General features: G+C 58.5%; 42 protein-coding genes and 3 pseudogenes (1 of these 45 cut by a window edge). 23 read left to right on the forward strand and 22 right to left on the reverse strand.

Going from position 1 to position 57,671, the window contains the following annotated elements; genetic code table 11:
• The 3 genes from ACSKB8_RS42100 to ACSKB8_RS42110 all read left to right on the forward strand — a co-directional run.
• Positions 1–584: the 3' portion of a hypothetical protein gene (locus tag ACSKB8_RS42100; protein WP_438111241.1), read on the forward strand. The gene continues 133 nt to the left of window position 1, outside the view; the window shows 584 of its 717 coding nt (coding positions 134–717); its start codon lies beyond the left edge, outside the window; its stop codon occupies positions 582–584.
• 439 nt (positions 585–1,023) lie between these two features.
• Positions 1,024–1,923: a glycosyltransferase family 2 protein gene (locus tag ACSKB8_RS42105; protein ID WP_438111782.1), complete on the forward strand. Its 900-nt coding sequence runs from the start codon at positions 1,024–1,026 to the stop codon at positions 1,921–1,923.
• Positions 1,924–2,012: 89 nt separating this feature from the next.
• The gene (locus tag ACSKB8_RS42110) at positions 2,013–3,314 is read left to right on the forward strand and encodes a hypothetical protein (RefSeq protein WP_438111243.1); all 1,302 of its coding nucleotides are present in this window, start codon (positions 2,013–2,015) and stop codon (positions 3,312–3,314) included.
• On the opposite strand, the gene ACSKB8_RS42115 is transcribed toward ACSKB8_RS42110, so the two are convergent.
• The 6 genes and pseudogenes from ACSKB8_RS42115 to ACSKB8_RS42140 all read right to left on the reverse strand — a co-directional run.
• Positions 3,291–4,745: a glycosyl hydrolase family 28-related protein gene (locus ACSKB8_RS42115; RefSeq protein WP_438111244.1), complete on the reverse strand. Its 1,455-nt coding sequence runs from the start codon at positions 4,743–4,745 to the stop codon at positions 3,291–3,293. The genes ACSKB8_RS42110 and ACSKB8_RS42115 overlap by 24 nt on opposite strands.
• A 51-nt stretch (positions 4,746–4,796) precedes the next feature.
• Positions 4,797–5,525 (reverse strand): hypothetical protein, encoded by a 729-nt coding sequence (locus tag ACSKB8_RS42120; protein ID WP_438111246.1) that lies wholly within the window; start codon positions 5,523–5,525, stop codon positions 4,797–4,799.
• Positions 5,526–5,538: 13 nt separating this feature from the next.
• Positions 5,539–6,990: an oligosaccharide flippase family protein gene (locus ACSKB8_RS42125; RefSeq protein WP_438111247.1), complete on the reverse strand. Its 1,452-nt coding sequence runs from the start codon at positions 6,988–6,990 to the stop codon at positions 5,539–5,541.
• A 7-nt stretch (positions 6,991–6,997) separates the two neighbouring features.
• Positions 6,998–8,077, reverse strand: coding sequence for a glycosyltransferase family 4 protein (locus tag ACSKB8_RS42130; protein ID WP_438111248.1), 1,080 nt, complete (start codon positions 8,075–8,077; stop codon positions 6,998–7,000).
• A gap of 25 nt (positions 8,078–8,102) precedes the next feature.
• Entirely contained in the window at positions 8,103–8,945 is an 843-nt protein-coding gene (locus ACSKB8_RS42135) for an exopolysaccharide biosynthesis polyprenyl glycosylphosphotransferase (protein WP_438111783.1), read from the reverse strand.
• Positions 8,946–9,093: 148 nt separating this feature from the next.
• A pseudogene (locus ACSKB8_RS42140) lies at positions 9,094–9,468 on the reverse strand (undecaprenyl-phosphate glucose phosphotransferase); the annotation flags it as partial.
• A 382-nt stretch (positions 9,469–9,850) separates the two neighbouring features.
• Here ACSKB8_RS42140 and ACSKB8_RS42145 point away from each other — a divergent pair.
• From ACSKB8_RS42145 to ACSKB8_RS42160, 4 genes are all read left to right on the forward strand, one after another.
• A complete protein-coding gene (locus ACSKB8_RS42145) occupies positions 9,851–10,855 on the forward strand; it encodes an ABC transporter substrate-binding protein (protein WP_438111784.1) in 1,005 nt (334 codons plus the stop codon).
• Positions 10,856–11,063: 208 nt separating this feature from the next.
• Positions 11,064–11,336, forward strand: a complete 273-nt coding sequence (locus ACSKB8_RS42150; protein ID WP_244551064.1) for a hypothetical protein — start codon at positions 11,064–11,066, stop codon at positions 11,334–11,336.
• A gap of 287 nt (positions 11,337–11,623) precedes the next feature.
• A complete protein-coding gene (locus ACSKB8_RS42155; protein ID WP_438111785.1) occupies positions 11,624–12,598 on the forward strand; it encodes a GDP-L-fucose synthase family protein in 975 nt (324 codons plus the stop codon).
• A 281-nt stretch (positions 12,599–12,879) separates the two neighbouring features.
• Positions 12,880–13,965, forward strand: a complete 1,086-nt coding sequence (locus tag ACSKB8_RS42160) for a WcaI family glycosyltransferase (RefSeq protein WP_438111250.1) — start codon at positions 12,880–12,882, stop codon at positions 13,963–13,965.
• A 126-nt stretch (positions 13,966–14,091) separates the two neighbouring features.
• Here ACSKB8_RS42160 and ACSKB8_RS42165 read toward each other — a convergent pair whose 3' ends face one another.
• Both ACSKB8_RS42165 and ACSKB8_RS42170 read right to left on the reverse strand, forming a co-directional pair.
• Positions 14,092–16,056, reverse strand: coding sequence for an acyltransferase family protein (locus ACSKB8_RS42165; protein WP_438111252.1), 1,965 nt, complete (start codon positions 16,054–16,056; stop codon positions 14,092–14,094).
• Positions 16,057–16,291: 235 nt separating this feature from the next.
• Positions 16,292–17,149 (reverse strand): FkbM family methyltransferase, encoded by an 858-nt coding sequence (locus tag ACSKB8_RS42170; protein ID WP_438111254.1) that lies wholly within the window; start codon positions 17,147–17,149, stop codon positions 16,292–16,294.
• 269 nt (positions 17,150–17,418) lie between these two features.
• Between ACSKB8_RS42170 and ACSKB8_RS42175 the strand changes: the two genes are divergently transcribed.
• Positions 17,419–18,177 (forward strand): class I SAM-dependent methyltransferase, encoded by a 759-nt coding sequence (locus ACSKB8_RS42175; RefSeq protein WP_438111256.1) that lies wholly within the window; start codon positions 17,419–17,421, stop codon positions 18,175–18,177.
• Positions 18,178–18,331: 154 nt separating this feature from the next.
• On the opposite strand, the gene gmd is transcribed toward ACSKB8_RS42175, so the two are convergent.
• Positions 18,332–19,423, reverse strand: coding sequence for a GDP-mannose 4,6-dehydratase (gene gmd / locus ACSKB8_RS42180; protein ID WP_128935743.1), 1,092 nt, complete (start codon positions 19,421–19,423; stop codon positions 18,332–18,334).
• 361 nt (positions 19,424–19,784) lie between these two features.
• Here gmd and ACSKB8_RS42185 point away from each other — a divergent pair, with 361 nt between their 5' ends.
• From ACSKB8_RS42185 to ACSKB8_RS42195, 3 genes are all read left to right on the forward strand, one after another.
• Positions 19,785–21,725 carry an adenylate/guanylate cyclase domain-containing protein gene (locus ACSKB8_RS42185; RefSeq protein ID WP_438111258.1) on the forward strand — a complete coding sequence of 647 codons (1,941 nt, stop codon included), beginning with the start codon at positions 19,785–19,787 and terminating at the stop codon, positions 21,723–21,725.
• A gap of 369 nt (positions 21,726–22,094) precedes the next feature.
• Positions 22,095–23,246 carry an SMP-30/gluconolactonase/LRE family protein gene (locus tag ACSKB8_RS42190; protein ID WP_438111260.1) on the forward strand — a complete coding sequence of 384 codons (1,152 nt, stop codon included), beginning with the start codon at positions 22,095–22,097 and terminating at the stop codon, positions 23,244–23,246.
• A gap of 184 nt (positions 23,247–23,430) precedes the next feature.
• Positions 23,431–24,066 carry a 3-keto-disaccharide hydrolase gene (locus ACSKB8_RS42195; protein WP_438111262.1) on the forward strand — a complete coding sequence of 212 codons (636 nt, stop codon included), beginning with the start codon at positions 23,431–23,433 and terminating at the stop codon, positions 24,064–24,066.
• Between the two features lie 216 nt (positions 24,067–24,282).
• Here the strand turns inward: ACSKB8_RS42195 and ACSKB8_RS42200 are convergent, their stop codons facing one another.
• Together ACSKB8_RS42200 and ACSKB8_RS42205 are read right to left on the reverse strand one after the other, a co-directional pair.
• A complete protein-coding gene (locus ACSKB8_RS42200) occupies positions 24,283–25,728 on the reverse strand; it encodes an IS1182 family transposase (RefSeq protein WP_438111264.1) in 1,446 nt (481 codons plus the stop codon).
• 175 nt (positions 25,729–25,903) lie between these two features.
• Positions 25,904–29,037 (reverse strand): annotated as a pseudogene (locus tag ACSKB8_RS42205) (GAF domain-containing protein).
• A 405-nt stretch (positions 29,038–29,442) separates the two neighbouring features.
• Between ACSKB8_RS42205 and ACSKB8_RS42210 the strand changes: the two are divergent.
• Positions 29,443–29,910, forward strand: coding sequence for a hypothetical protein (locus ACSKB8_RS42210; protein ID WP_438111266.1), 468 nt, complete (start codon positions 29,443–29,445; stop codon positions 29,908–29,910).
• A 464-nt stretch (positions 29,911–30,374) separates the two neighbouring features.
• Positions 30,375–30,635, forward strand: coding sequence for a DUF3551 domain-containing protein (locus tag ACSKB8_RS42215; RefSeq protein WP_438111786.1), 261 nt, complete (start codon positions 30,375–30,377; stop codon positions 30,633–30,635).
• A gap of 353 nt (positions 30,636–30,988) precedes the next feature.
• Here ACSKB8_RS42215 and ACSKB8_RS42220 read toward each other — a convergent pair whose 3' ends face one another.
• Positions 30,989–32,131 (reverse strand): MBL fold metallo-hydrolase, encoded by a 1,143-nt coding sequence (locus tag ACSKB8_RS42220; protein WP_438111268.1) that lies wholly within the window; start codon positions 32,129–32,131, stop codon positions 30,989–30,991.
• Positions 32,132–32,435: 304 nt separating this feature from the next.
• Positions 32,436–34,130: a tetratricopeptide repeat protein gene (locus ACSKB8_RS42225; RefSeq protein ID WP_438111270.1), complete on the reverse strand. Its 1,695-nt coding sequence runs from the start codon at positions 34,128–34,130 to the stop codon at positions 32,436–32,438.
• 269 nt (positions 34,131–34,399) lie between these two features.
• Here ACSKB8_RS42225 and ACSKB8_RS42230 point away from each other — a divergent pair, with 269 nt between their 5' ends.
• The 3 genes from ACSKB8_RS42230 to ACSKB8_RS42240 are packed head-to-tail and all read left to right on the forward strand — an operon-like array spanning position 34,400 to position 35,704.
• Positions 34,400–34,702 carry a hypothetical protein gene (locus ACSKB8_RS42230; RefSeq protein WP_438111271.1) on the forward strand — a complete coding sequence of 101 codons (303 nt, stop codon included), beginning with the start codon at positions 34,400–34,402 and terminating at the stop codon, positions 34,700–34,702.
• A gap of 26 nt (positions 34,703–34,728) precedes the next feature.
• Positions 34,729–35,394 (forward strand): serine hydrolase domain-containing protein, encoded by a 666-nt coding sequence (locus ACSKB8_RS42235; RefSeq protein WP_438111273.1) that lies wholly within the window; start codon positions 34,729–34,731, stop codon positions 35,392–35,394.
• Positions 35,381–35,704 (forward strand): hypothetical protein, encoded by a 324-nt coding sequence (locus ACSKB8_RS42240; protein ID WP_438111274.1) that lies wholly within the window; start codon positions 35,381–35,383, stop codon positions 35,702–35,704. Before ACSKB8_RS42235 ends, ACSKB8_RS42240 begins: the two co-directional genes overlap by 14 nt.
• Before the next feature lie 704 nt (positions 35,705–36,408).
• Here the strand turns inward: ACSKB8_RS42240 and ACSKB8_RS42245 are convergent.
• The 5 genes from ACSKB8_RS42245 to ACSKB8_RS42265 form a co-directional block, all read right to left on the reverse strand.
• Positions 36,409–37,014, reverse strand: coding sequence for a hypothetical protein (locus ACSKB8_RS42245; RefSeq protein WP_438111276.1), 606 nt, complete (start codon positions 37,012–37,014; stop codon positions 36,409–36,411).
• Between the two features lie 35 nt (positions 37,015–37,049).
• Positions 37,050–38,231, reverse strand: a complete 1,182-nt coding sequence (locus ACSKB8_RS42250; protein WP_438111278.1) for an ERF family protein — start codon at positions 38,229–38,231, stop codon at positions 37,050–37,052.
• On the reverse strand, positions 38,215–39,054 hold the full coding sequence (locus ACSKB8_RS42255) for a YqaJ viral recombinase family protein (protein WP_438111787.1): 840 nt from the start codon (positions 39,052–39,054) through the stop codon (positions 38,215–38,217). Before ACSKB8_RS42255 ends, ACSKB8_RS42250 begins: the two co-directional genes overlap by 17 nt.
• 835 nt (positions 39,055–39,889) lie before the next feature.
• Complete coding sequence (locus ACSKB8_RS42260; protein ID WP_438111280.1) at positions 39,890–40,111, reverse strand: hypothetical protein; 222 nt, start codon at positions 40,109–40,111, stop codon at positions 39,890–39,892.
• Positions 40,112–40,259: 148 nt separating this feature from the next.
• On the reverse strand, positions 40,260–40,505 hold the full coding sequence (locus ACSKB8_RS42265) for a helix-turn-helix domain-containing protein (protein WP_438111282.1): 246 nt from the start codon (positions 40,503–40,505) through the stop codon (positions 40,260–40,262).
• Positions 40,506–40,661: 156 nt separating this feature from the next.
• Here ACSKB8_RS42265 and ACSKB8_RS42270 point away from each other — a divergent pair, with 156 nt between their 5' ends.
• The 5 genes from ACSKB8_RS42270 to ACSKB8_RS42290 all read left to right on the forward strand — a co-directional run bounded on the left by ACSKB8_RS42270 (position 40,662) and on the right by ACSKB8_RS42290 (position 45,092).
• Positions 40,662–41,210 carry a hypothetical protein gene (locus tag ACSKB8_RS42270; RefSeq protein WP_438111284.1) on the forward strand — a complete coding sequence of 183 codons (549 nt, stop codon included), beginning with the start codon at positions 40,662–40,664 and terminating at the stop codon, positions 41,208–41,210.
• 535 nt (positions 41,211–41,745) lie between these two features.
• Positions 41,746–42,393, forward strand: coding sequence for a hypothetical protein (locus ACSKB8_RS42275; protein WP_438111285.1), 648 nt, complete (start codon positions 41,746–41,748; stop codon positions 42,391–42,393).
• Positions 42,394–42,401: 8 nt separating this feature from the next.
• A complete protein-coding gene (locus tag ACSKB8_RS42280) occupies positions 42,402–42,917 on the forward strand; it encodes a hypothetical protein (RefSeq protein WP_438111287.1) in 516 nt (171 codons plus the stop codon).
• 105 nt (positions 42,918–43,022) lie between these two features.
• Positions 43,023–44,333 carry a site-specific DNA-methyltransferase gene (locus ACSKB8_RS42285; protein ID WP_438111289.1) on the forward strand — a complete coding sequence of 437 codons (1,311 nt, stop codon included), beginning with the start codon at positions 43,023–43,025 and terminating at the stop codon, positions 44,331–44,333.
• Between the two features lie 339 nt (positions 44,334–44,672).
• Positions 44,673–45,092: a DUF5681 domain-containing protein gene (locus ACSKB8_RS42290; RefSeq protein ID WP_438111291.1), complete on the forward strand. Its 420-nt coding sequence runs from the start codon at positions 44,673–44,675 to the stop codon at positions 45,090–45,092.
• Between the two features lie 507 nt (positions 45,093–45,599).
• Here ACSKB8_RS42290 and ACSKB8_RS42295 read toward each other — a convergent pair.
• From ACSKB8_RS42295 to ACSKB8_RS42305, 3 genes and pseudogenes are all read right to left on the reverse strand, one after another.
• Complete coding sequence (locus ACSKB8_RS42295; RefSeq protein WP_438111293.1) at positions 45,600–47,045, reverse strand: M10 family metallopeptidase C-terminal domain-containing protein; 1,446 nt, start codon at positions 47,043–47,045, stop codon at positions 45,600–45,602.
• Entirely contained in the window at positions 47,042–54,658 is a 7,617-nt protein-coding gene (locus ACSKB8_RS42300; RefSeq protein WP_438111788.1) for an Ig-like domain-containing protein, read from the reverse strand. The genes ACSKB8_RS42295 and ACSKB8_RS42300 overlap by 4 nt, the downstream gene beginning before the upstream one ends.
• An 819-nt stretch (positions 54,659–55,477) precedes the next feature.
• Positions 55,478–55,843, reverse strand: a pseudogene (locus ACSKB8_RS42305) (FecR domain-containing protein); the annotation flags it as partial.
• On the opposite strand from ACSKB8_RS42305, the gene ACSKB8_RS42310 reads away from it, so the two are divergent.
• The gene (locus ACSKB8_RS42310) at positions 55,832–56,155 is read left to right on the forward strand and encodes a hypothetical protein (protein ID WP_438111295.1); all 324 of its coding nucleotides are present in this window, start codon (positions 55,832–55,834) and stop codon (positions 56,153–56,155) included. The pseudogene ACSKB8_RS42305 and the gene ACSKB8_RS42310 sit on opposite strands and share 12 nt — an antisense overlap.
• Before the next feature lie 673 nt (positions 56,156–56,828).
• Here ACSKB8_RS42310 and ACSKB8_RS42315 read toward each other — a convergent pair.
• Positions 56,829–57,062: a hypothetical protein gene (locus ACSKB8_RS42315; RefSeq protein ID WP_091894168.1), complete on the reverse strand. Its 234-nt coding sequence runs from the start codon at positions 57,060–57,062 to the stop codon at positions 56,829–56,831.
• Between the two features lie 131 nt (positions 57,063–57,193).
• On the opposite strand from ACSKB8_RS42315, the gene ACSKB8_RS42320 reads away from it, so the two are divergent.
• Positions 57,194–57,427, forward strand: a complete 234-nt coding sequence (locus ACSKB8_RS42320; RefSeq protein ID WP_438111297.1) for a hypothetical protein — start codon at positions 57,194–57,196, stop codon at positions 57,425–57,427.
• Positions 57,428–57,671 lie beyond the last annotated feature (244 nt).

Consider the following 57,671-nt stretch of genomic DNA (forward strand, 5'->3'; position numbering starts at 1 on the left):
ACGTACTCTTGCAGATGGAACGAGAGCCGCAGCGGCCAGTGGTGCAGTCCTCGTTTGTCCGAGCAAAAGCGCTCGTCGAACTTAGGGCCGCCGAGGAAGCGGTGGGGCGCAAATCTTCTGAGGAGGCAGACGCCGAGATAGCTGCCGCCGAGCAAACGGTGCACGCGTCGCTTGCGCTGAACCCCACGGATTCCTTTCTGTGGTTGATGCTCTACTCGGTACGAACGGCGCGCGAAGGTTTCGCTCCCGAGAACGTTCGCTATTTTGAGCAATCTTACAGTTCTGGACTGCACGAGGGATGGATCGTGCTTCGACGCAACCGGCTGGCGCTATCGGTTTTTCCAATGCTGACTACATCGATCCAAGCGCGTGTAGTTTCCGAATTTGCAGAGATGGTAGACTTAGGCTTTGTTGATGAAGCGGTAGTGAACCTTACCGACGTAGGTTGGCCGCATCGAGAGCGTTTGCTGGCTAGCTTAGAGCAAGTGGATATCGCGGCTCGCGAACTTCTGGCACGGCAGCTGTCACGCAATAGCGTTAAGGTCGTCGTACCTGGAATTGAAATGAAGGACAGACCTTGGTGAAGAAGCTTCTAGAGGCGGTAAATCGCCACATTAAGGTGGGGATAGCCACTTTTGCCTATTTGTCTGCAGGCCAAACCCTTGCCCAATCTCAAGCGGTTAGTGTGTCCCGATTAACGATGCAGGGTCCCGCTGAGCAATCTAGTTCGACTATTATTAGGGACGCGTTGAATTGCCCTTGCTTGGATGTAGAGGCTGCTGCGAGGGCGCATGTGACTAGCCCCGATGTGGTTGATCATGTCGTGAGCGTAAAGAACAATTGTTCTCGACTAATCAAGGTGAAAGTCTGTTACTTCAATTCACAAAACTGCAATTCGTTTGAGGTCGCAGGCTATAGGCGAGTCGACACTGTGCTTGGGACGATGACGGGCATAAAGGTCTTTAGATATACAATTTTCCAGCGCTAACCCATGAGACTTTATTCTTGAACCAACTCGAAACAATGGATCAGCAATCTCAATCTCCACGACATTCGAAGTCGGGATTGCTCGAAGGTAGTGTCACGGCTGTCATACCCACCTACAACTCGGAACGTACAATCGCGAGAGCCCTGCGGTCCGTATTTCAACAGAGCCACCGCGAACTGTCGAGAGTTGTTGTAGTGGATGACTGCTCGACGGACGGAACAGTCGACGTGCTTCAGGAGATAGCCGGCGAGTGTCCGAGACATCTGGAACTGAGGATAATTAGGAACGCTCAGAATTCGGGAGGAGGGTTTTGCCGGAATAGGGGTATCGATTCCTCGGAAACAGAGTTCGTAGCTTTGTTGGATGCCGACGACGAGTGGTTGCCGAACCATGTCTCAGCTTCGGTAGCTTGTCTTGTCGCCCGCGGGTTAGACTTCGTGTTTGGATCTCCGCAACAGTTCGCAAAAGGACCTCAGTACAGGTTTGCCTCATCACCCTTGGAGTTTATCTTTGTGCAAGGGGGGATGGCGCAAACGAGCAGCTTTGTATTTCGCAATCGGCCATTGCTCCGATTCGATGAGGCGCTGCTCAAGCATCAGGATTTCGATTTCATAATGAGTGCGTTCAGCAGTGGACTTGCAATCGACCAGCTTGGCGAATGCACAACTAAGTATCACGATTCCAGAGCAGTTCGTTCACGGGTCAGCAAGCAGCGACGGCCAAAGAGTTCGAGGCTCTTTCTTTTGAAATGGCGTAGACAAATGTCCGTTGATTCACGTCTGTGCTTCCTAATAAGGCACCATTTCTATAATAGAGACAGCATCAATTGGAGCATGGCAGCATGGGCCCTGGCTCGTGTTGCTCGATCAAAACTCGCGCCTTCGGTGAGGTTTCGGCTTTGTCGCAGCATTGTCAGGGCATTGGTTCTGCGGTGATGCTGCCTTAGGAAGGTTCGGTGCCTGATTGAGGCTGGGTCCTAGAGGTGGTGCAGGGATAGATCGTTAGAGGCAGAGCGGATCGATTGATGTTCACAGATTTTGCAGCGCTCTTGCTGGTTTCTCTTGTGCTCGCGGTATTCATAGTCTGTTGGGCAATATCGTGGGTGTCGCGGTCCCCGGCAACGAGGTACTGGCCACTGGACATTCATCTTCTGAACTCTTCGTTCTTCCTGCTCCTTGATTTTCAATTTTTGCTTGCATCGCAGTACGAGAGTTTTCGGATAGGCGAACAAACTTTGAACTGCAGCGATACGACCTTGCTAAGTTTCCAGTTCGCGAACGCAATCATATTTTGCGTCTATGCAGCCTTGTTGGAGACGTTAGTAACGCGGAAGAGTGCGACCAACAGTCGTCCCACAAGCCCTCACGGGCGCGTTGCGTCCGTTATATTGTTTCTTTTCATCGGCGGCGCGGTTTGTGGAATCTTGATGTGGAGCATTGTTGCGCTCGGAATCGGTGGCCTTCTCGAACTCGTTGGCGCTCGCCAGTATAGAAATGACTTTGTTTTTCTGATCTTGAATGCCTCTCCGTTCGTATTTGTGGCTTGCTTGTACGTGATCTTCTATTCAAGGTCTTTGGCCTTTAGCCTGATAGCAGTTTTCATTTCCGCGGGTGTCGCAATCCTCTCTGGAGGGCGCGGCAACATCGTTTCGGCTTTTCTCCTGTTGGTTTGCGCTTTTCTCGCTAATGGGCGTCCGCTCAATCCTTATCGGATGGCGGTGTTTGGCGTTCTACCCCTGATCCTGCTTCTCCAGGCATACACTACTTACATAAGATATGCGGGTTTTCAGAAGGTTGAGCGGGGGCAGGATATCTGGTTTGGAGAGGTGGTTGAGTCCGAAACGTTCGCGATTTGGAAGAGCGTATATGCGGTGTCAGAGATCGATTTTCGCCTTCCTTATCCGCTTTATAGTCTATCGGCGTCTCTTTTTTTTCCAGTGCCTAGGTCGATCGCTCCCTTCAAACCCGAGCCTCCGAGCACAGTTTTTACCAAAGTAATTAGCCCCGTTCGATTCGAGAATACTGGCTCTGAGATCACGCTCTCCGGAGTAGGTACGCTGATGGCGGAGCTAGGTTTTGCTGGTGCCATCTTGTTTGGAGCCGCTCTGGCGGCAGTTTCTGCCTTGCAGTATCGTCTGTCGATGAAGCACAATCGTCAAATACAAGCTTTTGTACTCTACTTTTTCGTGTTTTCCTTTTGGAGGTCCGATTTGTTTACGGCGTCCCGCGTGCTTTGGACTTTCCTTTTTGTCACCGGACTCTTTCTAGGCCTTCGATTGGCGTTATCTCTACTTGCGCCTCAATCATCTGAGCGTCTCGTTACGTAAGAAGCTCACCGACTCGTTATGTGAGCCGGAAAGATCGGTGTTGCGGGGTATCGAGCTGTCACTGACCACGCAATTTGCGGCACTTGGCAGGATCACAATCTTACTGCCTGTTAGCTTGCAGTCGCTGATGGTGTTACCAACGCCCCCAATCCGCGCGGCTGCGGCACTCGTGAGCCCTTCAATGCGGACTTTGTTGACCTTGTTCTTAGAAACCTCGCCTTGCTGCCTCGGTTCAAATGCGATTCCAACGGCTGCAGAGCTGCCTTGAAATGCCACATCGCTAACTCGATTGCGTAGAACCTTCGAGGCGCCGGTGTCGAAGGAGATAATGGCTCCTCGAGCTTGCTTACACAGGATCTTTCCTCCAGATAAAACGCAATCAGATGAAGGCCCAAATCTCACCACGGGTGCTGCTTTTGTAAACGCGTCCGCGTCAATGAAAAAATTGCGTACTTCACATCGTATGGCCGATTCTTGGATCGCAATAATTTGGTGGATCGGAGTTTCCGGGTCACCACTCATCGTGGCATGGAGCCCGTCGATGGTCACGTCCATTGAGTTGCATGCGAGTTCGATTGCGAGACGGTCAAACGTCAGGTGTATATTTGTCCAGTGACATTCCTGGAAGAGATTGCCATAGACACCGACTCGAGATCGAATCCAAAGGTTCGCGAACTTGCACCCCCTTGCAGCTGTATCACCGGTCCAGAATCCCTCGGATCGGATAGAGAGGTTCTGTAGACTGGAGTCGACGCACACAAAGCAGCTACTTGGGGGGCCGACACGGCGCCAGGGAACTTGCCCGTCTGCTGGCCCGACCACCAATGGTCCGGCGAACCTAATCGCACGATCGAGTCTAATTTCGTTGGGCCCAGATGCTATGACTCGACATATTGCCGTTAAGCTAGAAATCGAGACAATTGGTCGAGACCGGTCGAAATCCTGAGATCTAACGAATACTGTCTGCCCAGTATAATAGCGGCCAGTGGCATTGTTGACCGCTATAGTGCCATTCGATTGATCGGTAAGTTTTGCTTCATCGAACTCGATGGAATTCAGAAATTCCGGGTGGTAGTTGCCTGGCAGGATCACCGCCTGATCCATGAAGATCGTACTGTCTTTCCGGTCGTTATAGAGAAGGCTATTTGCTCCCTGGCCGATTACATTGACATTTGATCGCAGGAAAAGCGGTCGTGTGATTCTCCAGTACTTCCCTTGAGTGACGTCGCAGGCGGGTATTGAGACCACACCGCGGTTGACTGAAGCTTGGTCAATGGCTTTCTGAATGGCCTCGGTATCGTCGTGCCTTCCATCGCCCAGCGCGCCGAAACTCCTTATATCGAGCGGGCCTGCTTCAGTGGAAGAAGGCAGAAATGGTACGGCGCCCATAAAGCCAACGATTTGGCGCCGCGTGAATGCGAGCGATGACATCCAATATCCCTTTTGCGATGCAGGAATGATCTTGGAACACGGAAGAGAGCATCAATAAAAAGCCGCGGATATGAATTTTCCGGACGCAAAGAGTTGTTGCTGTTTTGCAGCTTTGATAATCCCCGTTCTATAATTCACGCCGAGGTTTTCCACCTTTTTTTCGATCGCGTCGCAGAGCGCGTTTTCTCCGGAACGTTCTGCGTCATCAATGACGATCAGGAAACCATCTTTGTTAAGGCGCGAGATGAGTTGTAGGGCGCCAAACCGAGAATGTTCATTCTGTCTTGTGCCGCCTGCAGGCCCATCGACGATGAGGAAGTCGATGGCGCTTGGGACCGTTGTTGCTGCGAAATCGTATCCAGAAAAATTGAACCCACCATATTGCTGCTCGGACAAGCGTAGTAGGCGAACCTCGTGCCTTACCTTAGACTGTAGGAGCTCGCGCCAGAGCGGATCGCTCTCGACAGTCAGAATATTTGCACTAGTCAAATTCGCCACGGCAATTTGATTCAGTAGCAAAGTCGACTGACCGCCCCCTAGTTCCACAATCTGTTGGAATGAGAAGTCCTTCAGGGCGCGGACCAAAACATAGAGCAAGCTGTAGTTCGCGGCAGCGCCGACTGCGTAGAAGTGGTTCGCGAGTCCGAGAGCCTGAACATCTCGGTCAAAGATTGCGTAATACACAGCCTCTTGTGCGGGCGCGACGCCCGTCCGCGCAGCAATCCTGCGGGTCGTGGTCGCCAAAAATGCTGCAACATTAGTGCCTGCGCCGATGTTCACGTGGTAATTCCTTTTATTGACGAGCCGCTATTGAGTAGATGAGACGCCTGGGCGTTGGAAGAAGTAGAACCAAGGAGGCCCACGTCACTGCAACGACACCTCCAAATGTGGCTACACGTAGCAGGCCGCTAGTCACCCCAATCTCGTGTAAAAGGAACATTGTCGCAAACGTCGCACATGCGGTGCAAGTCGCAACGGTCAATCCCGGAGCCGCGGCTCTTAGTTGATCTGCGACTGTGATCGGTCCTCGTCTGGCGGTGATCCAGATAATGATCGGCACGGCCGCAAATAACGTTCCAACGGAGAACCCGGCGGCGGCTTCTGTAGGCCCGTATAGGCTGCCAAGAATAGCGCCTCCGCCACGCAGGAGAAGATCGGCTACGCTCCAAGTCCGCAACTCTCCAACACGTCCTTGGCTTGTCATAAACTGCCCGAAGGGTGCAACAAATCCCAGCGCAAATAGCGCTGGGCAGAGCCAAAATAGTATTTGGCCCGCCTTTTCCCATGCAGGGCCAAGGAGCAGCACGACTAAGTCACTAGAGATAAGAGGAAGCGTTGAGCCAATTGTAAAGAAGATGAGGCCAGAGACTGCCAAGATGTTACCGTACTCCTTTTTCACCTCACTAGGCAGATGAGCAATCCGGCACAACAGCGGAAATTGAACCTGAAGATAAGGGCCCAAAAGAAAGGACGTAGGCAGGCCATATAGAGATTGCGCCCGGGAGAATAGCCCAGCAGCCGAGCTTCCGCTCCAAAGACCCACAAAGGCTGCCGCGATATTGTTTGACAAGAAATTCAAAGCCGAGAACGTAGCAACACTTGCCCCAAATCTCAGAAGGTCCAGATAGGGTTTCAATCGCACTCTATGGCTTGGAAGCCATCCTCCGAAAGCTAGATAGCCGGCGGCACAAACCGCTCCCTGAATTGCAGTGCCCAATACGAGCGAAAACGCATTGCTGAACAAGTAGGCTAGTATCACTGTGGCAATCCAACCGACGACGAGACCTCCAACTTCGGCCACGAAAATGGACCGGAAGTGCAACTCCCTTCTGAGTAGAGCGGCGTGTTGTGCGCTCACCCCCAGGAGAAAGAAACTGACGGTGGCGACCATAAGAACGGGACTTAACCGGGGCTGTCCATAAGCCGATGCGATCGGCTCTGCACACAGAAGAATTACCAAGACGAGCAGAACAGTTCCGATAAAATTGAACCAGAACAAAGCATCGCGCTGCTCAGTTTCAAGCTCCCTTAACTGCACGGCGGTTGAAGGTAGGCCGAAATCTCGAAAGACAGAGAACAGGGTCGAAAAAAAGAGTGCGATAGCTACGATGCCGAATTCGCCCGGCTCGATCAGCCGAGATACTATTGCGATTTGGCTAATGTTAAGGGCAAACGATATGATTCGTTGAGCGAATAGGAGGCCAGTGCCGGATCTCGCGCGATTCCTGTAAACTGAGCCTTCCATCGAATCTCTACTCTCTCCCTGCTGAGATTGCATTCCGAGCGCTGGCCCTCTCGCTGATGTGCCGCTTTGATGCTTGTCGAGCGATAGCACTGCGGTTTGCCAGGTCGCGCTTGAGTTCAAGAGCGTGCAGCCAAGCAACAGCTTTGGGTATGAAAGGCTCTTCCGGTGGGATCAACAAGCCATTCGTGCCTACTTGGGAACTGATACAGCCCCTATTGTAGGCCACTATCAGGTTGCCCGCCGCTAGAGCTTCGAAAATCACTGTAGGTTGAGCCTCGTTGGCGTAGATTGTCGGAAAGATAAACACGTCTACCGAGTCATAAAATCGGAGTTTTTCATCACCGTAGAGAGGACCGACATAGTTTAGTACCTCACCAAGCTCCTTCTGCGCAGTTTCGAGCGCGCACCTGTCGTCAGGGTCGGGCACCGGTCCGGCGAGTCTTCCATGGACTCTCATCCCTTGCTCGCGCGCCGAGCGCAACAGATCGAGGAACAAGTAAAGTCCCTTATCTCGGTTGAGATTGCTCAGTAATCCAATTCTGAGAGGTGAGCCAGGCGAAGGTGGGGTTTGGTTGGCCTGAGGCGCTACGAACGCAGCATTCGAAATTACGATTGATCGTCTCGGATTCCGATAGGTTTGACCGAAGCTCTTTCTCATGCGGTCGCAAAGGAAAATGTGAACGACTTTTCGTCCGCCCGCCCTTAGAGCTGCCTCCATCAGGGGGCGTCGCTCGTTAATGTATCCGAAATTGTGATGATGCAGGTACGTAGGATACCTGAACAGTCGTGCGAGGGCCAAAAGATAGATCGTGTAGACGAGGCCGAAATCGCTTTGACACGGCATATAGCAGACGCGATTTTGCCGCCATGCGTTGAGCACGAGATGCCCTGAGGCAAGCAGCACGGTGGCCGTTCTTGAAAAGTGGTAAGCAACGCCTCGCTTGGCTACCTTCGGCGAGATATTCAAGAGCTTGACATCGTGTTCCTCGCTCAGAAGCTTGACGTATTCCGACGTGATATACGCCAGTCCGTCCGTCGGCGGCGGAATTTGCCCGATCGCCACGATGAAACGTTGCTTGGTAGACATAATGTGGCGTTGATTAGGATGCGAGTTAGTAGGCTGAGCTGTGCAGCACGCCGAAGACCGTCCGCACGAGAATGGAAACGTCCAAGAACACGCTCCAATTATTGATGTACCACAGGTCATGCTCCACGCGCTTCTGCATCAGCTCGAGCGTGCGGGTTTCTCCGCGATAACCATTAACCTGGGCCCAGCCGGTGATGCCGGGCTTGACGTGGTGGCGGAAGGCGTAGTTGCCGATGATCTGCTCATATTCGGTGTTGTGGGCGGCCGCGTGCGGGCGGGGGCCGACCAGCGACATGTCGCCCTTGAGCACGTTGAGGAGCTGCGGCAGCTCGTCGATCGAGGTCTTGCGCAGCCATTTGCCGATTGGCGTGACGCGCGGGTCGTTCTTCTGCGCCTGCACGATCGTCGGGCCGTCCTCGAGCACGCGCATGGTGCGGAACTTGAAGATCCTGAACGCGCGCCCGCCAAAGCCGTGGCGGGTCTGGCGGAAGAACACCGGGCCCTTCGAGGTCAGCTTGATCACGATCGCGGTCACCAGCATCACCGGCGCGAACACCAATAGCGCAAGGCTCGCGCCGACGAGGTCCAGCGCGCGCTTGAGCGCGCGTTCGCGAAAAGAGAGCGGGGCGCGGCGCAGCTCGGCGGTGAAGGTGTTGCCGGTGCCTTCAAGCGGATAGCGCAGGAAGCGCGCCGTGTTGGCGTCCGGCACCAGATGCACCGGAACGGGGAGGATCTTCAGCACGTCCAGAATGCTGTCGATCGCATGCTGCCGGCTCCAGTTGATCAGCAGGAAGACGTGCTCGATCCGGTTCTCGCGCGCGTAACTGATCAGCTCCTCGAAGCGCGGCGCCAGCGAAGACAGCAGCAGCGGCGAATTCGAGTTCCTTTGGCCGAACCTCCATCACCCGCATCAGGCGGTAGCCGTGCTGGCCGAGGTCGTCGACCGCGTTGGACGAGGTGGCAAGGCCGAACTCGGCGATCATGATCGCGCGGCCGTTGGCGAAGGCGCCGGTGCGCAAGGCATGCGCGGTCCAGCGCGCCGCGGCCGTCTTCCAGGCGATGAGGACGGCGAGGCCGACCAGATAGAACGAGATCGTGGTGCCGCGGGAGAATTCGTCGCTGACCTTCATCGTGAAGGCGATCGCCAGCAGCGCGCCGAACAGAAAGGTCCACGTCGTCAGCGTCATCCGGAACGTGCGCGGCAGGTTCGTGATGTTCTTGAGGCGATAGCCCTGCTGCACGATGGTCAGAAGCACGAAATTGATGGCGACGAGCAGGCTCGCCGCCGCATAGACGTCGGCCTTGCCGAGCGTGCCGGCGGTCGCAACGTGATAACCGACCGCGCAGCCGATCCCGCTGACCACGATCAGCGCCGCATCGATCACGGCCATCGACCGTTCCACAACCACAGGGCGCAGCCAGCTCGGCGCAAAGCCAGTAGCTGTGGATGCAACTGGCTCGACCACGCCAATTTCCCCGCCGAATCAGCGACGGGCACCGGTCGCGTGGAAAGAAAAGTCATCCTGCCAAACCCATTGACGCAATATTCATTGCCCGAACGCGCCGTGCTATCGGTCAAAATCGCTGTTAAAACAAGGCGAAGGAAAAATTAACCTTACCCCAGAAGCTTGCATTGTAGCCCATCTCGCCTCGTGACTGATATGTTAAATTTCACAACCCGTTAGGAAGTTCTCGTTGCCTCGAACCCAGTCCCGGCGGCGACCTCGGCCGAGAGGGAAGCGCTACCTCGCCATTGGCCTTGCAGTCGTCGCGTTGGTAGGAATTGTACTCCTCGTTCTTCGTCCCGATAGGGCGCCCATACGAGCTCCGACAGCTTCCAGGGCCGCCGCAGTCAAGCTCCTCCTGGACGGGCCATATGGCGCGCGATTTGCCGGCGAACTCGCGGCATCCAGACAGGGATACTTCTCCTCCCGCATTGAGGTGTCGGCCCAGCCTGAAGACCCTGACTTCGTCCAAACCATTGCACGCCAACATGCCATCGGCGTGACGAGCGGCCAGAAGTTCCTGCTGGCGAGCTGGCGTGGCGTGCCCGTGACCGCCTTTGCTGCGAGCTTTCTCGATACTTCTGTCGCGATTTTCACGCTCGAAGCCTCGGGATTGCGGCGGCCGGCTGATCTGGTCGGAAAGCGGGTCGGATACCGCGGGGCGAGTGAGGGAGACGTCGTTTTCGATGCCATGATGGCGCAGCTCGGGCTTCCCCGAAGCCAGATCACCAAGGTCGCAGGCCGCGACAGCTTCGAGGCTCTGCGGGCCGGGGAGGTGGATGCGATCATCACCGCAATCGACGCGCGACCCGATCCCTCCAGTTCGGCTTTCGTGAAGCTGAATGTCATCAAGCCGCAAGACTACGGCATCCATGTCCCTGGCTTGGTCTACTTCGCGAGCAATGGTCTCGTCCATGAACAGCCATCCATGATTGCCGACATCCTTCAGGGCCTCATTCGAGGATGGCAATTTACCTACGCGGACTATGCACGGAGCGTGCCCGTTCTCGCCGGCGCCGGCTCGACCAGGCTAAGCCCTGAGCGGCTGAAATTCGAGCTGCAGCAGCAGCGGCCGTTGGTGCTGCCGACGGGCGGTCGTATTGGCGACTACGACGAAAGCCGCTGGCGGACGCTCCGGGATATTCTGATTTTCGCCAAGCTCGGCGAGGAAGACGTGCCGCTGGCTCAGACGGTCAACTACCAGTTCCTTCGGGATGTGTACCGCCGTTCACCCGACCTCGCAGCCCCGGGCGCCTGGAGCGAGGAGAAGTAGGACCAAGAAGCCACACCTGTGCGCCATATCGCCCCAAAAGGCCGTTGGCCGCCGTGGCATCGGTTGCTTTTCTACCGATGGCCTTGGTAAAGTTCGGTTCACTATTTGGGCTAGTCGCGGAGTGGTTTGCGACCTGTGAAGTCGGTTGGCGGGGGTCTGACGGGCGCGGGGCGGGGATCAAATCCGTAGGGGCGAGGAGCTTTTTGGGATGTTTAAGACGTTGATGCGAGCAGGTCTTTTGGCCGCGATTGTTTCCCTCGGCGCAGCGAGCGGAGCAAGCGCCGCGATGCAGATGCCCGCACCGGCAGCCCTGCTCACGGGCGAGAGCCAGGTGACGCCTGTTACGTTCTGGGCGCAGCCGTACCCATACCGCTATGTGCCGGTGCGCCGTTGCCCCTTGGTGCGGGTCGAGACGCCCTATGGCTGGTACATGGACCGCGTTTGCGCGCCTGTCGGTCCTGTCCTGCGTCGGGCATATTGAGCTTGGGCTGACGGAGCGGCGGCCGCCGTTTCTTGCAAAGATTTAAAGGCAGCCGCACAGCTCATGCGGCTGCCTTGCTCATTTTTGTTTCGCAGAGTGCTGCTCTTTTGTGCGCGCAGCGCAGGTTCACCATGAATATCTTTGCCGGGCCGGGATAGTCTTTCGCATGGTGAAGATTGTGTTACCAGATCGGCGGGGCTGCATCGGCAGCGTGATTGCTTAAGGCGGCGGTGGCTGGATCTCCTGGGAGTGGTGATCCGGCCAATCGGCCGCTGTTAGAGGATACGATGACAGGGGCTTCAACCTACGATCTCACGGGCAAACGTGTCTTTGTCGCGGGTCACCGCGGCATGGTCGGATCAGCTGTCGTCCGAAGGCTTGCATCAGAGAATTGCACCCTGCTGGTTGCCGACCGGCGTGAGCTGGACCTCACAAAGGAAGAGCCCACGTTGAAATGGCTGCAGGCCAATCGTCCCGACGTTGTGGTGCACGCCGCTGCAAAGGTCGGCGGTATCGCAGCCAACAACAGTTTCCCGGTCGACTTTCTCTGCGACAATCTTGCGGTGGAATTGAACGTCATCCGCGCAAGTCACACGGTTGGCGTGCAGCGCCTGTTGTTCCTCGGCTCATCCTGTATCTATCCCAAGCACGCCAAGCAGCCGATCGCCGAAAGCGAATTGCTGACGGGGCCGCTTGAGCCGACCAACGAGTGGTATGCGATCGCTAAGATTGCCGGCCTCAAGATGTGCCAGGCGTATCGTCGGCAATATGGCGATGATTTCATCTCGGTGATGCCGACCAATCTCTACGGCCGGGGCGACAATTATCATCCGGACCATAGTCACGTCCCTGCAGCGCTGATCCGGCGCTTCCACGAAGCCAAGATCGCCAATGCGCCAAGCGTCTCCGTATGGGGCACCGGCACGCCGCTCCGCGAGTTTCTCAACGTCGATGATTTCGCCGATGCCTGCGCTTTCCTTCTGAAGAATTATTCGAGCGACCTGCCGATAAACGTCGGTAGTGGTGATGAGTTATCGATCGCAGACTTCGCGGCGGCCGTAGCGGCAGTCGTGGGTTACGGAGGCAAGCTCGCGTTCGATATCTCCAAGCCTGACGGAACGCCACGCAAGTTGCTGGATAGCTCGAGAATTCGCGGGCTTGGTTGGCGACCAAACGTCGCTTTGCAGGCCGGTCTCGCGGCCGCATACGCAGATTTCTTGGAAGGCTACGGACGTCATCTGGAAGTCAGCGCAACGCGCTGAGTAGACTACTTGGACTACAACAAAGCTTTTTATTCTGAACTTTGACTTGGGCGGGGCTTTATGCGTGTTCTCTTGGTGGGCATCAACTATGCCCCAGATCTGATCGGCGTTGCGAAATACAACGCCGAGCTCTGCGAAAGTTTGGCAGCCGACGGTCATGAAGTTCGAGTCGTTACGGCGCCCCCTTATTATCCGGCCTGGAAGATCCCCCCGCATTCAAATCGTCGTACTTCAGACCGAGAGCTGTCGGCGGTGTTCGAGTAACACGTGCGCCGATTTATGTGCCCGCACATCCCTCGGGCGCCAAACGGCTGGTCCATCACGCTTCATTCGCGCTCACGAGCGCGGTGCCGGTCCTCTTCGAGGCGCTATCCTGGCGACCAGACGTTATGATCGCTGTCGCGCCATCGCTGATGTCGGCTGCCTTCGTCTCGTTCGTCGCTCGTCGCGTCGGTGCCAAATCATGGCTTCATGTGCAGGACTTCGAGGTCGACGCGGCATTCGATCTTGGTCTCCTGCGCAACCATTCACTGCGCAAGTGGATGTTGAGAATGGAAGCTGCAATCCTCAAATCCTTCGATCGCGTCTCAACTATTTCTGAGGCGATGCTGCTGCGGCTGGCAATCAAGGGGCTAGCGCCCAACAAAGCGCTTGAGGTCAGAAACTGGATTGATACCAGCGCGATCTGCCCCGGATCACGAATGACAAAATACCGCCGGCAGTTAAACATTGGCGAGGGCGATATTGTTGCGCTCTACTCTGGAACGATGTCGAACAAACAGGGGCTCGATCTCGTAATCGAGGCTGCGGTCAGCTTGGAGCAAAGCCATCCAAATGTTCACTTTATTCTTAGCGGCGAGGGGCCGCACAAAACGAGGCTCGAGCAGATGGGCGCCGGACATTCCAACGTCCATTTTTTCGGACTTCAGCCCAACGAGAGCTTCAACGAATTGATGGCGACGGCCGATTTTCATCTCATTCCGCAGAAGGCCGAGGCAGCCGATCTGGTGTTGCCCTCGAAACTTGGTGCGATCTTCGCGTCCGCGCGGCCGGTCATAGCGATGGCCGAAGAAGGTACGGGGCTGTCGTTGGAAGTGACCGGCGCCGGTCTCGTGATTCCGCCGGGAGATTTGTCAGCTCTGGAAGTTGCGATCTGCCAGCTCAGTGAGTTGCCCGCACTCCGCCGGCGTTACGGCGATGAAGGACGAAAGCGCGCCCTCGAGCGATGGGATCGGTGGACGATCGTTCGGCGGTGGGCGGAAGTCATGGCAGGCGAGTCCAACTCAACTGGGAAAGAGGAAAGCGGCTCGGCAGGCGCTAACGACAACGTTGCATTGCCGGTGGAGGATGCGGTTCGTGTGCCCTGAGGTGCCTAGCCTCAACCAGTTGCGCTGCGATAGGATTGTCGACCGAGACTAGCCGGAAATAAGCGCCGCGATGAGCGCTCATACCCGAGTCTCGCTCGCTGCGATGCTTGACCGACACGATCTTCCTCAGAGGGCGGCTATTAGTTCTGCGGCGAGACGATCCATAAGCACTAGTGTGAAATCAACCGTGAGATGGTTTGCGTCTCTATAGACAACGACGCCGTCGCGAATGGCTGGACATACCAAGCCTGTGCAAATCGACGATGTTAGGTCGATCATGCGCGCGTGGTTGATGGACGCGACGGCACGTTGCTCTGCTTCGAACACTTCGTTGCTTGTAGTGAGCGAAAGACTGCGACTGCAGGTGCTAAATGGTAAGCGCCGCCATTCCGCCCGAGCAAGACAATTGCCGACCGGGTGGTAAGGAGTGGGATTGTCGCGGATCACAATGAGCTTGGCGTTGACCGGTTCGAGTTCCTTGAGCGCTCCAAATAATCCACGCTCCCAGGTCTCAATGCTCACTGCGTGAGGTCCCAGATTGGTGAATGGTCCCTTGACGTTTCCGCTCGAAAACTGCGCCAACAGTATCGCGTCCGGGCTATCTTGAGTTTTTATCATCGCGATTGCCTGCTCGCGCCAGCTTGCGCACTGGGGCGAAAGACGACGAAGTCGTAAACTGTAGATTTCGGAAACGGGAATATCAGCGATAGGACAGGAGGCCCTAAGATAAGTGATAAGCCGCCATCCTTTCTGTTCGGCAATGGCTGTAAGCGCGGTTGTCCATTGATCGGCGTGAGAATCTCCCAACAGCACAATTGTCTTCGTATAGCTGGATGGGCCGAATACACAACGAATTGGCTTCGGTGTCGTGAACCCGGCTAAGCAACCGCTCTCACTCGCAAGTGAATACTTGGAGGTTGAGGCAACTATGGTCGCTTGCGCAGCATCCGTAACATAATGTGCAATCGTGAACGAAAGGACGCCAGCAGTTGTAGCGACTAGCGTAAGGGCACCGCCCATGGCAATTGATCGTACAGATCGTTGTGCCAGCCAGTAACTAGCTCTGATGGGGTATTCGAGCCAGGCGAGGCTGAGCGACGAGAGAACGATCGTCATGACAAAGAAAAGGCAATGGGCCAGTGCCGTGCTGCCAACAAGCACCGTACCAAGAACTGCAATCGGCCAATGCCACAGGTAAATGGCGTAGGACCGGGCACCGAAGAACTGAAACGGATACGTCCTGAGCAAAGCCGACGGTCCAGCAGGATTGTTCCCCGTGAGCAGCAGCAGTGCCGTAGCTGCCACTGGAACAACGGCAACGACTCCCGGGAACGCCATGAAGCCGTCGATAGCAAAGAATGACAGGATGAGAAGTGCGAATGACAACCATCCAACGATTGAACTCGAGCCATGCTGCTTTGCCCAGCGCTCGAAGGGTCTTGTTGCGATCAGAGCTCCTGCTCCAAACTCCCACGCCCGAGGGGGCGCGAGATAGAACGCCCAAGCTTGCTTGCCGTAGGTCAGGTAGATGCAGCCAGCGAACGATCCGAACACTACGATCAGCAAAGCTAGCAGGATGATCTTTTGGCTGAAACGACCGACAATGAGGAGAAACGCGGGCCAGACCAAGTAAAATTGTTCCTCGACTGAAAGTGACCACGTATGAAGGAAGGGATTGAGCGAACTTTCGGGGGCGAAATAGTTCATGGATTGGCGGAGGAGCCAAACATTGGCGGCATACAGCGCTGAAGCTGCGGCCGACTTGGCCATCTCCTTCTGTTCAAAGGGCGCCAGCACGAAGTATCCGATGATCAAGGTCGCTAGCGTGACCGCGAAGGCGGCAGGCAAGAGTCTCTTAGCCCTGCGACCATAGAAGCCAAGAAAATCGACTTTCCCGGTCGCGGCTATCTCCCGAAGCAAAAGTTGCGTGATCAGGAAGCCGGATATGACGAAGAACACGTCTACACCGACAAATCCGCCGGTTAAGCCCGGAACTCCGTAATGAAAGGCGACCACCGATAGAACTGCGATCGCCCTCAGCCCCTCGACATCAGCTCTGAAATGGGTCGCCGCTCGCGATACGGGCTGCATGTCTATTGCTGTGCACATTGCATCTAGAAACGCGCGAACAATCAGTACCACGCATTTCGTTCGGGGAGTTTGTCCGTTTTCGGCTGTTCGTGGGGCGGCGGCGAGGCAAGGGCTAGTGTCGGCGGATACGCGAAGGAGAAGTCGGGCCTGACCCGCCAAGCGCAGGGAAGTAATCTGCAGATAATATCCGCTCGGACCAAAGCCGGCAGGTTGGCGTCATTCGGTGACCTCAGCCTTAGACGCGTTCGAACAAGATGTCGAAATAGGCGCCACCAGATGCACGCTTCGCAAACCGGTCCTCGCGTCTCACCTGAAAGCCAAAAGCTTTCAGATACGAGCGAATTTGATCAACGGTCGCACAATTCCGGTATGACTCGAAGTCCGCCGCTTCGGCCTTGATGAATCTGAATTGCCGCAAGATTTCTTGCGCACCCCGCAGAACCAGCAACTCCGAGCCCTGGGTGTCCAACACAAGGGCATTGTATTGCCCGAGATCGACCTGCCACATTTCAAGAGCCGTTTTCAACGTCGAAGAACGAATCGTTATGTCGCGGACGAAGTGCACATCCGGCCAAATGTCCTTGTGGTCTTGCAAATCCAGAATGGACGATGACAGGCCATCATTGTTCGAGACATGGAAAGTATAGGGCTTGCCATCAGTATCGGCGATCAGCGCGTTGATTGCCCGCTGGTCAGGCAGCGAGCGGATGTTTTGTCGAAGCATTTCAAATTGCTCCGGGACAGGTTCTATCCACGCCACCTTCAGTTTGTGTCGGGCATAGAGGTCCCGTTCTTGGCCAGCATTTGCCCCGACATGAATCACGCCGGAACATAGTTCAAGATAGGAGTTGGGATCGCCGTAAAGGCGGCGGGAAATGTAGCGGCGCAATCGGCCGGCAAAGCGTAGCGGCGCTGTGAGCATAATGAGTTCGCCTGTGCTTGTCGCCTGAACAGCCCACCCGGCAATTTGACCTCCACATGAGGGGAGGTCAACCCGCTCTATGCTAAGCGCGCGCCAGTGTTCCGTTGGAAACAATGGCGGCAAAGCGGCGACGCATTCGACGAAGTACGCGATGTTGCCCAGGTGCTTCAAGGTCGGTGAAAGATCAATTGAAGAGGGAGAAAGGCCTTTTCCGAAAGCACCCGAACGTATTGCCGCGATAGAGCCCGCGTTATTGCAGCGCCCGAAGTTGAGAGTGCGATCCGCGAGCCGAGCTCGCGTATCACAAATGTGGCAGTGCGGAACTCGATCGCACAAGTCACATTATTTTCTGCAACTCAAATGAGTGACGGGCTTGACGTTATGCGCCGGCATGGCGCAGCCTTGATTGTCCGGCGGGTTGGGTGTCCGGAGGTGTCGATATGGAGAAGTCTGTCGCTGAGCATTACGGTGCGCAGTTCTTCAAGGAGCAGTCAGGCGGGTCGTTCGAATTTGCGTCGGTGATCGTCCCGCTGGTGCTTCGACTTTTCAAAGTCAATTCGGTCGTTGACGTCGGCTGCGGTGTCGGCGCTTGGCTGCACGAATTCGCTACGAACGGTGTGAGCGATTATCTCGGAATTGACGGCGACTATGTGCCTCGTGATCAGCTCAGAATTCCGTCGGAAAGGTTCAGATCCATGGACCTTCGATCCATCACCGATATCGGCCGCAAATTCGATTTGGCGTGTTCGTTAGAGGTGGCCGAGCATTTGCCCGAGAGTAGCGCGAATGAGTTCGTTTCCGCGCTCGTGGCCGCTGCACCAATCGTATTGTTCTCTGCCGCAGTCAAAGGGCAAGGCGGTAGAAACCACCTGAATGAGCAATGGCCATCCTACTGGGCAGAACGTTTCAGCCGCCATGGTTACAGCGCCTTCGATTGCGTCCGACCGCAGATATATGACGACAGCCGAATTCGGCCCTGGTATCGACAGAACCTTCTCGTTTTTTGTCGCGGCGATTGTTGTCCCGCAGGTTATTCCTCGCTAACCAGTCCGTTCGATCTGGATCGCGTCTTGCCTGACTACTTTGAGTATAAGGTCCAGGAAGTCACCGAAGGCAAGAGTGCGGCGATAGCGGCAAGACATCTCCTCGGAAACCTTGGGGTCTTGGCAAGAGCAGCGAGACGTCGGTCCGGTCTCTAACGCCTCATTCCCCACTGCCGGTGGAAGATGCGGTTCGCTTGCCTAAAGAGGGATGACACCGCGATGACGTCGCTTGGGCACGAGCAGCCACCAGTAAGCGCCGCGAGAGCGCTTACTTGCTTCTCATCAATCGTGATGACAACCCACCGACAGGCTATTCGTGCCGCGCGAAGTAGCGGAAGCCGTGCTGCTTGATCAGTTCGTCCCGCTTCGCGGATTCGAGATCCTCCTTCATCATCTCCCGAACTAGGCTCTCGAACGACGTTTTCGGCTCCCAGCCGAGCTTTTGTTTCGCCTTGGCAGGATCGCCGAGAAGCGTCTCGACTTCGGTCGGTCGGAAGTACCTGGGATCGACCGATACAACGCACTTTCCAGTTTTGGCATCGTATCCCTTTTCATCGACCCCCGCGCCTTCCCAGCGAATTCGCATTCCAATCTCGCTGGCCGCGACGTTGACGAAGTCCCTCACCGAGTGTTGTTTGCCGGTAGCGATGACGAAATCCTCTGCCTTCTCCTGCTGCAACATCAACCACTGCATCTCAACATAATCGCGGGCATGTCCCCAGTCGCGCAGCGCGTCGAGATTGCCGAGATACAAACGTTCCTGCAGGCCCAAATGGATCCGCGCCAGGGCGCGCGTGATTTTTCGGGTGACAAAGGTCTCGCCGCGGACGGGAGACTCGTGATTGAACAGGATGCCATTGCAGGCATACATGCCGTAGGCTTCACGATAGTTCACGGTGATCCAATACGCGTAGAGCTTGGCGACCGCGTAAGGGGAACGTGGGTAGAAGGGCGTCGTCTCCTTTTGCGGAATCTCCTGCACGAGGCCATAGAGTTCGGACGTCGAGGCTTGGTAGAAACGCGTCTTCTTCTCCAGGCCAACGATCCGGATCGCCTCTAAAATCCGAAGCGCGCCCAGCGCGTCTGAATTTGCGGTGTATTCCGGTTCCTCAAACGAAACGGCAACATGGCTTTGGGCAGCGAGATTATAGATCTCATTAGGCTGCACCTGCCCGACGATCCGGATCAGGCTCGACGAGTCCGTGAGGTCGCCGTAGTGCAACCGGAACGGCGGGTCCGGCTCATGCGGGTCAAGGTAAAGGTGATCGATGCGGTCGGTATTGAAGAGGGAGGTCCGGCGCTTGATGCCGTGGACCTCGTATCCCTTCTGTAGAAGAAGTTCGGCCAAATAAGCGCCGTCCTGGCCGGTGACGCCGGTAATAAGTGCTCGTTTCTTTGTCATATCAGTCCCAAAATGGAAATTTGTACTTACACGAAGTTGATTTGGCTAGGGAGGGTGAAACCGAACGAAAATCAAGCTTAGATTAACGGCAGCTTGGCTGCAGCGAACGAGGACTGGTCCGATGTCCGGCTTGGGTCATTCGCGTCGATCGGCTGGGGCCGCGACCATGTCCGGTCTACCCCCAAAGAGCAGACGCCAAGGTGGGGCGTGGGTTCGACGCTAAGGGCCACATCCAGACATGATCAGCCACGGAGGCGGCCTCACGGCGCTGGGCTCAGTGGGTGCCCAGCACCATCTCCCATCACTTGGTTCTCGGAACCTGGAGGCGTAGACTGTCATCAACCTATCTTGGAGGCATGCCTTGGCCAGCGAGCGCGTCGAGCGTCGGCTCACTGCCATTTTGGCAGCCGATGTTGCTGGCTACAGCCGATTAACTGGCCTGGATGAAGAGGGCACGCACGTCCAGCTCCAGGACCATCTACACACCCTCGTCGATCCCAAGATTGCCGAACACCGCGGCCGTGTTGTCAAGAACACCGGCGATGGGCTGTTGGCTGACTTTAGCAGCGTAGTGGACGCACTGCGCTGCGCTCTTGATGTCCAGCGCGGGATGGCCGAGCGCAATGCCGAGGTGCCAGATGAGAAGCGCATCGAGTTCCGGATTGGCATCAATGTTGGCGACATCCTCATCGATCGAGGTGACATTTTCGGCGATGGCGTGAACGTGGCAGCGCGTCTGGAGGGATTGGCGAAGCCCGGTGGCATTTGCATCTCCGATGACGCGCACCGACAGGTTCGGGGCAAGTTCGATGTCACCTTCGAGGATACAGGCGAACGGCAACTCAAGAACATCGCACGGCCGGTGCGTGTCTTCCGAGTCGCTCTTGATGACGCGCGGCCCGCCAAGCCAAACTGGCCGCGGCACAGTACGGCGCCGGCTGTACGTCGCGACAGGTGGGGTGCGCGCCTCACGGCGATCGGAGCCGCAGTCGTGCTAATCGCCGGCGCTGGTGGCGCGGGATTGTACTTCCACCCCGGCCGAGCGCCCATCGTCTCACAGATGCAGGACAAGCTGGCAAAGCCCTCGGAGCGCTTCTCCATCGTCGTGCTGCCCTTTATCAACCTATCCGGCGATGCGAGCCAGGATTATCTGGCAGACGTCATCAGTGACGAACTGACCACCGGGTTCTCGCGTTTTCGCGACAATTTCGTCATCTCCCGCTCGACTGCTTTCACTTACAAGGGCAAGCCAATCGACGTGCGGCAGATCGGCAAGGATCTAGGTGTGCGCTATGTGCTGGAAGGCAGCGTGCAGCCAACTGGCGACCGGCTGCGCGTGCATGCCCAGCTCATCGATACCGAGAGCGATGCGCACCTCTGGGCTGACCAGTTTGACGAAAATCGCTACGACGTCTTGCAGATGCAAGATGCCATCGTTACCCGCATCGCGCACGCGATCGGTATCAAGATGACTGCAGAAAGAGCCCGCTGGGCACAATCTCGCGCAGCCAATCCCAGTGCGGAAGACCTTGCGTGGCGCTGCACCGCGGCCATGATGCGCATGTATTTGACGCCGGTACTCGATTCCGCCTACCGCCTGTGCGAGCAAACGTTGCAGATCGACCCTGAGAATGTCCGCGCACTGTCCCTCCTGTCAATCAAGTTCAGCCATCGCGTTTACGTTTTTGCGAGTCCCGATCGCCAAGCTGATCTTCACCGCGCGGACGAACTTGCCTCCTTAGCCATAAAGATCGATCCGGACAACTTCCTGGCTCACTCGGCGAAAGGCGATGTTCTACTCGTGGCGGGGCGCTCTCGGGAGGCGATTGATTCTTATCAGCGCGCCCTGATGTTAGCTCCCGGCAGCATTCCGCCGGGATTGGCTTTGGCCTACAGCTATGCCGGTGAGCCGGAACAGGCCATCGCCTATGCCGACAAGGCGATGCGGCTCAGCCCGCACGACCCCTTTTCCACGCCGCTGTATCTCGCCAAGGCTCTCGCCTTCAGCATCTTGCAGGACTATGAGGAGGCGCTTGTATGGATTGACCGGGCTGAAGCTGCTTCTCCCGAGATTTTGCTAATCGGATTTGTGCGGTCTGCGCTACTTGCCTTGGCGGGTAAAGAGGCAGATGCGCGCGCAGCAATGCAGCGATATTTGGCGAACGACAATGCCCCTATCAGGACCATCACTCAATGGAAAGCTCGAAGGCAAGGCGTACCGTTGCCATCCTATAGTCCGCGTTTTCTTATGTGGGGGCTAAGATTTAACGAGGGGCTCCAAAAAGCCGGACTGCCGGAGTGATCAACGCCGGTTGCCCGCGCCGACGAGGCGATCGAAATCGCGGATCGCTGCATGTCTCTTATGGGTCAACAGCGCCGGTTTGAATGGCGCCGTGTCACTTCCGGTCTGCCCCGATCAGCAAACCATATCTGAGCCACCGAACTCCGCCATCGGGCGAATACGCGACATGGTTCTTGGATTCACTTTGTCGGCCCGCAGATCACACGACAGCAGCACATTCTTCCTATTCAGCCGGTTGCGCCATCCGTGCATTGGGATCCCGCGCTGAACCACGGTTCTATATCGATCGCTTGCGGAGAACGCGATCTAACCCAGTGGAACTTGATCTATCTCGGGTTGTTTTATGGTCCCCACGGATGGGAGGAAACCATGACAACTCCACTGACCCTTGCCTACAAGCGAGCCTTCAACCGCCGCAACATCATCAAGGGCGCTGCGGCGCTGACCGCAATGGCCGCGAGCATGAAAGGGGTGTCCGCGGCGACGGTGACGCCTTTCGGTCAAACGGGCTCGCCCACCAGGTCGACCAATCCGCTGCCCCTCGGGCCATTGCCCGGGAGCCGCTATCCGGATGCTCGCTTGGAGTCCGCCAAGCCCACTGTTTCGTTCGGGCCCGCCAATTTCCCGGCCTTCGCAGGCACCATGGCGGTAGAACGCGTAGCAACCGGATTTCGCTGGGCCGAAGGCCCGGTCTACTTCGCGGCCGGGCGATACGTGCTGTTCAGCGACATTCCCAACAACCGCATCATGCGGTTTTCGGAGGACGACGGCCATGTCAGCGTGTATCGCCAGCCGTCGATGAACTCGAACGGAAACACCATCGATCGCGAGGGCCGCCTGATCACTTGCGAACACAGCGGCCGACGCGTCACCCGCACGGAACTTGACGGCTCGATCACGATCATCGCCGACAAGTACAACGGCAAAAGGCTGAACTCGCCGAATGATGCCGTTGTCACATCGGATGGTGCTATCTGGTTCACCGATCCAGTCTACGGCATCGGCGGCTATTATGAGGGCGTCAAAGCCGAACCGGAGCAGGAAAAACACAATGTCTATCGGGTCGATTCGAAATCAGGTGACATCAAGGTTGTCGTCGATGACTTCGTGGAGCCGAACGGGATTGCTCTCTCGCCCGACGAGAAAAAGCTTTATGTCATCGATACCGGGTTCACCGATGCGCCAACCAATCCATCGCATATCCGTTCGTTCGATCTCGACGTGAGTGCTGGGAAGATGTCGAACGGCAAAGTGTTTGCGGAAATGCCCAAGCCCAGTATCACCGACGGGGTGCGCACCGACACCGAGGGGCGCGTCTGGCTGTCTGTCGGCTGGGGCGATCCGAACGAGGACGGCGTGCGCTGCTATACGCCCGCCGGCGAACTGCTCGGCAAGATCCATATTCCGGGAACCCTCGCCAACCTGTGCTTCGGCGGCCAGCAACGAAACAGGCTCTGCATCTGTGGCTCGAGTTCGCTTTATGCGGTCTACACGAGTGCGCAGGGCTCCATGAAGCCTTGACCCGCTCCGACGAGGATTTTGTCTGGTAAACATGAGCGGCACTGCTAACGCTTGACGCAAGAAAACGGCCACGACGTCAGGTAGTCCAATATTTGCGCGCCGTCTCGGCGCGCAAACACACGGACATGCCAATGCGAGACCAATAGCCAAACCGAAGCCTGCCGCCCGGCGAAACAACTGACGGATGACCGAGGAGGAGACCCTCATGCTAATAACATCACGGCGTTCGCTGCATTTCGTTCTTGCACTCGTCGCATCAAGTTTCACCGTGAGCCAGGCGCTGCCGCAGGCTAAAGCCCAGGAAGCCCGCTGGATCACGCTCTTCGACGGCAAAGACATCGAACAATGGGATCAGGTCGGGAAATCCAATTGGCATCTGGCGGACGGCACAGTAATTGCCGACAAGATGGAAGACAAAGAGGCCGGTTATCTCGTCAGCAAGAAGACGTACAAGGACTTCGTGCTGCGCGTCGAATTCTGGCCGAGCGATGATGCAAACAGCGGCATTTATTTCCGCTGCCTCGATGCCAAGAAGATCACCGACCGTACCTGCTACGAAGCAAATATCTTCGACCAACGGCCCGATCCGAGTTACGGCACTGGCGCGATCACACGTTACGTCGAGATCAACCCGATGCCGAAGGCCGGCGGCAAATGGAATACGTTCGAGATCACGGCGAAGGGGCGCGACATCACGGTCGTGCTTAACGGACAGAAAACGGCCGAACTGCGGAACGGAATGTTCGATGAAGGCTCGATCGCCCTGCAACACGGCGCGGGAGCGATCAAATTCCGCAAGGTGGAGATCAAGCCTCTGTAAGGCGGGTTTACGCTACTGCACGAGACTGCTGTACCGCGAAATTTCGATTAGGCGAGTGTCGCCTGTGGGTCTTGGTTGTGTGCAAACGCATAGGCCTGACGCGGCGTGGTCGCCAAGTATTGCGCGCGGCCGGTATTTGCGTATCGAATCGTCCAATGACCGGCCAAAGTAGGTACCGCGACCGGGGGATTGTAGTTTTGGACGCACTTCCGGCCGTCAGGCGGCGCGGATGGCTGCAATCAGGCTTGGTTTGCCGAGGATGTTCATCACCCGTGTGAGGTTATAGGCGAGAACATGCAGCGCCATCTCAGCAGCGACATTCCGCAGGCGCTTCATCAGGAAGTGGGTCGCACCCATACGGGCCTTGATCGTGCCGAAGGGATGCTCGACCGTCTCGCGCCGCGTCCGCATGGCGTCGGGATTGGAATCGAGCCTTCTTTGGACCTCCTCGACCACATGCTCGTGCTCCCAGCGCGTGATGCGACGCTCCTTGGACGGCGTACATTGGCTCTTGATCGCGCAGCCTTGGCATGCCGCCGTCGACCAGTAACGGCGCAGCGTCATTCCATGCTCGATGTTGGTGAAGTGATAGGGCAGCAGCTCGCCGGAGGGGCAGCGATAGACGTCCTCATCAGGCAGGTAGGCGAAGTCCTGTTTGCCGAACCGGCCCTCCGCCTTGGCGTTCGAAGTCATGGGCTTGGGCAAGGTGACTGCAACGCCAGCCTCTTCGCAGGCTAATATCTCCTCTCCGTCGAAGTAGCCACGGTCGGCGACCGCCTCGAGCTTGTCCACTTCGAGTACTTCTTTGGCTTGCTTCGACATCCGAGCAAGCTGCCCACGGTCGTTGCCGACGTTTATAACCTCGTGCGTAACAATCAGATGGTGTTCGGTGTCCACCACGACCTGGACATTGTAGCCGACGACACCCGATCCGCGTCCACTGGTGGCCATCGAACGGGCATCCGGATCAGTGAGCGATATCTGTTGATCCGGCGTGTTGCGCATCTGCGCGTCAAGTACTTCCAGGCGGCTCATCTCCTGCTTCAGCCGAGCGATCTTTTCCTTGACCCTCGTTGTCTTGATGCTGATTGCTTCCGATGGCTCCTGCCGATCAGCGCTATCGAGTTGACGCAGATATCGACCGACGCTTTCCTCGATCTGCGCTACCCGCCTCGCCATCTTGGCATGCGTGAAGTTGCGATCGCGGTTGTTCACCGCCTTGAACTTGCTGCCGTCGATTGCGACGCTTGGGGTCTGCAACAGGCCCATTTGCCGGCATAGTGCAATGAACTTCGCACAAACGTTCCGGATCGCCGCACCATTGTCCTTCCGGAAATCGGCGATCGTCTTGTGATCGGGAGCCAGGCGGCCGATCAGCCACATCACCTCGATATTGCGGCACGCCTCACGTTCCAGGCGGCGACTGGATTGCACCCGATTGAGATAACCGTAAATGTAAAGCTTCAGAAGGACTGCCGGATGATAGGAGGGCCGGCCCGTCTCCTTGGCGATCACACGCTCAAACCCCATTCCATGCAGATCGAGCGCCTCGACGAACACGTCGATCACATGGACCGCGTTGTCTTCGCTTACCCAATCCTCCAAACATTCCGGCAAGAGCGTCAGCTGGGATCTGTCCGCACCTTCAACGAAGCGTCCCATCCGTATCCCCCATCAGGAAACGGAGGAATCGTAGCTAACTCGTGGCTTTTCACACAGCCAGGGTCAATCGCGTCAATTAGGCCCGTTTCGGCGAGGTCCGGTCCATCTACGGCATCGGACGATGGAGCGCTCGCCGCCGATTGACGCGATGGGCCATAAGCCGTCATTTCGGCCTCTATTTAGAGGGAGTGCCGTTGTCGCGCGGCAGGGTAATGACGAACTCGGTGAACTCGCCGAGCTTCGTCTGAACGTCAATCCTGCCGCCGTGCTGTTTTACTATGATGTCATGAGCCATCGAGAGGCCGAGTCCTGTTCCTTCCCCGGTCGGTTTAGTGGTGAAGAAGGGATTGAAAATCTTTCCTCGGACCTCAGGTGGGATGCCGGTACCGTTGTCCCATATTCGGATCTCGACCGTCTTCCCGAGATTTCTCGTGGTAGCAGTGAGAGCCGGGTCAAAGGCCTTATCGCCCGTTTCTACCTTACGCCTGGTTAACGCGTAAAAGCCGTTGGCGACCAAATTCAGGAGGACGCGCGTGATCTCTTGCGGGAAGGCTTCGACCGTGCCGGCCTCGGGATCGAGCTCGCATTTGAGCGCGACGTTGAACTGCGGCTTCTCGGCGCGCCAGCCGTGATAGGCGAGGTTGAGGCTCTCTTGAACGAGGGTGTTCACGTCGGTCGGCCGGCGCTCGCCGCTGCCTTCGCGCGAATGCAGCAGCATGTTCTTGACGATGGAATCGGCGCGCTTGCCGTGCTGGACGACCTTCTGCAGATTGTCCTTCAACAGTCCTGTCAATTCATCGATTTCGTCGCGGACATGACCGGCGAGACTGGCGGACTTCAGAATATTGTTCAGTTCGTCAGTCAGTTCCGATGACAGCGCGGCGAAGTTGTTGACGAAGTTGAGCGGGTTCTTGATCTCATGCGCGATGCCAGCGGTGAGCTGGCCGAGTGAGGCAAGCTTTTCGGTCTGGATCAGCCGGTCCTGCGCGGTGCGGAGGTCGTCGAGTGAGGCGGCAAGTTCCCGGGTGCGGGACTGCACTTCGTCGAACAGGCGCACATTCTCGATCGCGATGACGGCTTGGTCGGCGAAGCTCGCAACGAGTTCAATCTGCTTTTCGCTGAACGGCCGGACTTCGCGACGGGCGAGAACTATGGCGCCGACCGGGCTGCCTTCGCGCAGCAAGGGCACTCCGAGAAAGCTGCGCGGATTGCCGCTCAATTCCTGACCTTCAAAGAAGTAGTCAGGGTCTTCTAGCACATCCGTAATATGGACCACCTTGTCACCGAGCAGAGTCCGACCCGTAATGGTGCGCTTGTCGGGCCTGACCGGTAGATCTCTACATACTCGGCGAATTCGATTGGAAAGCCGTACGAACCGGCTCGGAAATAAACGTCGCCGGTCTTGCGGGTGATCGCCGCCATATCGGCTTCGCACAGTCGTGCCGCCGATTCAACCAGCGTATTGAGCACGGCCTGCAAGTCGAAGGCCGAGCGACTGATGACCTTGAGCACATCGGCGGTCGCCGTCTGTTGTTGCAGCGATTCACTCAAATCCTCGGTGCGCTCGCGCAATTCGCTGAGCAACCGCGTGTTCTCGATGGCGATGACCGCCTGAGCAGCAAATTGCTGCAGGAGCGCGATCTGCTTTTTGGAGAAGTGCCGGTTCTCCTGCCGGAAAATCATAACGTTGCCGACCACTCGCTCGTCCTTGACTAACGGCACCGCGAGTAGGCAGCGTGCGCCGCCGAGGTCGACAAGCGCCCGACGGTCGGGATCGCCGCTGCGATAGGCGTCCGATTCGAGCAGATCGGCGATTTCGACGAAAGCTTCACCTTTCAAAAGGCGTGCGGGCGCGGTGGCCGGACCATAGTTGAGGGGGTGCTTGCGCCGGAACTCATCGTAGGCGGCAGGTAGGCCATAACTGGCCGCTGTATGGAATTGGCCGCCAGCGTAGGTGTTGAGCACGCCGAAACTGGCGCCGCAGAGCTGCATCGCCTTGCTCAGCATCGCATCGAACACCGGCGCGAGATCGCCGGCCGATCGGCTGATGACGCTCAGCACCTCCGATGTCGCGGTCTGTTGCTCCAGCAATTCGGTCAACTCGTGCGTCCGCGCCTGCACCTCCTCGAACAGGCGGACATTGCCGATGGCGATTACCGCCTGATCGGCAAATGTTTGGAGCAGCGCGATCTGCTTGTCGCTGAATGGATTGACTTCTGCCCGACGCAGCACGATCGCGCCGATGCTTTCGCCATCACGTAGCAGCGGCGCGCCAAGGAGTGTGTGGCAGCCATCGACGCGCGACATTTCGCGCGCATTCGCAAAGTCTGCGCCTTCGTCGGATAGCACGTCGTGCACGTGTACCGGCTGCCTGTCGGCCACGGCGCGGCCTGAGATCGAGGTCCGGTCGTTGGACCAGCGCTGCTGACTCATTGAAATCGGGCCGTGATGAGCGCCAAGGCGCAGTTCGCCGCCGTCCTTCAACACGACAACGGCATCATAGGCTTCACAGAGTTCGCAGGCGCTTTCGACGATCGCGCTGAGAACCGGCCCGACATCGGTGGGGGAGGAGGCGATGACGCGGAGGATGCCGGCGCTGCCTGTCTGGTGCCGCAGCGCTTCGCTGAGATCATTCGTGCGCTGGCGCAATTCCTTCAGCAGCCTCGCGTTCTCGATCGCAATGACAGCTTGGGCCGCGAAATTCCGAACCAGCTCGATCTGCTTGCTTCCAAAAGGCCGGACCTCCCGCCGGTAGATGGCGAAGGCGCCGACTAGTTTGTCATCCTTGAGCATTGGTACAAGGAGAAGGGTACGCGCGCCGGCGATGTCGACAAGCTCGGAGAATCGTGGGTCGCGATCGATGTAGCTTTGTTCGTTTCTGACGTCCGCAATGTGAAGAACCTCTTTCGTGCGAATGACGCGGTTTAAGGGAACATCCGGATGTGGGTGACGGACCACCCCGCCGTGACGTCGCGTCTCAGCATAGGCCGGCGGCGCGCCATGCAGCGCAGCCGTCGCAAAATTCTCGCCATCGTAAAGAAACAGGTTTCCGAACTCGGCTTGACAAAGCCGCAGCGCATTCTCGACCATTGCGTCGAATACCGGTTCCAAATCGCCGGCCGATGAATTGATGACCCGCAGCACTTCGGCGGTGGCTTTCTCCCGCTCGAGCGCCTCGTCGCGCTCGCGTCTTAAGCGTCGTTGCTGAGTGGCCGTTGTCGAACGATCGTCGGCCCTCGCCTTGGAGGTCGCCGCCTTGTGGCGCGCCGACTTACCCGGTTTGCATCTTCCGGTTGAGCCCCGCTTCATTGTCTTCCTCTGTGCCCGGCGGAAAGTATCCTAACCGCTCAGGCCAGCGTGCCGGAAGCCCTAATCGCAGTGCAGCAAATTTGCCTGCACCCCACTTCCGTTCAGGGTCAAGAGCCGCGGTCTCCCAATCGGTCAGGCGGTGTCCGGCTTCCCTCGAACAGCAGACATGACGATCACCTTCGTGGCTCAGATCGAGGCCACTGACAGGACCATCTTCCCGTGACCGCGCACGGTCCGCTCACGGAAACCGACATGAGCGGCGGCGGCATTCTCGCTACGTGTGGGGAACATCATCGACGTTAACCCTGTCGGAAAATGATTCGTCGTGGGGTCGGCAGCCGTCGACAAGTTGCCTTATTGGCGCGGAGAATTTTCAGCGGCACTAACTTAGGTTAGAGGCGCATTATGCTGAGATTGGCGTTGTTGGGCCTCCTCATCCTGTTGAGTGTAGGAGTGCTGTCAGCTATGGAGCTGAGAGCTCCACCGCGTCGCGCAGTAGCGATCGTCCAGCCGCTTGCCGAGCAAAACGCAGGCATCTCTGCTTCACATGACGCATTGGCGAAGGCCGATCGCCTTGAAGTCGTCGCTGTGAGCAGCGAGATGCCGACACAGGCTGCTTTGGTCGAAGACCACGTTGCTCCCCCAGAAGACATCCATATCGGTTCGCCCGAGCCGGAACCGATCGTCCGTCATCGGCACAATCCGAAGAAGATCGCGACCGCTGAACGTCCCAGGCCGAAGCCAAAGGCAACCGCTATCAAGCGAACTGCCAATTTCGAGCGTTCAAAGGCCGCCAGCGATACCGAGCCCTGTCGGCTCAAGGCGTTTGGTGGCTTGCGCAAGGCATTGAATTTGACCGGCTGCGAAATCTGAGGACGCCTCAGGGCGTGGCACATCGAAGTCGAACGATCTGAGTTCGTGGTCCGCTGTGGGGCAGAAGCACCATCCAGTTCGATTGGTTGGGGTATCCGGTCTGCCCCGCCCAGCAGACCCATCGCGGCACGATCTCAACGTCGCGTCGGGCCAATACTGACCTTCTTTGTGCCACGCCGCAAATGTCGCGATGGGCCAAAACCGCAATGGGATTCGACCATCTCGTTGGCGCGGGCGTGACTTGTGCGAGCATCGCTGTTGCGAACGAGAAAAGCCGTCGCTTCACTCGGGCGCTTATGCGGTAAGATCGAACTATCCTGTTCCTTTGGATCGTTATATTCGGCGCGCATCCCTTCAAGCGGCTGCCTTGAGGTCAATCTAGCCCGATCACGTCGGGTGGCATACAATAGACCGGCCTCGAAACTGAAAGCTCTGCTGACCATTTGAAGGAGGCGGCGATGCGGATGCTACGTTGGATAGTCCTGAGTACGGGGATCCTGGTAGTCACCTCGGCTACAGCTCAAACTTACGATCCCAGGCATCCCGTCTGTCTTCAGAAATGGCAGTGGGGTGGCAGCACCTACTTCGAGTGCGCCTATACATCATGGGATCAGTGCCGAGCGGCGGCCATCGGACTTGCGGCAATGTGCGTGGAGAACCCCTATTGGTCGCGAGCGCAGCCGACGCTATCGGGCGGCCGCATGCGTTCATCAGCCCCATACTGATACGCCCACCACATTTTGCTGAGAACAATTTCTATTCACTGTCAGAAGCCGCTTGCCAATAGCACATCTTCACATATGCCCAGGAGCGGGGTTCAATTGTCGGCTTAAGGTCAATCGCGTCGTTTTGACCTCCGCCAACGACTTCCGGTCGTCCCTCACAAGCAGACCTTGTTTGAGTCTGCCTGCATGTCTCAAACGGGCACAAATCCGGACATTGTTAGCACGAGGCTTAGCGCCATCGGCATCGCACTACTCGTTCGGCATGGCTATGCGATTTAGATCCTCCAGCATCTGCTGCAGCCAGCAATTGCACCCGTTCGCGGCCGTGAGCGCGAGGATCGCGGGTGTCCTTGCTAAGCAGCGAAGATGAAGCGCGTGCCCGTGTAGGAGCGCAGGAGCTTGTTCGGCATCTCGGTCTTCGTCATCTCGTAGAACGGCTCACCAGTGCAGTGCAGTGGAATGACGTAGTCGATGTCGAGACGCTTCAGCGCCGTGATCGTGTCGCGCACATAGTCCTCCTTGTAGGGCGCGAGGTGGAACCCGCCTATCACCGCGTGAATCTTGCTGATACCCGAAGCCGCTTGGGCTTGTTTGATCGCGTTGATTACCCCGCGATGGCTGCAAGACGTCAACACGATCAACCCGCGGCCTTTTAGATTGAATGCAGTGGCGATCTCGTGCCGGAACTGGTCCGGGACGACAGTCTTCGTCCGTTCGTCCTCCGGAAGCTTGTCAGCATAGCATCCAATGCCGTGATCCACGCCGATCTTCATGGCGCTGGGGGACAGCAGCTTCTCAAAGCTCGTTTGGCCGATATGCCCCGTGGTGAAGCCGTGATCAGCGACCAGTGCCGGCCCTTCTGCATAGGTCACAGCAACATTGGCACCTTCCAGTGCCTTGCGATCCAAGACTCCGAAGTCGGCGCGCACCGGGGGAGCCGTCCATTCGCGGGAGCAGAATGCGTCCTCGCCGCCGATGTAAATCGGTAGCTTGGCTTTGAGCTTGCCGTTGTTTTGTTTAAGGAAGCCGGCAAGACCGCCAAAATGATCGTAGTGTCCGTGGCTCAAGACAAGGGCATCAATCGCGGCCGGATCGATGCCTACGAGATTGGCGTTGTTGACCAGCGCGTCCGGTGTGAACCCGAAATCGACCAGGACATGTCGTGTTTCGGCGCCGCGCCGCGACTCGACGTGCATCGACAGGCCGAACTCACTGATCAACGTTTTACCCGGCGGCTTGCCACCGCCGATGCCCCAGCCGAAGTGCTCAATCTCAACATCGGAAACCTTCCGGCTCGGCGCGACAGCGAATTGGTAGCTGTCGACGACCACGCGCACTGCCACACGATCGATCTCCGGAACCTTCCCGGCGATCGAATCTGCGCGTACCGGCTTCCCGCTGCCGATCAGCGTCGCCACGACGGCGCTGAACAAGGCAGCACCGCCGCCGCATACCACATCGCGTCGATGAATTGCGTTGCATTGGCAAAGTAGCATGATCAAATCCTCCCTTTACGTGGCCTTTGCTGCCGCAAGGCATCACGCGGAAACGCACTCCAGGGCGGAGGCGTTGGGGTGCCGAACACACCAGCGTCTGGCAGCCCGCACACCGAGGAATAGACGCATCCTATCCCGCGCGGGATAGCGTGGCGAGTCACATTGGTCCGGTTCGGGTCATTCGCGTCGATTTGGCCCCGTCGCCACCGCGTCCGGTCTGGCTTCGGCTGCTGACGTGCCCGGTGCCATCGCGATCTTCCCTCCGGGCCAGAAGCGGGTATCGCCTCCGCACGACGCGCCACGGCTATTCGGGTAGCCCCGCTTTGCGGAGCCCTTCGATCGCCAGCTGCGCGTTTGATTGACCGCCCCTAGCAATCCAGGCGGATATTGTGAAAGCGGGATCGAGCTCAAGCAAACGTGCCGCCGCCTCTCGCGCCTCGGCGCCACGTCCGAGATGGGCGAAAGCGGACGCGAGACACCAGTAAGTTGCCGAGAAAGAAGGGTTATGACGAAGGGCTTTCTTACCTGCGGCGATGGCCTCGTCAAAGCGAGAAAGCTCGATAAGGGCCATCCCCATTCCAACGCACAACCGATCTAGCATCGGGTCAAGCGGGCTCATGCGCATGGCAAGTTCAAAGCTCCGGATCGCTTCCTCCGGCACGCCCGCAGTGTGATAGACCCAACCTCTGTCGAGCCATACCCAGTGCGAATTTGGGTTGAGCGCGACCGCCCGGTCAATCATTTCGATGCTACTTTCATAATCGCCAACCATGAACGCCGAGACCATGGCGGTCGTCGCAAGCGTTTGCGGATCACCATCATCGACGCTTGAGGCCCAACGAAGAAATCGAATTGCCTCCTTCCTGTCGAATTGAGGATCAGTAGCAAAGCCTAAGATGACTTTGACCATGTGAAAGAGACTTGCCAGAGCCGCGACAAAGCCGAACCGTGGGTCTAACTCCAACGCGCGATTCGCCAGCCTGATCGCCTCGGCCAATCCTTTGCGGGTCGCCAGGGAATACTGATACATGGCCCGGAGCTGAAGATCATAGGCGGTGAGGTTCTCCGGTCGCCGCCGCGTTGCCGTTACAATTTGTGCTCGAAGCATTTTTGGCAGGATAGCGCCGACAACGGCGGTCGTTATCTCATCCTGAAGCAGGAAAATGTCGCTCAGGTCTCGTTCAAATGTATCCGCCCAGACATGTGCGTCCGTTACCGCGTCGATCAATTGCCCTGCGATACGAACTTTCCCCGACGCCTTGCGCACAGACCCCTCGAGGACATAGCGGACGCCGAGTCTGCGTCCGACGTCCTTGATATCGATCGCCTTACCTTTGAAGGTGAAACTCGAATTGCGAGCGATCACGAACAGCCATTTGAACCGCGAAAGGGCGGTAGTAATTTCCTCAACCATTCCGTCCGCAAAATACTCCTGCTCTGGATCGCCGGACATGTTCTGGAACGGTAGAACCGCGATGGAAAGCTTATCTGGGAGTGCAGGGGCCACACCTATCCTCTCGGTCAGCGGGCTATCCGCTCCCGAGCGTACAGCATAAGCCCGAACCGGCCTGGCGATGTTCTTGAGCTGTTGCTCACCACGATCCTCGAACCCGACGTCCAGCTTACCTTCGACTTCGTTCAACACCTTCTCGGAAATCAGGATGCCACCCTGGTCGGCGAGACCCTCTAGCCGGACCGCAATATTGATCCCGTCTCCAAAGAGCTCGCCGTCGGTCCCAACGATTACATCACCCAAATTGATCCCGATGCGCATCTTGAAGCCATGGCGGCCCGAAATAAGACCGTCCTGTATCTCAACCGCGCATCTCACGGCGGCTAATGGACTGGCGAACTCGGCGAGCGCTCCATCGCCCGTTGTCTTGATAAGCCGGCCTTCATGGCGGGAGAGGCTTGGCTCGATCAAATCTCGCTTGAGCCGCTCGAATCCAGCGTAGGTGGCTTCTTCGGCTCGTTCCATCAGCGCGGAATAGCCGACCACGTCTGCGGCTAGGATTGCCGCTAATCTCCTATGAACCCGCTGCTCCGTCACGCGCCCTCCGAAGCCGGTGGGACAAGCAGAAGTCTAGCACTCTTCTGCGTACCTGTAAGCGGCAATCCCGCGAGAGCCGTATTTACGTCAATACGGGGCTGCCCAGCTTCCGCCGCGCAGTGCAAAGCAAAGCGGCCGAGCCAAATCAGTTCACACGCGGCCGAACGCTGGTTTCGTCGGTATCGGCCGGACATGAGCCTTGATTGATGATATCGTCAATGTCTGAGATGCTTCTGATCATCGGGTCTATTTTGCTAGTTGAGGGCGCCATGATCCGTCCCTTGCTGCTCGCGTTCCTTTCAATGCTTATTTTCGAGGGTGTTGTTTTCGCGGAATCGGGTCCGGTGTTCTCCGACACGGGTCCCGAGGCGGAGGCCTATGGCGCCTCTCGGGGTTATCCGGTGCCCCCCTTTGAATACCCGCCAGGCCGCGGGCAGGATTTCATGGTCGGGACCTACAGTCATTTCGACAAAGTGCGCCCGGTGCGCACGGTCGAAAACCGGCAACGCCGTCGGTTTTGAAGCGCGCGGCTGAGGAGATCGCTCCGGTGTATCATTACGATGGCCGGCAGAAGGCGATCGGCGACTATCTCGATGCGCACCCTGTCACCGGCCTGCTAATCGCGCGCGGTGACACCATCCTGTTAGAGCACTATCAATATGCCAGAACGGACAAGGATCGCTTCCTCTCGCAGTCGATGGTGAAGACCCTTACCGGCTTGTTGGTCGGCATCGCTGTATCTGAAGGCGCAATTCATTCGATCGACGATACGGCAGCAACCTATGTGCCGGAATTGGAGGGAACTGCATACGGGGCTACGCCGTTGCGCGCTCTTCTTCACATGTCGTCAGGCGTCGCTTTTGCCGAAAGAACCTACCAGTCAGACGATGACATTTTTAGATTGCATCTGGGACTGCTGGGAAACAATGCAGTGGGTGCGGTTGCGGCACTTCGACAATTCAACAGGCGTGACGCGCAGCCGAATACACGGTTTGCCTATGCCAGTTCGGAGACAGAGGTGCTCGGCCTCGTCGTCAGCCGCGCGGTCCACATGCCCCTTTCCGACTATCTTGCAACGCGGATCTGGCAAAAGCTCGGTGCCGAGTTCCGACGCCGCCTGGGCTATCGATCCGACAGGGCAGGAAGTGGCTTACTGCTGCTTCATAGCCACGCTACGCGACTGGGCGCGCCTGGGCTTGATGTTGGCAAATGACGGCGCCTGGAACGGCCAACAGATTATCCCCCGGCAGTGGCTTCTCGATGCCACAACGGTGCCACCGGATAGTTACCTGCGCAACACGATTGCGCAGTCCTGGGGCTACGGCTATCAAGTGTGGATCCTGCCGGGAGAGCGGCGAATGTTTCTTCTCTTGGGCATTCATGGACAGGGCTTGTTCGTCGATCCCGAGTCGAAGCTGATCATGGTGCAGACGGCGGTTCGTAAATTGCCGGTCGGGAATCCCAAATCGCCCGAAGCTATGGCCCTGTGGTATGCGGTCGTAGCGCAGTTCGGGCATCGCTAGTCCCCAAGGGCAGATCGTCCGCTCCGGATCACAAGCGGCGGGCGAGGCGAGCGCGCCTCCGCGTCCGCTCTCCTGAAGATGAAGCGTTCGGGTCCCACTCCTATTCAGAAACGACGGACATCTGCTGCGCTCGCTGCGGTGGCCGGTCGTCTTACGGCTGGATTGCTCGTTGGGCTATGCTGGTTCGGCTGTCCTCGCAGCTCAAAAACAAAACCGCCGCTGGCCGAGGGGATCCTTTGGCGCTATGCCGAAATTCACCGTCTAGTTGATCTGGGCGAGTTCTCGCCAACGTTGAATAGAGGAGCGGAAATCTCGAATCCTGCGGTCATCGTGGCGCTGGCAGTCCGCGGGATATTGAATGCAGAATTGAGAGAATGAAAGCGGTGGTGTCACCGCTTGAGATTCGTAGTGTGAATAGGCGGGCTGGCTGCAAACGCAGTACATTATGGCCAGCATGCGCATAGCATGTCTGATCATCGAAAATTCGCCTGACATTCCTGATTGCTAATCGAAGTATATTGCGTTGCAATGGAGGCGCCATGACAATTGTGAGGCAATCGATGCACAATCGTGGGGCAGGTTCGGTCTCGGCTGGCTGAAGTCTAATCGGGAAGCGGTGACGACCGTGCCAGCGTTGGGTACTCGCTGGTATGGGCTTCGTACATCGCATGATCCCGTCTGAGAAAGCCGATGGCCGCATGATGCTAGCCTCCATGCAAAGGGTCGTCGACAATAGCTCTTCGAGGAAACTTGGGACCCCTTAGCTGACCTTTGCGACCAGCAACATGAGCAACATCCGAGATGTTGGAGTGTCGAAGGTTGTTAATCTCCCTCAGCAACGTCAGGCGTCGAAGCTGTGCTCCGCTCAAGAGTGATTCAAACAGCGAGAGGATCTCGCGCGCCTGAACGTAGACCTCCATGCTGATAGCGTGTTGATCGAAGCCGTACGATTGAAGGCGGGCTTCGATATCGCGTGCGGCTGAGGCGTCCAGTTGCCAATCCAGGGCGTTGTGGATGGTGTAGATTTCGGCAACTTCCTGGAAGTCCGGGTCAATGCCCGCCAGATCGATGCGGCGAAGCGTCATCTCGATAGCCTTTTGGCGGTAGGTGTTCAGGAGCCTGTGCCGCAGTACTCGGTAACGTTGCATCTCCCAGGAGAGTTCGGCGATGTCGATGGCAAGCAGCCATTCGATAGCTGATTGAGGATCGAGATCGCGGAAGATTGCGGCCTGGACCGCATGATAGTGGTCGATGTTCTCCCCGGGCAGAAGTTGAGGCGGAGGACACAGCGCCTCGAACTGAGACGGCAAGACGCTCTGCGGTTGAGGTAGGCTCACAGGACCATTCATTGATCCCCTGCCTCCGATACCGGGAGTGGTATCGATGCGGCGACGTTTGCGCCGGTCGTCACATGGACGGGGCTCGCATCCCAAAGCTCTTTCGCGATCGGCAGGGGCGAAATTTGCAGATTGGTCCACCAGGCTCTTTCGTTTCCATGCCGGTGCAGGGATTGGTGATGGGATCGGCAAAGCGGGACGGTGAACTCGTCGCTGACTTTGCGTCCCAATGTTCTTGGTTGAGCGAATTTCAGGTGATGCGCATCAGCTGGGGTCTTCTGGCAGATCAGACAACCCTGGCTACGGATGAAGGCGAGGTGATCCTTGCTTCGCCGCCGCGGCGGCTCTTTTGGGAAGGCGAGGCCCACCTGCTCTCCGGGAGAGGCGTTGTCAGGTGCGTGAACGTCGCTGGTTGTCTCGAATGGGCGTTCCTCAGGTAGAGGCCGTCCGAGCGCTGAGATGGGCCGCTCGTCTGCTAAATCGATGTCGGGAAGGGCGGCTTCGTCGAACCTCTTCTGGTAGGCGGCCTCGAGAACGCGGGCGTCCGCCTCCAGGAGCGTGTTCTTGAGCGGGAGACTGATCTTGGCCCAGGCAAGCAGCCCTTCGCTGCCCTCCTGGAGCGCAAGCTCGCCTAAGAGCTTGTCTAGAAGCTCGGCGGAGCGTTCAGGAGGTAAGACGGAAGGACGGTTCAGGACGCCCTTCGAGGGCTTTCCCTTCGGTGCTGGCGCGGTCTGCGGCTCGGTGGCAGCTGGAGGCCCTGTAACGACATCAGACGCGTCCAGATCGTCCTCCCCGGCTATCCCGACCAGGGCAAACAGGGCATACCGGCGAGCGTAGGTCAGCGCTGTCCCCATCCGATGCGGCGCTTCGACGTCTTTGCTGGCGCAGACCGGAAGGTCTGAGGAAATCCATTCCCCGGAAGCATGGGCAAGCAGGGTGGTGAGGTGGATCTGGCCTGTGACCTGCTCAACCCGAGTGGTCTGGATGGTGGCTATCTCCTGCTGGCTTAGCGTCTTGCGGACGATGTCCAGGCCGGAGGCTAGTGAAGCGTAACGAAAGGTCCGATCATCCTCCCGCGGGAAGGGAGACCGAATGACGGCGGACTGGTTCTTCTCTGGGTTCGTCAGTTCGGCCTGAGCCCGGGCAAGGGCGGCAGCGATGGTCCCAATGCACTCACTGGACTGATGCATCGGAGCTCTCCGTCACCAGAGCCTCGAAGCTGATAGCGCCGGACTTGGAGCGCTTGGCTTTGACGCCGTGACCCGTCGCCTCCTTGGCATCCCCCGGCATAAGCTTCTTCAGATCAGCCTTGGCGGTCTCATGCTCGCCATGCGCCTCTCGGGTTCGAAGGTAGGTCGCCGCAAGCTCGGCCCATTGATTAGACGTCGACATGTCGACGACTTTGACTGCTTCCAGGCGAGGGCGCGGCGTCTCGATATTGAAGAGGGCAGGAGGATCTCCGCTCTGGACGCAGCGCCAAAACTTCTTCTCCGCAGTGAGCAGGAGATGTTGGTAGAGCGGATCCGCATAAATCTTGATCTCAACCCACTTGCCGCCGCCGGTGATGATCGAGAGCACCGAGCTGCGGGCAGCCATAACCCACATGTTGTGCTGCAACTGAGCCATGTGCTTCTCAGCTGCCGCTTCCTCGGTGAAGGCCCACGGCAGCATGAACTTCGCCTCAAACACTGCGCCGGTCTGCTCGATGATTCCGTCCAACGTGGCCCCCATCCATTTGTGCACGGGATGGCGGACGCGTTTCTGAATGTCCTTGACGGTTTGTCCCGATGACCGTTGGTACCAAGCACGATTCAGGACCTCGGTCACGGTTCCGAGCTGAACAATGAGGTTGTCTGAGAGATCTTCCGGAGCGACCTCGCCGCGCTTCTCGCGCCAGAGTCGAATAAGGGCGTCTTGATCATCGCCCATGACGATGCGGGCGTCCGAGCCGCCAATGAAATGGCGTCGGTCGTTGGGATTGAATTTGACGATGTGGGTCTGTGGCTCTGCCACAGGTTCGGGCTCAACGCTACGCAACGGTATCTCCTGCTTACGCTTAACGCTTCGTGCGGCATCATCTGCCGCACTGCCTTAAGCCCCGCGTTCGCGAGGTGAGATACCGGCGCTGCCATCGTGCCCGGCCGACTCAGTAACGCTCCGATTCCGGAAGAATGCCAGTCCTTTCTGCAGCAAGATTGTTGCTCATTGCCGTAATCCATGGCCGGTCTTGCTGGTTAAAAGACAACCGACGTAGTACGCAAATAGTGAGATCGACGGAGAAAACAGGGTGGCATCAAAACGACAAATCGAAGCCAATCGCGCGAACGCCAAGCGAAGCACGGGACCGAAGACAGAAATTGGGAAGGCACGTACAAGCCGCAACGCGTATCGGCATGGGCTTTCGCGATTGAATGAGGATGATCTCGGCTTGGATGCGTTCGCCGGCACCGTTCTCGCGGGACTGGCGGATCAATCGCGCCTGCCGATCACCCGGGATCTGGTCCAAGCCAAACTATGGCTATCCCAGATTCGACGCATCCGGCATGGGATGCTTGCGGCGTTCTTGGAATCTCCAACCCCCAGCCAAATGAAACGCGTTGCTGGCTTGGAGCGCTATGAGAGAGCCGCTCGCACCGCGCAGCGGCGTGCTCTCAGATGCTTGCGGAAAGTATGAGGGAAAGAAGCCGGCGCTGTGAACGAACGATTCGAAATAAGCCAATTTTATCTGTATCTGCAAATCGTGGGGACAGATCATACCATGGACGCAACTGGACCGTGATGGCAAGCGATCAGTGATCGCTCTTGATGGGACGCGTTCCACCTTGATCCTTGCGTCATGACGTCAATGTTAGCTTCTGCTCAATCGACCAAGCAGACATACGGCATCATGCAGACGCCCGATTTCATAGATGAGCTGCTCGATATCCATCGAGACATGCACTGCCTCGGCTAAGCTGCCGGCCTCCGCACAGGCTTGGGCGGCTTTGGCGATCTGGCTCGCCTCCTTCAGCTTCGCGTGAATCTCCACCAGACAGGCCTTTATAGCAGGTTCGATCGTTTGCGCATCCATAGCCGAAGGGCTCCGCTGAGAGGTGCAACAGCGGGATGCGCGCGCCAATCAATGCCGAAGTCCAGTCATTTCCGAGCAATGGCTCACTCATTGCGGGCCCGTCGAAGCACATCGCGAGGATCTGCATCCCAGCCCGCGCTGGTTGCCGTTATTTCGTCTTATCCCGCACGAATCGCCGCAGCAGTTTCAGCGGATCAGCCCCAAGCGCCTCGGCAATGGTGATAAACTCAACGACGTCGAGCCGGCGCTCGCCGCCCTCATATTTGGCGACGAAGGATTGCGGCTTGCGCAGCTTCTTGGCGAGCGCCTGTTGACGGATGCCGGCCTTATGTCGCGTTGCGACAAGCAGGGCAACGAGGCGCGCGTAGTCGGCGGATTTGAGGGATTTTTCCATAGCCGCCGGAGCACTTGCGATTCGGCGGCAGCCAATTTGATCCCGCTTCGGGATTATCCCAAAACAGGATAGTATTAACCGTCATCTGGGAAGCTACGCGGAGCTTGGCGCCGTCGCGCTGGACTTGCGCGGCCAGACGAGCGCACGTGCGGCCCCATGACCAACCTGATTGCATCCATTCAAGCCATCAGCCCGACGAAAGCGCCGCGGCAGCCGATCGCGTCACACTCCTCGGCGTCCAGTATTCGCGAGCAGGCGCTATCGCATTTCTTGATTTGGCAATTAATCGCGGCGCGCTGGCGCCAGGGCCTTCATGATATTGAGGTGCTCAAGGGCGAGGTGGACCGCGGCGGCTACGACATCGTGCTGGAAGCAGGCCGGGTCACCCGCCACATCCAGCTGAAATCGACCTTTAGAGGCTCGAAGGTCAGCGAGGTCTCGGTCAACGCAAGGCTGCTCGACAAGCCGAGCGGCTGCGTGATCTGGTTGGAAGTCGACAAGGATACGCTAGAGCTGGAACGTTATCTTTGGTTCGGAAATCCTCCGGGATCACGGCTACCGGACCTGGGCACGAAGGTCAGCTGCAATTCGCGAGCTGACAGTTCTGGACGGAAGCCCGAACGTCCGATGCACCGGGATCTCCGAAAGGCGCGCTTCACGCGATTGAGTGGGATCGACGAATTGCTGGGCAGACTGTTCGGTTAGCGCCGGATCGGAGCGCTCCAACGGGCGTTACCAGGAGCGCAGCGGGATTCGAGCATCGATCGCGGCATTTGGCGCGGTGCATCTCGCTTCCTTTCCGGCGTTCTGATTGTAAAAGACAGTGTTCACCGAGCTGTTGGGCTGAATGCGCGGTCCGTCGATTGGGACACATTCGGTCGGCGCGGTCGCCACGCAGGGACTTCGGGCCATGCTGGAAAGCCGAGAAAATCGATAGCCCCTCAAAGGCCCAGGGAAGGCCGTACAGGAGATTTGGGTCTCGTCCGCACTCCGACAGGTCCGAAATCCTTTAAATCTCGCCCAGAGTCCGGGTCTTCGCGGCGCGCTCATCGATCTCTGCCCAAAACATCGAATGAAAACAATTGTTTAGAATTTTGCTAAACCGAGTGGTGTAGTCATTTTCATGCAAGCGTAGCCTGCGTGTGCCAACGGACGGCTCGGCTCAATCGTCCGGAGGGAAAGAGAAGATTGGCACAAGTTATGCTATAATCGGCTGATACATGGTTGAGGAGCCAGTTTGATGCGTAAGCTTCCCGAAACGGTACAGCCGCCGGCCTTCGGCTTTGATAAGCCGGCGAAGGAACGGATCATTGAGGCCTCCGACAAATTGTTCCGTCTTCTCGGAATCGAAGTCGCGGAAAGTTTGATTGCCAAGGACGCGCATTCAAACGTGGACACCTTTGCCAAATATTTCGGCCATGGCGATCCGCTGATCGACCGCTTCGTCGAGTCGCTGATCGCGAAGTCAGAGAAGCTCTGGGATGGTCTCGCCGCGCAGTATCCGAACGATCCTGAGGCACAGCTGCGGTGGTGGCTTGCCTTCGAAGAGGACCAAATTGGTTATGCGATGGAGCCCCGGGTGTTGCTCTCGCGCACGGCGGCGGAATTGTTCGAACCTCTCAAGCGTCATCCCCTGCTGAGGGAGGTCGAAGAACATTGGCAGTCGGAGCGGCGGCGGGTGGTGGGACTATGTAAGGCCGCAGCGTTGCGCGATCCCTTAGATCTCGCAGATAAGCTGCTTCTGCTCGTGCACGGCGTACGCAACGAGCGGGGTGCCTACGGGCGCTTGAAGCCAAGCCGCTTGCTGCAGCAGGCCGGAAATGAGCTTATGGTTGCCCACGGGGCCGCCAATAGGCCCGCGGTCGACCACGGCGCCGACTTGGATTGAGACTGCGCATGAGCAAGGCCAATGACGCCGCAGTGGTCGTCTTTACCTCTGAGACCCGGCAACGAATCCTGGAGCAGGCGGGCTCCCGGGGATGGGTCCTCAGTCCAAGAAGCGTCGAGCAATGCCCCTACCTTGTCTGCTGCCGAAGGCAGGACTGGGACAATAAGGCCGAGGGCATTCCGTCTCGGACTGCATTTTTGGTTGGCCGGATTTCATCGCTCGCGCCGCTCGAAGAGTCCAAAAACTCGCGGGGGCAGGCTCGTTTCCGCATAGGAATTTCGGAGTTCGCAGACATTGCCGTTGCGGATGTCTGGCGCAAGGAGCTCCGCAACCCGGTCGCCTATATCGGCTTGAAGCAGCTCGGGATCGACCTCAAGCGGCTGAGGTTTCAACCGTTGCCCGACGCTCGGCAGGCCGGCTCTGACAGGGCACGAGGAGGGCTGACCATCGCGGAGGCAAAGAAAGCGTTGGCCGCCACCTTTGGCGTGCGGCCCGAGGATATCGAGATCACGATCAAGGGATGACCGGATTAACCAATGGCGGATCGAGGGGTGTTTATCGAGAAAGTATATATGAAGTATCTGGCTAGACCATGGTATAGTTGAGGCCTGTCTTTTTGGAGAGGTCCCATGAGTGATTTCCGCGTTGAGCACCTACCAATTGCCGAGCTGAAGCCGAACCCCGCCAACGCCAGGCGGCATTCACGCAAGCAGCTGCATCAGATTGCAGCCTCGATCCGCGAGTTCGGCTTCAACAGCATCGTGGTGGCCGACGAGGAGGGCATGATCCTGGTCGGCCATGGCCGCGTCGAGGGCGCGCGTATGGCAGGGTTAGAGCGGGTACCGGTGCTGCGGGTCGATCATTTGACCGCCGCGCAGAAGATCTCGTTCTCGCTCGCCGACAACAAGATCGCGTTGAACTCCGACTGGGACATGGATCAGCTGCGCGAGCTCTGGCGCGAGCTGATGGGTGTCGAGATCAATTTCGATGTGGAAGTGACTGGTTTTGAGACCGCTGAGATCGACCTGCTGGTAGACGGCGAAGCCAACCGCGAGAAGCCCGACCGAAGCGATCTCGTTCCACCCGTTGGGTCCGATCCGGTATCGCGGCTCGGCGATCTCTGGATCCTCGGGGAGCATCGGCTGCTGTGCGGCGATGCCTGCGATGTCGCCTCCTTCGCAGATCTGATGGATGGCGAACAGGCGCGCCTGGTGTTCACTGACCCGCCCTACAACGTGCCGATCGACGGGCATGTCAGCGGACTTGGCGCGGTCAAGCACCGCGAATTCAAGATGGCCTCCGGCGAGATGAGCTCGGCCGAGTTCGCCGGCTTCCTGGCTGTGGTCTTCGGCAATATGGCGCAGGCGAGCGTGGATGGCGCGATCCATTTCATCTGCATGGATTGGCGCCATGTGGACGAGGTGCTGAAGGCGGCCGGAGGCATCTATTCCGAATTGAAGAACCTGTGCGTTTGGAACAAGAGCAACGGCGGCATGGGCTCGTTCTACCGCTCCAAGCACGAGCTCGTGTTCGTCTACAAGGTCGGGCAGGCGCCCCACGTGAATACGATTGAGCTCGGCAAGCACGGCCGCTATCGCACGAACGTCTGGGACTATGCCGGTGCGAACAGCTTTCGTTCGGGACGGGATGCCGAGCTCGAGATGCACCCCACAGTGAAGCCCACCGCACTTGTGATCGACGCCATCAAGGATTGCTCGCGCCGCGGCGATATCGTGCTCGACCCGTTCTCCGGATCCGGCACTACCATTATGGCGGCACAGAAGTGCCGGAGGTGGGCGCGCGCGATCGAATTGGACCCGCTCTATGTCGATGTCGCCATCCGGCGCTGGCAGGCCTATACCGGGCAGCCGGCGAGCATGGCATTAACAGGCGAAACCTTCGCGGAGGTCGAGCAGCGGAGGTCCGACCCGCTTCAGTAAGCGAGCGTTTCGGCGATATTCCGGCAGATCAGAGTATGCAGCTCTTGTCCCTGCTTGAGGCGCCTATTCATGATCGCGCGATCGAGCTTGTCAGAAAAGTGCGCGCGTTCGTTGATCGAAGCGCTGATCTGAGCTATAAGGAAGTCGCCTCGCACGAGAGCGGCGGTTGAGCCCATGTGGGCTTTGCGTGATGCATAAACCGGGCATGTAGTGCGTAAATGATGGCGTGACGCCTGATGGGTCCAAATTCCTCTTTGCAGGGATTTGGCGAACCCGGAGGCCGCGCCATTTTCGTTTGTGCCTGTGTCCTCCTGAACTCCATCATTCAAGGAGCACAACATGGCTCGTAATCCCAAGGGGCAGTTCGAAAAGGGGGCGTCCGGCAATCCTAGAGGCCGGCCGCCAAAGCAGCCGCATCCCATCTCGGATGATCAGGTTCGGCGTGACTTCTTCGAAGCTGAAGAGATGCTGGTTCCGATCGTGATCGGAAACAAGCGCGAGATGATTCCAGCCCGCGTGGCAATAGACAGGCAGCTCGTCATTAAGGCGGTGTCAGGCGATGCGCGTGCTAGGGACCTGTATTATAAGAGGAAGGATCGATTTATCCTTGAGCACGTCAATCAGCAGCTCGAAAATCTGCGCGTGATCGTCGAAGCCGAAGACCGTTTACGTGAATTCCCCGAGGACGTCACAGACGAATTCAAGAGAGCGCTGAGCTTGCTGAAGCAGAGTATCGATCGGTATTATTATCCGTTTTAGCCGGTTCGAACGCCAACTTTCGCGTTCGCGCTGCCGACAAGAGGGGTGCATCGTTGCACTCCTCTTTTGCTTTTGTAACTGTCTCCGGCAGATCCCGGTCGGCTCTCTCGAGTACGCCGCCGTTCGGCCTGGTGCGACTTTCCGGGCCTGCGTCAATCCTGCTAGGACCCTGCTAGAGCCGTGTAAGAGCCCTGATCGCCTCCTGTTCCGGATCCTGTTCGCGTCGCCATCGCGCTCTGCCTTCAGCTCGTAAGCTGCTCAAACGTCGTCGCTTTCTCCGCAGGGTGCCCGCGGCAGCGCGATGACATGGTTTTTTTCAGGGGTATCAGGTCATGCTTGACGGGCCGGCATAGCAAGCCGTGCCCCGTGTCTCTGTTGTGGGACGGCCTGTTCGCCGCGGCAGCGATCTTGCGGTTAGACCAAGCTAGGCATTGCGCGCGGCAGGCACGATTCGGCAAGGATTCACAGCCATAGGCCCGGCAGTGTGAGGAGCAAAGAATTGCGCCGTTAGATCTGGAAGAGAAAGTCCTGATTGGTCAAAGTATTCGCAGTGACGCTGGTCAAAACAATTTCCATATCCGCCGACCCCTGGTTCTGCGCAGCGCCCGAGCTGTTGACGTAGACAATTGTATTCGCGCCGCTCTGAATCCACGCGATACTATGCGCCGCGACTTGGGCGCTCCCGCTGAGCAGGCCCTGGACAGTCGTTACTCCCGCGATCGCCGAGGTGTCGATGAGGTCTGCACCATGAGCGAAATCACTGATCGTATCATGGCTTGCTACCGTGGAGTCGGAAACCGCGGCGAAGACGAATTGGTCGTTTCCCGCTCCTCCTATCAACGTGTCGGCGCCTCCGCGCCCCTGGATCACGTCATTTCCTGCTTGCCCATCCAATGTGTTGTTGCCGGCATCGCCGAAAATGAAGTCAGCGAAGGCTGAACCACGGACGGCATTCACGCCGGTGAACGCATCTGTCCCGACACCTGCGGCATCACCGGAGGCCGTTCCGTGGGAGTCGCCGGCGGCGAGATCGACGGTCACTCCATCCAGGGCATTGTAGAATGCAATGCGGGTATTGCCGTTGCCGGCGACGGTGTCATTGCCGGCCATCCCCTCAAACTCGTTGAAAGTACCGAAATCGCCGAGATTCGGACCGGACACGCCGAAATTGGTCGCGACATAAGTGTCGGCGAAAGCGGTCCCGCGGATCGCTTCGACCGATCGAAGGGTGTCCGTTCCGATAGCAGTGTCGCCGGTCACCACGCCCGAAGCCATGTCGACCTGAATACCTGACGCAGAACCGTCGTTATTGTAGAACGCCCTGTCGAAACCAGTCTTGCCGTCGATGAAGTCGTTGCCACCGCGACCCGCAAAATCTTCCGCTGTACCATTGGGATTGTTAGAGCCGGTGATGGTGTCGGCAAATGACGACCCTGATACGGAGCCAACGCCCGAGAAGGTGTCGGTGCCTACGGACCCGTCGCCGCTCACGGTCCCCGACGCGCCGCTGGTGGTGCTGGTCCAGCCATTGAGACTGAAAGTGATTGTCACCGGACCGGTCGCATTGGTGTAGATCAGACGCGTGTTGCCGTTGCCGGTGATCGAATCGTCACCACCAAGTCCCTCGAACTGGTTGAAGGTGCCATTGTTGCCGACGTTAAGAGCGCCTGCGAGGCCGTATCCCGTTGCCACATAGGTATCGGCAAGGATGGTTCCCTGGATAGCTTCGATCGAGCGCAGCGTGTCCACGCCGATCGAGGAATCGCCCGTAGCCGTGCCGGTCGCCATGTCAATGGTGACACTGCCGGTCGAAAGGTAGATGTTGTTATAGCTGGCGGTATCAAAGCCGCCGCGACCGTCAATCGTGTCGTTGCCGCCAAGCCCGATAAATGTCTCGTTGATGCTGCTTCCCGACAGGGAATCGATGAACGTCGTGCCCATGATGGCATTCACGCCGGTGAACGTATCGCTTCCGACCGAGGAGTCCCGGTAGCCGTGCCGGCTGCTATGTCCACCACAACGCCCGCGGTCGCATTATTGAATCCGATGCGCGTGTTGCCGTTGCCGATGATGATGTCGTTGCCGCCCTCGCCGGTGAACTCGTTGAAGGTCCCCAATGATCCGGAGTTCGTGCTGGTGTTGCCAAACCCGGAGGCGTTGTAGGTATCGGCAAAATTGGTGCCGCGAACAGCTTCGATCGACACCAGTGTATCATTACCAACCGTGGCGTCTCCCGTCAGGGTGCCGGCCGCGAGATTGACAGTGATGCCTGACGTGGTGGTCGGATCGTTATTGTAGTCGACACGGTCGAAGCCGCCGCGGCCGTCGATCACATCGTTGCCAGCAAAGCCTGCAAAGACCTCGATCGTGCCGAATCCATTGTTGCTTCCGAAAAGGGTATCGGCGAACGAAGAGCCCCAGACTGCAATAATTCCCGAGCCGACAAACGTGTCGTGACCAACGGATCCATCTCCATCCGCCGTACCGGCGGCGATATCGACAGTCACACCCGCGGTGGCGCTCACATAAGAAACCCGCGTCAGAGCCGCGCCTAGAGAGTTTACGGCAGTTAGAATGGTGTCATTGCCGCCTCGACCCTCGAACTCGTTGAACCCGACGGGTGTACCGGGAATACCGGTGGCTCCCGCGAAGCCGGTCGCATTGAATGTGTCCGCGAAATCGCTGCCAACTGCGCCTTCGATCGCGACGAGCGTGTCGGTGCCCACTCCCGGACCGGATGCCGTGCCCGCCGCAAGGTTGACCGAGATTCCGCCCGTGGCATCGGTGTAGACAGCGCGGTCGAAATCGGCCCCGCCATCGAGCAGATCGTTGCCACCGAACCCCTGAAGCCGATCATTTCCTGCAAGCCCGTAAATTGCATCCGCCTGGCTCGTTCCGAGCAGCACATCCGAGCCCGAGGTGCCATTGGTGGCGTTCGGAAAGATGAAGTCGCTTTGCTGGAGGCTCGTGACACCAATCAGTGTCAGAGTATTTCCGCTCCCGAAATTGATGATGGTATTGCCGGCACTCACCGTCGATTTCGATTGAACGTCTGCGAGCGTGAAGATGCCGGACAAACCTGTCAGATCGATGGTGTCGCCCTGGCTGCGGTCAAAGTCCGTGATGGTGTCTGCTCCGCCGCCATCGGCATAGACGAAAGTGTCAGAGCCGTTCCCGCCAGTCAGGGTATCGGCACCGCCACGGCCATCGATCCGGTCGTTGCCATCCCTGCCGTCGAGCGTATTGGCATTGGCATCTCCGAGGATGACGTCGGCAAACGACGAACCACGGGCGGCATTCACGCCGGTGAACGTGTCTGCCCCGACACTTGCGACGTCACCGGAGGCCGTCCCGTGGGAGTTGCCGGCGGCGAGATCCACAGTCACCCCATCCAGAGCATTGTAGAATGCTATGCGGGTATTGCCGTTGCCGGTGATGGTGTCATTGCCGGCCATCCCCTCAAACTCGTTGAGAGAACCGAAATCCCCGATATTTGGCCCGGAGGTGCCGAAATTGGTCGCGACATAAGTGTCGGCGAAGGCGGTCCCGCGGATCGCTTCAACCGATCGGAGGGTGTCCGTTCCGATAGCCGCATCGCCGGTCACCACGCCCGAAGCCAGATCGACTTGAATACCTGAAGCCGAGCCATCGTTGTTGTAGAATGCTCTGTCGAACCCACCCTTGCCGTCGATGAAGTCATTGCCGGCGCGACCCGAAAATTCTTCGGAGGTGTTGTTTGGATTGTTCGAGCCGGTGATGGTGTCGGCAAATGACGATCCCGATACCGAGCCGACACCGGAGAAGGTGTCGGTGCCTACGGACCCATCGCCGGTCACGGTGCCCGACGCGCCGCTGGTGCTGCTGGTCCAGCCATTGAGACTGAAAGTGATTGTCACAGGGCCGGTCGCATTGGCGTAGATCAGACGCGTGTTGCCGTTACCGGTGATGATATCGTTACCGCCCATTCCCTCAAATTGATTGAAGGTGCCATTGTTGCCGACGTTGGCATAGGGGAGGCCGGTAGCGGGATCGATAGCTCCCGTGACGCCGAAATTGATCGCGTCATAGGTGTCGATAAAGTTAGTGCCCTGAATGGCTTCGATTGAACGCAAGGTGTCGGTGCCGCTCGAGGCATCGCCTGTCACCGTTCCAGCTGCAAGGTGAACGCTGATCCCACCCGTCGTGAAGGTGAGGTTGGCATACTGCGCCGTGTCGAAGCCGCCTTTTCCGTCGATGAAATCATCGCCGGCAAGGCCCATGAAGTTCTCGTTGGCGCCGCTGCCCGAAAAGGTGTCGGCAAACATCGAACCCATGACGGCGTTGACGCCGGTGAATGTATCGGTCCCCACCGAGGCATCGCCGATCGCGGTGCCCGCAAGGAAATCGACCGTCACGCCGGCGCTTGATTGTGTATATTGGATTCGGGTGTTGCCATTGCCGATGATGGTATCGTTGCCGCCCATGCCTTCAAAATTATTGAAGGTGCCGCTTGATCCAGCATTGGTGCTGGTGCCGCTGAAACCCGTTGCATCGTAAGTATCAGCGAAGTTGGTGCCGCGCACAGCTTCCACTGAACGCAGCGTGTCGGTTCCGATCGTAGCATCGCCAGTGACGGTTCCGCTTGCAAGATTGACCGTTATGCCCGTGGCTGTAGCGACGTCGTTGTTGTAGATGGCAAAATCGTAGCCGCCGCGGCCGTCGATCAGATCGTTGCCGGCACGAGCGTCATATTGCTCGAAAGTGCCATTCGGATTGTCGCTGCCTCGCAGCGTGTCTCCAAATGCCGAGCCAATGACCGAATTGACGTTGGTGAAGGTGTCGTTGCCAACTGACGCATCGCCGTTCCCCGTTCCCGCGGCGAAATCAACGACGACTGCCGCTGTCGCACTGACATAGGAAATGCGGGTCAGAATCTCGCCGGATGGATTGACCGTGCCGGCGATGATGTCATCTCCCCCCATGCCTTCGAAACTGTTGAAGCCAATTGGCGTACCGGGGACCCCCGAATTGCCGCTGAAACCGACCGCCGAGTAATGGTCGGCAAAGTTGCTGCCCTGGATGGCTTCGATACCGATCAACGTGTCGGTGCCGACACCTGGACCCGTCACGGTCCCTGCCGTCAGATCGGCGGTAATGCCCCCGGTCGCGTCGACATAGACCGCTCGATCAACACCCGACAAGCCGTTGAATATGTCATTACCGCCAAAGCCCTGGAATACATCGTTCCCGGCAGTCCCGGTCAGGGTGTTGTCGCCAGCGTCGCCGAGAATGGCGCCGGGCACGCCTACAAAATAGGCCACTGCACCGCTGGTCGCGGTATTGCCGGCCGCATCGCTCACCCGCGCCGTCAGCGAGTTTTGGCCGTTGTTGAGCGTGACCGTGCTGCTCCAGCTGCCGTCGCCCTGCACGGTGGCGGTGCCGATCGTCGAGGTGCCGTCCAGGATGGTGACGGTGGCGCCGGCATCGGCGACGCCGACCGTGCCGGTGATGGTCTGGCTCGCCTGGTTGACCGGCCCGCCCGCGCTGGTGATCGCGACCGCGGGCGCCGTCGTGTCCAGCGTGAAGCTCAGCGCAGCAGTCGTCGAACTGTTGCCGGCGGCATCGCTGAGCTGTGCCGTGACCTGCTTGGCGCCATCGGCGCCAAGATCGCCGGCAGTCACCGTCAGGCTGACGCTGCCGGCGGTCACGTCGGCGGCCGTGATCACATGCGTGACCGGATGCGCCAGCGGCAAGCCGCCCAGCAACAGCTGCACCGTATCGCCGATGGCAGCCGCCGGGTTCAGCGCCACCGTGAAGCTCGGCGAGGTCGCCGAGGTGATGTTGTCCGTGTTCGAGCTGCCGCTGTCCGAGCCCGCCGTCAGGTCTGGCGCGCCGCCGCTCGGGGCCGCCGTGTCCAGGGTGAAGCTCAGCGAGGCCGAGCCGGTGTTGCCGAAGAGATCGGTCTGGCTCGCCACGATGGTGTGCGGTCCGTCGGCCAACCCGCTCGGCGTGAACGACCAGGCGCCTTGCGCATCGGCGGTCGCCGTGGCGGTGCTGAGAACGCCATCGATCGTCAGATGCACCACGGTGTTGGCGAGGCCGGTGCCGCTCACGGCCGGGTTGGCGGTGACGTGGTCGGTGACTGAGGTGCCGGTGTCGGCGACCAGGGCTTCGGTCACGGTCGGGCCGGCGGTGCTGAGCGTGTAGACCACCGCGCTGCTGGTCGCGGTGTTGCCGGCCGCATCGCTCACCCGTGCGGTCAGCGAGTTCGGGCCGTTGTTGAGCGTGACCGTGGTGCTCCAGCTGCCGTTACCTTGCACGGTGGCGGTGCCGATTGCGGTGGTGCCGTCCAGGATGGTGACGGTGGCGCCGGCATCGGCGATGCCGACCGTGCCGGTGATGGTCTGGCTCGCCTGATTGACCGGCCCGCCCGCGCTAGTGATCGTGACCGCGGGCGCCGTCGTGTCCAGGGTGAAGCTCAGCGATGCACTGCCGGTGTTGCCGAACGTGTCGGTCTGGCTCGCCACGATGGTGTGCGGTCCGTCGGCCAGCCCGCTCGGCGTAAACGACCAGGCGCCTTGCGCATCGGTCGTCGCCGTGGAGGTGCTGAGAACACCATCGATCGTCAGATGCACCACCGTGTTGGCAAGACCAGTGCCGCTCACGGCCGGGTTGGCGGTGACGTGGTCGGTGACTGAAGTGCCGGTGTCGGCGACCAGGGCCTCGGTCACCGTTGGGCCGGTGGTGCTGAGCGTATAAACCACCGCACCGCTGGTCGCGGTGTTGCCGGCCGCATCGCTCGCCCGTGCGGTCAGCGAGTTCGGGCCGTCGTTGAGCGTGACCGTGGTGCTCCAGCTGCCGTTGCCCTGCACGATGGCGGTGCCGATCGCGGTGGCGCCGTCCAGGATGGTGACGGTGGCGCCGGCATCGGCGACGCCGACCGTGCCGGCGATGGTTTGGCTCGCCTGGTTGACCGGTCCGCCCGCGCTGGTGATGGCGACGGCGGGCGCCGTGGTGTCGAGGGTGAAGCTCAGCGCTGCAGTCATCGAATTGTTGCCGGCGGCATCGCTGAACTGCGCCGTGACCTGCTTGGCGCCATCGGCGCCGAGATCGCCGGCAGTCACCGTCAGGCTGACGCTGCCGGCCGTCACGTCGACTGCCGTGATCACATGCGTGACCGGATGTGCCAGCGGCGAGCCGCCCAGCAACAGCTGCACCGTATCGCCGATGGCAGCCGCCGGGTTCAGCGCCACCGTGAAGCTCGGCGAGGTCGCCGAGGTGATGTTGTCCGTGTTCGAGCTGCCGCTGTCCGAGCCCGCCGTCAGATCCGGCGTGCCGCCGCTGGGTGCCGTCGTGTCGAGCGTGAAGCTCAACGAGGCCGAACCGGTGTTGCCGAAGCTGTCGGTCTGGCTCGCCACGATGGTGTGCGGTCCGTCGGCCAGCCCGCTCGGCGTAAACGACCAGGCGCCTTGCGCATCGGCGGTCACCGTGGCGGTGCTGAGAACGCCATCGATCGTTAGATGCACCACGGTGTTGGCGAGGCCGGTGCCGTTCAGCGCCGGGTTGGCGGTGACGTGGTCGATGACTGAAGTGCCGGTGTCGGCGACCAGGGCCTCGGTCACCGTCGGGCCGGTGGTGCTGAACGTATAAACCACCGCACCGCTGGTCGCGGTATTGCCGGCCGCATCGCTCACCCGTGCGGTCAGCGAGTTCGAGCCGTCGTTGAGCGTGACTGTGCTGCTCCAGCTGCCATTGCCCTGCACGGTGGCAGTGCCGATCGCGGTGGTGCCGTCCAGGATGGTGACGGTGGCGCCGGCATCGGCGATGCCAACCGTGCCGGTGATGGTCTGGCTCGCCTGGTTCACCGGCCCGCCCGCGCTGGTGATGGCGACCGCGGGCGCCGTCGTGTCCAACGTGAAGCTCAGCGATGCACTGCCGGTGTTGCCGAAGCTGTCGGTCTGGCTCGCCACGATGGTGTGTAATCCGTCGGCCAGCCCGCTCGGCGTAAACGACCAAGCGCCTTGCGCATCGGTGGTCGCCGTGGTCGTGCTGAGAACGCCATCGATCGTCAGATGCACCACGGTGTTGGCGAGACCGGTGCCGCTCACGGCCGGGTTGGCGGTGACGTGGTCGGTGACTGAGGTGCCGGTGTCGACGACCAGGGCCTCGGTCACCGTCGGGCCGGTGGTGCTGAGCGTGTAGACCACCGCACCGCTGGTCGCGGTGTTGCCGGCGGCATCGCTCACCCGTGCCGTCAGCGAGTTCGGGCCGTTGTTGAGCGTGACCGCGCTGCTCCAGCTGCCGTTGCCTTGCACGATGGCGGTGCCGATCGCGGTGGTGCCGTCCAGGATGGTGACGGTGGCGCCGGCATCGGCGACGCCGACCGTGCCGGTGATGGTCTGGCTCGCCTGGTTGACCGGCCCGCCCGCGCTGGTGATGGCGACCGCGGGTGCCGTGGTGTCGAGCGTGAAGCTCAGCGAGGCCGAGCCGGTGTTGCCGAAGCTGTCGGTCTGGCTCGCCACGATGGTGTGTAATCCGTCAGCCAGCCCGCTCGGCGTAAACGACCATGCGCCTTGCGCATCGGCGGTCGCCGTGGCGGTGCTGAGAACGCCATCGATCGTCAGATGCACCACGGTGTTGGCGAGGCCGGTGCCGCTCAGCGCCGGGTTGGCGGTGACGTGGTCGCTGGCCGAAGTGCCGGTGTCGGCGACCAGGGCCTCGGTCACCGTCGGGCCGGTGGTGCCGAGCGTGTAGACCACCGCGCTGCTGGTTGCGATGTTGCCGGCCGCATCGCTCACCCGTGCGGTCAGGGAGTTACCGCCCTGGTTCAGCGTGACCGTGGTGCTCCAGCTGCCGTTACCTTGCACGGTGGCGGTGCCGATCGCGGTGGTGCCGTCCAGGATGGTGACGGTGGCGCCGGCATCGGCGACGTCCACCGTGCCGGTGATGGTCTGGCTCGCCTGGTTGACCGGTCCGCCCGCACTGGTGATCGCGACGGTGGGTGCCGTGGTGTCGAGCGTGAAGCTCAGCGAGGCCGAGCCGGTGTTGCCGAAGCTGTCGGTCTGGCTCGCCACGATGGTGTGCGGTCCGTCGGCCAGCCCGCTCGGCGTAAACGACCAGGCGCCTTGCGCATCGGCGGTCACCGTCGCCGCGATCGGACTGCCGTCGATGGTGAAGTGCACCACGATGTTGGCAAGACCGGTGCCGTTCAGCGCCGGATTGGCGGTGACATGATCAGTCGCCGAGGTGCCGGTGTCGACGACCAGGGCCTCGGTCACCGCCGGGCCGGTGGTGCTGAGCGTGTAGACCACTGCACCGCTGGTCGCGGTATTGCCGGCGGCATCGCTCACTCGTGCGGTAAGCGAGTTCGGGCCGTTGTTGAGCGTGACCGTGGTGCTCCAGCTGCCGTTACCTTGCACGGTGGCGGTGCCGATTGCGGTGGTGCCGTCCAGGATGGTGACGGTGGCGCCGGCATCGGCGACGTCCACCGTGCCGGTGATGGTCTGGCTGGCCTGGTTGACCGGTCCGCCCGCACTGGTGATCGCGACGGCGGGCGCCGTCGTGTCCAGGGTGAAAACAACGGGCACGCTTGTGCTAACGTTGGCGCTAGCGTCCAAAGCGACGATGCTGTGGTCGCCATCTCCTGCCAGAGTGACTGCCGTGCTCCAAACACCGCCGGAGCCAACGGTCACCGTTCCAATTTGTGTGGTGACACCATTGTAGGTATCGTACAGCGTCACTGTTGTTCCAACGAGGGACGCATCGACAGTTCCGCTGATCGTTTGGCCTCCTTGATTGGTTGGCCCACCTGCATTGGCGATTGTTACCGGCGCCAACGACACCAAGGCGATAGCTTGCGTTGTATCCAAAGTCGGGACGAGCGGTTTCGATGCGGACGCAGAACCTCCCGTGATGGAGGCGAGGGGCGCAAAAGTTGGAGTGATCGAGCCGCCACCAGGTTGGCCCTTGACGTCGTCCGCAACAACGGTAGTCGGAGCCTCGGTGGGTGATGGTGGCGGGCTCCCAGCGAACTTCTGCAGTGATTTTGTATCGACGTCTCCTCGCTTGCCGTCGCTAGGTGCCGGAGTGTCTGGAGCGATCTGTTTCCCGATATCGTAGGTCGTTAACACCTGCTGAAAGGCGTTGAATTCCTGCGCAACCTGGCCTGGGCTCTTACTGACGGCTTGGGTGATCACCTCGAAATTCGCGGTTGGCGTGATGGTCATCGATGGACCGTCGCTGGTAACTATCCCGATTGGATCCCCCGCGGTACAAACGCCTTGAAGCAAGTTCGTTGGGACGCATTTGAAGACCTGTACGGAATGAACCTGACCGTCTTGCTGATCAGCAACGGAAACCGAGACCTGTCCATCCACTGCATCGACGTTAAGAAGGACGGCTGTACCGCGAATTCCGATCACGGCGGTAGGCGTTGCAACCTGCATGTCACCCGTTTTGGCAACCTGGCCGGCGACGAAACTGGCAGCGCCCTGGACGAGAGTGAACAGCGAATGGTTCGAGCCACTCGTCAGACTGACTAAGGTACCGCTCGCACTACTCTGCCCCTCATACCCCAATTCGTTCAACATGAAGCGAGCGTTGGCACTCAGGTTGAACGTTGAGCCGTCGATCAGAACGAGGCCGAGGGTAGAGCTGCTTCCAGTCTGCACGATATCGTTCTGATAGACGACGTCCCCGTTATTCGCCTCGATAGTAACGCCGTTGCGAACGATGCTGGCGCTGCCCGTTATGGTGGCGACATGGCCAATCACCTTTCCAGCGGCAGCATTTCCTCCGGCTTGAGCAAAGGTTTGGTAGCCGGTGAGAGCATCAACGACTCTTGCATCGAGCAGCGCGCCGTCCGCAGAGCTGAGCGGCGAACGCTTCTCACCGAGAAAGTAATTGGGGATCGTGATCCGATGGTTGGGATCGGAAATGATGAGATCATGGCCCGAACGTGCATATTCACCCGAGAACAGGAGATGCGCGTCAGGAATGATGAGAGCGTTGGCTGGGCGAGGTTCAGGGAAGCTGAAGGACTCCCAAGCGACCTCAGATCCGGCAACATCGAGCTTTTGGTTTAATGGGGTATTCAAATAGTGCCCCACTCAGAAATTGAAATTAATTAATTTTGTGTTAATAACACATCGTAAATTAACTGCAAACAGATTGTGCGGTCGGCGCCGGAATCTGTTTTGAAGCCCATGATCGTTCGACCCCGGAATCAAACGAGAGCGTTGGCACCCGTGCGGAAGGTCCAACTCACATGGTACGATCAAGAGCGTTTCGTCGCCTTGACCTGATCGAGGTGCGGCGTCAGTTGGTGCGCGCGCGCAACCGGCATTCCGGTAACCGCGTTATCGTAAGGCGCATCAACGGCCTGCTATGCCGGATTTACCACTTGGATGGCATCGCCCCCAGCCAAGGTGAGCGAATTCGCAAAGCTGTTCAAATTGCGCTCCGAGGCACATCCGAAGGTTAGTTGACCTAAGTCCCGATCAGAGAGGCAACCGCTGCCCAAGCTTGTCCTTCAGCTTAGTGCAAGCAGCAGCAGGCCCAGAGCATCGGCGCGCGCGTCACCGATGCAATGACCAAAAAAATACCGGCTTTTGGCACCGGACCCGATTCCGGCCATGCTGGCGGAGTTGCGGGCCGCAGCCGCTTGCGCAGATTCGTGCATCCGTCGCTGCCGGGATCTCTGTGCATCCTCACTTGCGGGGCAGTTGCACAGCGGATCTCGGTTGACCGATGTTAGCTCTATTCTGCGGCGTTGAAGCTGGGCTGGCGATTGCATGCCTGATTGGCAACGTTAGCCTCGATGGCCATCTGAAGCGACGAGGCAGACAGCAGTGCCATAGCCGATCGTTCTTCGGTCAGGCGCCTCTCAATGTACTGCCGTTCAACTTCGGTCAGCGTCGTTTCGAGCAGGCGCACATACCGGTCTATGTTCTTCTGATATGTGCGCAAACGGACAATCTTCTCGTCCATCATCTTCCATCCGGGCGGGAATGAGTACGATATTTGAAAATAGCTCTTGAAGAAGTCTTTTTAAATATTTTATATCAATGCGTCGTATTTAAAATGGCAGATAAATCTGTGCGGGTCAAGAAGGGGTATCTTCGATGAAATCGATCATGCTCACAGTCATAATTCTGTTCGCTATTTCGACCGTCGCGCCGCTCTATCCGTCTCCAGCACTGGCCCAGCAAAACACACCCGACAAAGCCAAGGGCGCTAAGAAGGGATGCAGGCCGGGGCAAAATACGCTTGCTACTAAGCGAGGTCACTATTGCCGTTGGTTCGCGAGTCCGCAAAAGTCGCCGACGAGGAAATCCTTGTTGGACCGCGCCTGGTGATGAAATGGCAAGCCAGCGTCTTCGGCGCTTCGACCAAGAAGCCGTAGCCTGGATCGAGTAAACCGGAATTTGATGCAGGCATCAGCGATGCAAGAATCTCACTCGATCAAAGAGCAATTTACTGTTGGTGCTCGCATCGAGGTGAGACCATCTGCCGGGCCTCGGTTGTCCGGCAGAACTGGGACTTTGATTGGTGCTGGATATCATCCCAAAAGCCTCCGCATCATATTGGACGGTTCAAAAA

The sequence above is a fragment of the Bradyrhizobium sp. BR 1432 genome (assembly GCF_051547705.1).
In the GTDB taxonomy this organism is placed as follows: domain Bacteria; phylum Pseudomonadota; class Alphaproteobacteria; order Rhizobiales; family Xanthobacteraceae; genus Bradyrhizobium; species Bradyrhizobium zhanjiangense.

Excerpts from the sequence above, each read along its gene's own strand:
- ACSKB8_RS42290 (WP_438111291.1), top strand. The coding sequence starts at position 44,673 with ATGGCTCGTAATCCCAAGGGGCAGTTCGAAAAGGGGGCGTCCGGCAAT.
- ACSKB8_RS42240 (WP_438111274.1), top strand. The coding sequence starts at position 35,381 with ATGTTGGCAAATGACGGCGCCTGGAACGGCCAACAGATTATCCCCCGG.
- ACSKB8_RS42200 (WP_438111264.1), bottom strand. The coding sequence starts at position 25,728 with ATGGGACGCTTCGTTGAAGGTGCGGACAGATCCCAGCTGACGCTCTTG.
- ACSKB8_RS42125 (WP_438111247.1), bottom strand. The coding sequence starts at position 6,990 with ATGGAAGGCTCAGTTTACAGGAATCGCGCGAGATCCGGCACTGGCCTC.
- ACSKB8_RS42230 (WP_438111271.1), top strand. The coding sequence starts at position 34,400 with ATGTCTGAGATGCTTCTGATCATCGGGTCTATTTTGCTAGTTGAGGGC.
- ACSKB8_RS42315 (WP_091894168.1), bottom strand. The coding sequence starts at position 57,062 with ATGATGGACGAGAAGATTGTCCGTTTGCGCACATATCAGAAGAACATA.
- ACSKB8_RS42210 (WP_438111266.1), top strand. The coding sequence starts at position 29,443 with ATGCTGAGATTGGCGTTGTTGGGCCTCCTCATCCTGTTGAGTGTAGGA.
- ACSKB8_RS42270 (WP_438111284.1), top strand. The coding sequence starts at position 40,662 with ATGACCAACCTGATTGCATCCATTCAAGCCATCAGCCCGACGAAAGCG.
- ACSKB8_RS42215 (WP_438111786.1), top strand. The coding sequence starts at position 30,375 with ATGCTACGTTGGATAGTCCTGAGTACGGGGATCCTGGTAGTCACCTCG.
- ACSKB8_RS42105 (WP_438111782.1), top strand. The coding sequence starts at position 1,024 with ATGGATCAGCAATCTCAATCTCCACGACATTCGAAGTCGGGATTGCTC.
- ACSKB8_RS42190 (WP_438111260.1), top strand. The coding sequence starts at position 22,095 with ATGACAACTCCACTGACCCTTGCCTACAAGCGAGCCTTCAACCGCCGC.
- ACSKB8_RS42320 (WP_438111297.1), top strand. The coding sequence starts at position 57,194 with ATGAAATCGATCATGCTCACAGTCATAATTCTGTTCGCTATTTCGACC.
- ACSKB8_RS42115 (WP_438111244.1), bottom strand. The coding sequence starts at position 4,745 with ATGTCATCGCTCGCATTCACGCGGCGCCAAATCGTTGGCTTTATGGGC.
- ACSKB8_RS42165 (WP_438111252.1), bottom strand. The coding sequence starts at position 16,056 with ATGCAGCCCGTATCGCGAGCGGCGACCCATTTCAGAGCTGATGTCGAG.
- ACSKB8_RS42195 (WP_438111262.1), top strand. The coding sequence starts at position 23,431 with ATGACCGAGGAGGAGACCCTCATGCTAATAACATCACGGCGTTCGCTG.
- gmd (WP_128935743.1), bottom strand. The coding sequence starts at position 19,423 with ATGACAAAGAAACGAGCACTTATTACCGGCGTCACCGGCCAGGACGGC.
- ACSKB8_RS42250 (WP_438111278.1), bottom strand. The coding sequence starts at position 38,231 with ATGCATCAGTCCAGTGAGTGCATTGGGACCATCGCTGCCGCCCTTGCC.
- ACSKB8_RS42260 (WP_438111280.1), bottom strand. The coding sequence starts at position 40,111 with ATGGATGCGCAAACGATCGAACCTGCTATAAAGGCCTGTCTGGTGGAG.
- ACSKB8_RS42310 (WP_438111295.1), top strand. The coding sequence starts at position 55,832 with ATGGCCAATCACCTTTCCAGCGGCAGCATTTCCTCCGGCTTGAGCAAA.
- ACSKB8_RS42110 (WP_438111243.1), top strand. The coding sequence starts at position 2,013 with ATGTTCACAGATTTTGCAGCGCTCTTGCTGGTTTCTCTTGTGCTCGCG.
- ACSKB8_RS42130 (WP_438111248.1), bottom strand. The coding sequence starts at position 8,077 with ATGTCTACCAAGCAACGTTTCATCGTGGCGATCGGGCAAATTCCGCCG.
- ACSKB8_RS42155 (WP_438111785.1), top strand. The coding sequence starts at position 11,624 with ATGACAGGGGCTTCAACCTACGATCTCACGGGCAAACGTGTCTTTGTC.
- ACSKB8_RS42265 (WP_438111282.1), bottom strand. The coding sequence starts at position 40,505 with ATGGAAAAATCCCTCAAATCCGCCGACTACGCGCGCCTCGTTGCCCTG.
- ACSKB8_RS42150 (WP_244551064.1), top strand. The coding sequence starts at position 11,064 with ATGTTTAAGACGTTGATGCGAGCAGGTCTTTTGGCCGCGATTGTTTCC.
- ACSKB8_RS42175 (WP_438111256.1), top strand. The coding sequence starts at position 17,419 with ATGGAGAAGTCTGTCGCTGAGCATTACGGTGCGCAGTTCTTCAAGGAG.
- ACSKB8_RS42280 (WP_438111287.1), top strand. The coding sequence starts at position 42,402 with ATGAGCAAGGCCAATGACGCCGCAGTGGTCGTCTTTACCTCTGAGACC.
- ACSKB8_RS42285 (WP_438111289.1), top strand. The coding sequence starts at position 43,023 with ATGAGTGATTTCCGCGTTGAGCACCTACCAATTGCCGAGCTGAAGCCG.
- ACSKB8_RS42220 (WP_438111268.1), bottom strand. The coding sequence starts at position 32,131 with ATGCTACTTTGCCAATGCAACGCAATTCATCGACGCGATGTGGTATGC.
- ACSKB8_RS42275 (WP_438111285.1), top strand. The coding sequence starts at position 41,746 with ATGCGTAAGCTTCCCGAAACGGTACAGCCGCCGGCCTTCGGCTTTGAT.